The organism is Streptomyces sp. NPDC051310, assembly GCF_044455245.1.
Taxonomy (GTDB): domain Bacteria; phylum Actinomycetota; class Actinomycetes; order Streptomycetales; family Streptomycetaceae; genus Streptomyces.
Genome location: NZ_JBITEO010000012.1, coordinates 157,342 through 215,012 on the forward strand (window position 1 = coordinate 157,342; position 57,671 = coordinate 215,012).

A 57,671-nucleotide genomic window follows, 5' to 3' on the forward strand; every position below is an offset into this window, starting at 1 on the left:
CGCCGACGGTGGCGAACAGGCCGCCGCCGGTGTGCACGCCGCCGCGCGGCTTGTCGTGGTTGTCCTTGCCGTACTTGTCTTCGTCCTTCTTGGACTCGTGGTCCTTGCCGTACTTGTCCTCGTCCTTCTTGTCCTCGTCCTTCTTGGACTCGTGGTTGCTGCTGTAGGAGTGGTCGTCCTTCTCCCGGTCGCCGGCGCTGAAGGCGTAAGCGCTGGGGGCCGTGATCGTGAGGGCGGCTGTGACAGTGACTGCAGCGAGGAGAGTGCGAGCAGAACGCATGAAGAGATCCTTCCGTCGCAGCCTGCGTCAGCTGACGTGCTGTCTGCTAGTGGGACCGCAGCGGCGACGTGGCTACCGTCAGCCAGGTACGCGCCGCTCACCACTCGGGCTGGTATCTGGGTGAAAGCCTGTCCCGTGAATGGAGGAAGCACGGGCGTGTCGCGGCCGGCCCGCCTGCGCCCGCTCCGTCGCCGTCCGGTGGGTACCGGCGGCGGGCGGGGGCGCATCGCGATGAGCCCGGGGTGAGAGGGGCGGACGGGGCATGATGCCGACCGAGCACAGCAGGCAGGCGGAAGGGCCGAGCGGGGCGAGGACGGTCCGTGGGCCGTGACCCGCGACGGGCGTCAGGTCACGCCGGGCTGTCCGTGCGAGGGGTGACGCGCGAGCACGGCCTCGCCCTCGCCGAGGTCTGGCTCGCCCTGCCGGATGCCCAGCCGAGCCCCCGGCACCCTGCCTGACGCCTGACGCCTGACGCCTGACGCCCGACGCCGATGCCTGACGTCGGACGCCCGACGCCTGACGCCGGACGCCCGGCCGCGGGGGGGGGGGGGGGGGGGGGGGGGGGGGGGGGGGCGGGCGGGCGGGGGGGCGGGGGGGGGGGGGGGGGGGGGGGGGGGGGCGGGGCCGCGCGCGCCCGCCGCCCCCCCCCCCCCCCCCCCCCCCCCCCCCCGCGGCGAGCACGCCGCGCACCGTGCGCGACGGGACACCGCTCGCGCCCGCGTTCAGGCGACCTCCAGTACCTCGCTCACGGGCCGGCGTGGGGTCGGCGGCACGTCCGGCCCGTAGCCCAGGCGGATCACCATCTGCGGATGGCCGGCGGAGGACAGCGGGTCGCGCAGCGCCCACCGGAGCTCCGGCCATTCCAGGGCCTGGGAGTTGAGCGTGGTGGCCAGCCCGTCGAGGCTGGCCTCCAGCAGCACCCGCTGCATCGCCTGCCCCGCCAGGAGCCAGTCCGCCGGGGCGTCGCCGGGCGTTTCGAGGACGGCCAGGGACGGCAGGCGTTCGAAGACGGCCGCGGGGCGTTCGTCAGGGCCGGAACCGGCGGCGAAGTCGCGCACGGGAGCCCGGCCGTCGTACCGGCGCGGTCCGAAGGCGTACGCCGGGACGCCGTCGGCACGGTCCTCCGCGCCTGCGGTCGGCGTCCAGTGGGTGATCTCCTCCCGTACGGCAGGCGAGAGCGCTTCCGCCGCCTCGGCGGAGGCGATCAGCTCCAGCACCGTGGTGAGGTGCCACGCGCCCGGGAAGGACAGGTGGGCCCCCTCCGCCCGGGCGGCGGCGCACAAGCCGTCGCGCAGCTCCGGCGCCACCGGCTCACCGGTGAACGGCTCCCGGTTCGTCCGGCGCCGGCGGATCGCCGGGTACAGCGGGTCCAGGTCCGGCTGCCCGGCCGGTCGTACGAAGGTGAGCGCGGCCAGCACCCGCGTGTCGGCGGTGTCCGGAAGCAGCCGTACGCGCGCCGTCCAGCCGGCGTGCGCCGCGGCCACGCGCAGGGTGAACAGAGCGGCCCCGCACCCGATGTGCAGGCCACGACGGGCCGGATCGGTACGGGGCATGGCGCGCGAGGCGTCCATGTCCAGCAGCAGGGTGCCGGTGTCGGGCTGCCAACGGAAGCGCCACGGCTGGGCGTTGTGCATGGAAGGGGCCAGGACCGCGTCGCCGACCCACGAGGTGACGGTCGCGGTGTCCGGCATCGTCCGGGTGATCATGAAGGGCTCCCTCAGGAAGGTCGACCGACAGGGACGGTCCGGGTTCGCACCGGCGCGGAAGGTGCCTTCGGCCCGGCCGGCACCCCGGTCCGGGAGATGGCGATGCGTGCCCGGCCGCGGAAGTCGCCGTTGCCACCTCCCTCGTCCACGTCCGAGACTCCGCTTCCGGCAGCCCGCGTGCCAGGGCCGACGGTCCCGCCGGGATGGGCCGACCGGCTCTCGTACGCCCACGGCCGGGGCGCCGGCGACTGTGGTCGTCCCCCGGTTGCGGGGGCATGAGCGGGGATGTCCCATGAGCCGTGACGCATGGCGCGTGACCGACAGGCCGGGCTCGTGTCCGCCCGGGCCGCGGGGAGGCAGGATGCGAGGACGCTGGTACGGCACAGGGGCCACGGTGCCGGCGGTCCTCGCCACGGCCGGAGCGTGCGGCACGCTCTCCGAGCGGCGTGACGAGGTCGCCGCGGAGGTCACCCGCTTCGAGCGGGCGCTGGGCACCGGGGAGCACGAGCGGCTGTGCTCGGCGCTCGCGCCCGCGCCTCCATGGCCCTCTTCGCCATCTGCCTCAGGCAGCGTGGATCCCCGGAATCCCAGCCCGTCGGCGCGGCCCACGGCGCCACGGGCGTCGAGGAGTGAGCCACCGGAGCACCAGAGCACCGGCGACTGGCCGGTGCCGCCGCCCGCCGTCGGCCACCGGAGTGAAGTGCGCCGCCGGTGCGGGGCCGTCGGCGTGTCGCGTGGGACGTATCCGTGCTGGGTGCGGAAGCAGCGCCCAGTGCCGGTACCGCCCGGCGACGGCGTGCGTGCGGTGTGAAGGAGCACGTGGTGGTGCGTACCCGGACGACGCCGACGGCCGCTCGCGTGACGGCGCCCGGCCCGGCATCGGCAGCTCACCGCTCCGCGCCCGCTCCGGTCGGGTGCGCCGGCGTGAGCAGCGCCGTCGGCCGCCCCCGCCGCCCACCCGCGGCCGGATCGGCGCGTGTGCGCCCACGGCCGACGGGCACACGCGAGACGCGGTCGGCCTCCGCGGACGGACAGGGAGACGGCCGGTCCCGCGCACACACCCGAACGAGGAACGACAAGGAGCGGACCATGGGACACGGCGGAAACGTCATTCAGGAACTGACCGCGGACCACCGCGAGGTGGAGGAGCTCTTCGCGCGGATCGAAGCGCTCCCGGCGGGCGACGGGAGGCGGCGCGAGCTGGCGGACCAGCTCACCATGGAGCTCATCCGGCACGCGGTCGCGGAGGAGGAGTACCTGTACCCGACGGTGCGCCGGTACGTCGACGGGGGGGACGACCTCGCCGACAAGGAGATCGCCGATCACAGCGAGGTCGAGCGCATGCTGAAGGAGCTCGAAGGCTGCGAGCCCGGCGACGGCAGGTTCGACACGCTGATCACCCGGCTGCGGACGTCCGTCGGCGCGCACGTCGCCGACGAGGAGAACCGGCTGTTCGGCCTGCTGGCCGAGTGCTGTTCCCCCGGAGCCCTGGACGAGCTGGGCGAGAAGGTCCGCTCGGCCAAGAAGACGGCACCGACCCGCCCGCACCCGTCCGCACCGGACACCCCGCCGGCGAACAAGCTCCTCGCGCCGGGCACCGGCATGGTGGACCGCCTGCGCGACATGCTGACCGGGCGCGGCCGGCAGGGCTGACGCCCACCGCGACAGGACGGACGGGACCGGCGAGGCCCCCGCCACCGCGCGCGGGCGCGGGCGGCCCGCCGTCCGTCCTACCGCGGCGCCCTGCGGGAACGGGGCAGACGAGGGGCGCCGAGCGCACGGATGGCGCCGAGTGGAGGTACGGCGCCGGGCAGCGGGACGGCGCGGAACGAACGGGCCACGCGGGGCAGACGGAACGTGCGGGGGCCGCGCACACTGGGGGTGGGCCGTACCGCCCATGCCGGCCGACGGAAAGAGGAGCCGTGACGGACCGGGACGAAGGCTCCCGGCGCATGCTCGCCGGACTGCTGGCCGAGAGCCATCTGACGCCCTTCGAGATGCTGCCCTCGCGCGTCGCGGCACACGCGCGGGCCGCCGGGCTCAGCGACGTACGGATCTACCTCGGCGATCTCCAGCGTGACGTCCTCCGGCTGCTGACCGGGCGCGGCCCGGACGCCGGTCGGGGCGGTGCGCCGTACGAGAAGGAGCTGACCGTCGAAGGGACGGTCGCCGGGCGGGCGTACCAGTACGGACGCATCCTGCCGGCGGGCGGGGAGGGCGCCACCCACCAGCGGTGGGTCCCCCTGCTGGACGGCACCGAGCGACTGGGGGTCCTGCACCTGGCGGCCGCCGTGGACGACGAGCACACCGTGCAGGACATGCTCGCCCTGGCGGCGCTGGTCGCCATGATGGTGGCCGGCAGCCGGGACACGAGCGACTCCTACGCCCGTCTGACCCGGATGAGCCCCATGAACGTGGCCGCGGAGATGCAGTGGCAGCTGATGCCGCCGCGTACGTACGCCGACGGCCGGGTGGTCATCGGGGCGGTGATGGAACCGGCGTACCAGGTCAGCGGGGACGCCTTCGACTACGCCGCCGCCGCGGACCTCGTCCACCTGTCCGTCTTCGACGCCATGGGCCACGACACCGCGGCGGGCCTGACCGCCAACCTCGCGCTGGGCGCCTGCCGCAATCACCGCCGGCAGGGCACGGGGCTCGCCGAACTCGGCGACGCCATCGAACGGGTTCTCCTCGAGCAGTTCGGCCCCAGCCGCTACGTCACCGGCATCCTGGCGGACCTGGACACGTCGAACGGCCGGCTGAGCTGGGTCAGCCGGGGCCACCACCCGCCGCTCGTCATCCGCGGCGGGCGCTGGACCACCCACCTGCACTGCCGGCCCTGCCACCCGATGGGCACCGACCTCGGCCTGCCCACCCACGTCGGGCGGGAGCAACTGGAGCCCGGTGACCGCCTCGTCCTGTACACCGACGGCATCACCGAGGCGCGGACGCCCGGCGGCCAGGAATTCGGGCTCGACCGCTTCACGGACTTCCTCGTCCGTCACCACGCCGACGACCTGTCCGTCCCCGAGACCCTGCGCCGGCTCGTCCGCGCGGTCCTGGAGCACCACGACGGGCAGCTCCAGGACGACGCCACCATCCTGCTCTGCGAGTGGCTCGGGCCCGCACCGTGGAGCTCCAGGACGGCGCCCCTCGCCGGTGTGCCCATGCCCCCTCCCGACCGCAACGGCTGATCACGGGCTCCGGCCGGGCCGTGTCTCCCCGGAGGCGCGCGCCGGCGCGCCGCCCCTGTGTGCGCGTGGTGACTCACGTGAAGCTTCGAGGCGTAGTTCCGGATCTTCCGGGGCACCCGATGGCCCGAGATGCGGTGACGCCGCACACTGACCCTCCAAGGAGTTCCCGTGACGGTTCGTGTCGGGGTGGAAGAAGAGTTCCACGTACTCGATGTGGAAACCGGAGAGCTCGTTCCGCGTGCCGGTACGGTCCTCCGCGGCCTGCCGCAAAAGCGCTTCACCACGGAACTCCTCCAGTCCGCCGTGGAAACGAACAGCGAGGTGCACGCGACGCTCGACGGCCTGCTGGCCGATCTGAGCAGGTCACGGAGCGACCTGCAGGCCGCCGCGTCCCGGCACGGGCTGGCCGTGGTGGCGGCGGGCACGGTGCCCTTCCTCCACGAGAGCGCGGCACGGGTGACCCCGGGCGGCCGCTACCGCAGGATGGTCTCCGACTACGGCAGGGTCGCCGAGGAGCAGCTCATCTGCGGCCTGCACGTCCATGCCGACGTACCGGACCGGGACACCGCCGTCCGCATGATGTGCCTGATCGGCCCCTGGATACCGGCGCTCCTGGCGATCTCGGCCAGTTCCCCCTTCTGGAACGGGTCGGACACCGGGTACGCGAGCTGGCGCACCATGCTGTGGCAGCGCTGGCCCACCGCCGGCCCGGCGGGCTGCTTCCCGGACGCCGCGGCCTATGACGCGGCGGTGACCGAGCTCATCGACTCCGGTGTGGTGAACGACCCCGGGATGATCTACTACGACCTCCGGCCCTCGGACCACCAGCCCACGCTGGAGCTGCGGGTCTGCGACTCCGTCCCCCGGGCCGAGACCGCCGTCCTGATCGCGGCTCTGTTCCGGGCCCTGGTGATGCGGGCAGGGGCACGCCTGGCGAACGAGCCCGCGCCCCGCTGCCGGGGCCGGCACGAATGGCTGCGGGCGGCGACCTGGCGGGCTGCGCGGTCGGGCCTGGAAGGTGACTTGATCGACCCGGTGTCCCGACGGCCCGCGCCCGCGCCCCGGGTGATCCGCACCATGCTGACCCGGCTGCGCGCCGAGCTGGAGGCGTGCGGCGACTGGCCGACCGTGCTGGAGCTCGCGGACAGGGCGCTGGCGGATGGCAGCGCCGCACACCGGATGCGGCGTACCGCCGCCCAGGAGGACCCACTGGCCTGCGTGGACGAGCTGATCGCGATGACCGCTGGTGCCGGGCGTCCCGGCAGCCGCCGGACCGCGCCCCTGCTGCCCGTCGCCCGCGCGGACCTGCACCGCGGGCAGGTGGAGGCCATCGGCGGCTGAGCCGGGCAGCCGCCCGCCTTCCGGCCGGTTGCCCCCACGCTCCCAACAGCCCCGCCGGCAACCCGGCGGGGCTCGACCGAGCGGGCCGGGCGCGGGACCGCGGGCGGGCGCAGAATCCCGGCGGGGTGCCTGATCCGGGCCGGACGCCCTGCCCGGCCCCTGGCGTCGCGCACCTCCGGCCCGGCGCTCACGACGCGGCGTCCGGGGCGATCTCCCGGATGAGCCCCTCGACGAGCTTCCTGATCTCGTCACGGATGGGGCGTACCGCCTCGACGCCCTGGCCGGCCGGGTCCTCCAGCTTCCAGTCCAGGTAGCGCTTGCCCGGGAAGACCGGGCAGGTGTCGCCGCAGCCCATGGTGATGCAGACGTCGGACGCCTTCACGGCGTCCACGGTGAGGATCTTCGGGGTCTCGGCGGACATGTCGATGCCCACCTCGCGCATGGCCTCGACGGCCGCCGGGTTCACGTGCTCGGCGGGTGCGGAGCCGGCCGAGCGGACCTCGACACGGTCCCCGGCCAGGTGGGTCAGCCAGGCGGCGGCCATCTGGGACCGGCCGGCGTTGTGGACACAGACGAACAGCACGGAGGGCTTGTCGGACATCGAGGTCTCTCTTGCTCGGAGCGGCGGGGGAGGGGAGCGGGGAAGCGCGGGCGGCGCGGATGTCTGCCATCAGCGCGCGATGGTGTCAGCCACCACTGATGTGAAAGTATCAGTACATGATGACGTCAGTCGACACTGAGCTGATCCGGGTCCTCGCCGACCCGCTGAGGCTCCGGATCGTGACCCTGCTGGCCCGTGAGACCCTCTGCACCACCCACCTCGTGGAGGAGACCGGCGCCCGCCAGACGAACCTGTCCAACCATCTGCGGGTGCTGCGCGAGGCGGGCGTGGTGGAGACCGAGCCCTGCGGCCGTTTCACCTACTACCGACTGCGGCCGGACGTCATCGACGGCCTCGCAGGGTCCTTCGCGGAGCTCGCCGCCACGGCCCGCGCCACCGTGGAGAACGACACCAAGCGCGCCTGCCCCTGACCGGGGCGCCCCGTCCCCGCCGCCAGCCCTGCCCGAGGAGTCCCGTTGAGCACCGCCGAGGCCGTACCCGCGACCACCACCGATGAGCCCGGCGCGGCATCCGCCGGGCCGCAGCCCGCCCCCGGCGCGACCCCGCCCCGCGCGCCCCTGGTCGCGCGGGCGACGGCCGAGCTGGTGGGCACCGCCGCCCTGGTGGCGGTCGTCGTCGGCTCGGGGATCCAGGCGACCGGGCTGACGGACGACGTGGCACTGCAACTGCTCGCCAACTCCACCGCCACGGTCTTCGGCCTCGGGGTGCTGATCGCCCTGCTCGGCCCGGTCTCGGGTGCGCACTTCAACCCGGTCGTGACCCTCGCCGAGTGGTGGACCGCCCGCCGCGGCGGCGCGGGAGTCACCGCCCGCGACGCGGCGGCGTACGTCCCGGCCCAGGTGGCCGGTGCCATCGCGGGCGCCGTGCTGGCCGACGCGATGTTCGGCCGCCCGCTGGTCCAGTGGTCCTCCCATGACCGGTCCGCCGGGAACCTGCTGCTCGGCGAGGTCGTCGCCACGGCCGGGCTGATCCTGCTGATCTTCGGCCTCGCCCGGACCGACCGGTTGCGCTTCGCGCCGGTCGCGGTCGCCTCGTACATCGGTGCGGCCTACTGGTTCACCTCGTCGACGTCGTTCGCCAACCCCGCGGTGAGCATCGGGCGGGCGTTCACCGACACCTTCGCCGGCATCGCCCCCGCTTCCCTCCCCGGCTTCATCGCCGCCCAGCTCCTCGGCGGCGTGGTGGGGCTCGCCCTGGTGGCGGTCATCTTCCTGCGCGGCAAGGCGGAGCCCCGGCACGAGGCGTGACCCCGGCGTCCGGCCGTCCGCCGCCCCGCGGGCGGCCCGTCCAGCCGGTGTACCGGGGAGCCGGACGCACCGGACGGCTGCTGACCGCCGCGCCGCGACGCGCCCCAACTGCCGGTGCGCGCCGGGCATTCGGCCCGTCGGCGGGTGTGGAATGTGCGCGCGGCGCGTGCCTGTGGCGGATCTTGATCGTTCACTGGATATCCGGCGTGGCAGTCGTGCTCCGCCGTCGCTCTGCCCCCGCCCCGAAGGGCGAGGAGGCCCCCCGGTCAGGGGTGTTGGTGCGTGGTCTCGTGAACGGAGTCTCGTGGTGCGTGTCACCAGGTGTTGGTGGAGGTCGGTTCGGCGCAGGATGCTGCGCTCCATGGTGCGTGCCTACGCGTCGCTGGTGGTGCGGGGCCGGTTGTGGGACGGCAGGGAAGTCCCCTCACCCGCCGGCCGTTACGGGCCCCCGGACGGCCCCGCGCTGCCGCTGGTGATCCTGGGCGATTCCTCCGCGGTGACGGTGGGGGTCCGCGAGCGCGACGAGACGAACGGGGCCCGGCTGGCCGGCGACCTGGTGGCACACCTGGGGTGCGCGGTGGAGCTCACGGTGCCGGCCCGGGCGGGGGTGACCACGGCGGGCATGGCCCGCCAGGTCCGCGAGGTCGTGCTGCGACCCGACCGGGGCGTGGCGGTCGTCCTGGTCGGCGGCAACGACGTGATGCTGCCGGCCGGTCTGCGCCGCCCGGCAGCCCACCTCGGCCGCTACGTACGGCAGTTGCGGACCGCCGGATGGCAGGTCGTGGTCGGTTCGTGCGCGGACATCGGGGCGGCCCCGGCGCTGCGCCGCAGCGTGCGGCGGCTGGCGAGCGCACGGTCCCGGGTGCTGGCGCGCCGCCAGGCCGCCGTGGCGCTGTCAACCGGGGCGGTGGTGGTGTCCCTGACCACGGACGCCTTCCGGCAACGGCCCGAACTGCTCTACTGCGCCGACGGGTTCCACCCCAACGCCGACGGCTACCTGCTGTACCAACGGCGGGCGGCGGTCGCCGTGCGCGCCGCGGCCGGACTTGTCCCGGTCGGGACGCCCCCGGTACCGGGCGAGCCGGCGGACGGGACGTTCACGGACCCGCACCGCGCGTCCCGCCACGTCACCCGGGAGCCCGGAGCCTGCTTCATCCCCGCCCAGTGCACCGGCCGGGTGCTGATGCGCCGCTATGTCCCCGCACCGCAGCAGGAGCCGGGGACGAGCCCCTCGGCCCTGACGCCGACCACCACCTGACCCGCCGCCGCACAGGTCCCGTGCCGTCCGGTGCTCCTGGAGAGCGCCGTACGGCACGGGAGCGTCTCACCGCCGGCGGACGCCGGTCAGCGGGGCGGTCAGCCGCAACGACGACGGCACCACCTCGATGACGGCACCGACCGGGTGCTCACCGGTGTAACGGTGGTCGACGGTGTCGAACACCACGCCCAGGCGGTGCCCGGCGGGAACGTCCCACGCGGTGGCGGGCAGCCGCAGGGTGAACCGATGCGCCGTACCCGGGATCCGCCCGCGGAAGGTGTACGGTGCGTGCGCCAGCAGCCGCGCCGACCCCAGCGGACCGACGTCGTAGAGGTGGCCGATGACGGTTCCGTCGGCGCTGCCGGGCACCAGCACCCCGTCCAGCAGGGCGTGACCGCGCAGTGCGGCGGCCCCCGACAGGGGCGCGCCGAGGGAGGCGACCGCGGCCGGGGGAGCGAGCAGCGGCCAGGCCGTCACCGCGGGTACGCCGGCGGAGTCCAGCGGGCCGGCAAGGGGGAACGGACCGGATTCGGCAGCCGAGGCGAGCCCGCCCACCAGGGCTCCGGCCCCGGGCCCCGGCTCCAGCGGTACCGGCCGGGCCGCCTCCTGCAGGGCACTCCAGCCGGCGTACTCCTCCAGGGGACCGCCCGTCCGCGGCTGCAGCACGACCGGCGGTGTCGAACGCTGCCCCGGAGCCCTCCGGCCGCGGTCCCGCACATGCCGGTCCAGCCAGTCCGCCGCCCGCTCCCAGACCGGGGGCCTGGCCACCACGCCCGTGGCGGCGGTGTGGCTGTCGGAGTGGCCGCCCCGGTACATGCGCAGCTGCCGGGGGCCGGTGAGCAGGTCGAGAAGGGCGCCGGTCCCTCCGGCGGGGACGAGCGGATCGTCCCACTCGCCCACCATGAGGACCGCCGTCCCGTTGCGGTTCAGGCCGTCCACGTGCGTGAGCGGTGACCGCTCGCGCACCCAGGGCGCCGACTCGTCCAGTTCCCCGGCCGCCGCCCGGTCGAACGCCCGCTCCACGTCCGGGCCGTACCGCCCGTCCACCCGCCCGAAGAGTTCCTGGAACCGCAGGACACCCGTCACGCGGGTGCCGTTGACACGGAAGCCGTCGGACAGCCGGGCCCACCCGGAGAACGACACCACGGCACGGATCCGCGTGTCCCGCGCGGCGCCGTTCAGCGCGATCACGGCACCGTAGGAGGCGCCGAGGGCACCGATACGCCGCGCGTCGGCGGCGGTGTGCTCCAGCGCCCAGTCCACGGCACGGGACAGGTCCGCCGCATCCGCGGGACCGCCCAGATCCGCGGTGCCGCCGGACCCGCGGAACCCCCGGGGGTCGTAGGCCACCACGACGTAACCGGCCGCGGCGAGCGCCCGGTAGTAGCCCGTACGCGTCACGTGGTCCAGCGGCAGGGAGATCCACGGCCCGGGCACGACGACCAGCGGGAAGGGACCCTGCGCGGCCGGTTCGTACACTCTCGCCGCCAACCGCGTCCCGTCCGCACCGGGCACCGTGGCCTTCCGCACCACGACGTCCAGCGCGTGCGGTGCGCCGGCCCGCGCCGCTCCGCCCGCCACCGGTCCGGCGGGTGGGCCGGGCGCGGCCACGCCGGGGGCCGTGCCCGGCAGACCGGCGAGCACGGCGGCCGCGACCACCGCACCCAGCCGGCCGCCCCTTCCCCCGCCCGGCACCCCGCGGCTCAACACGCCGCGTTCGGACGGTCGGCCAGCACCTTCTCCACCACCTGCGCCGCGGCCTCCGCACCCCCGGCGGCGCGCACCTCCTGCCGCATCCCCGCCACCGCGGCGGCCATGCGCTCGTCCGACCCGACGGCGAGCACCGCCTGCCGCAACGCCTCGGCGGTGGCGCGCTCCCGGGGCAGATGCACCCCCAGCCCGAGCCGCTCGACCTGCTCGGCGTTGACCCGCTGCTCCGCCATCTGCGGCACCACCACCATCGGTACGCCCAGGGACAGCGCCTCCATCACACTGCCCATGCCCCCGTGCGTCACGAACACGGAGGCCGCCGACAGGACGTCCATCTGCGGCACGGCCGCGTGGACCTCCACCCCCTCCGGCACCGGTCCGAGTCCCGCCTCGGCGACCTGCTCGCCGACGCTCAGCACGACGTGCCGGCCCGAGCCGGCGAGGGCCTCCACACACGTCCGGTAGAACTCCGGCCGCCGGTTGAACTGCGAGCCCAGCGACACGTACACCACCGTGCCGGCACCGGCCGGGGCGTGCCACGACCCCTGGAAGGACCGGTCCCCGATCACCGGGCCCACCCAGTGCGCCTGCCCCGCCTTCACCGTCTCCGCCCGCCGCTGGAACGACTTCGTGAGGAAGGCGATGCACCGGGGCGGCGCGAGCGTCAGCGTGTGCACCCCGCCGGGGACGCCGAAGTCGGCCAGTGCTTCGGCGAGTTGGGGAAAGCCGGGAATGGCGGAGATGTCCGCCAGCCCGAAGAACTCCTGCACCAGCCCTTCGTACGGGATGTGCGTCGGAGCCAGCTGAACCGCCGGCACCCCCCACCGCGCCGCCAGCAGCGGACCGGTCCACGCGTACACGTCGTGCAGCACCACGTCCGGCCGGTCCCCGGAGAACGCCTCCTCCAGCCGGGGCAGTGCGCCCAGGTTCACCCCCAGGACCTGCGTCACGCCGAGGACCATGTCCTCCGGCGCCTCGCCCTGCGGCGGTGCCTCGTACAGCACGGGCTCGGCGCCGGCCGCACGCACCTGGCCCTCGAACCCGGGCGTCACCGCGTACCTCACCCGGTGCCCGCGCTGCACCAACTCCCGTACCACGCCCAGGGTCGGCATCACGTGCCCGGCCATCGGCACGTTGAACACGGCGATGTGTGCGCCCCGCGCCGGCGTGACACCCGTCTCGATCCCCATCACAAGCTCCAGTCCTCGGCAGACGGCACGGCCGCCGTGCAAGATCAGATCACCCGCTCAACGGCCCACCCGGGGCCGCCGGGAACGTCCTGGCGGCGATGCCACCCGTACGGGGGACGGGACCCCGCGGGCCGGCCCGGCACGGGCCACCGACCGGCCGCTGTCCGACCGGCCGCACCACGAATGAGCGATCCGGTCACGGGCGCTCCGTGCCGCCGCTAGAGTTCCGCGCATTGCATCGCGTTACGTGGCGGGACGGGGGAGTCATGCCTGATTTGCTCAGGGTGCCACTGGAGAGCGGCGGATCCGTGCTGGTCGAGGTCGACGACGGGCCGCAGGCGGTGGTGAGGGTGTCCAGGCCCGGCGGGATGGTGACCGAGGCGACGCAGACGCTGGAGCGGGGACTGGAGAGCGTGCGGGAAGCGGCGCACGCGGTCCTCGGCAAGGTGGCCGGCCTGCCGCGGCAACCGGACCGGATCACGCTGGAACTCGGACTGAAGCTGTCGGCGGAGGCGGGCGTCTTCCTCGCCAAGACCGCCGGTGAGGGGTCGCTCACCCTCACCCTGGAGTGGGACCGGCAGGAACCGGAGGCCGTGCCCGTGACCCGGCTCGCGGCCGCGCGCGACGGCTCCCCGACGGGCTGAGGGCACGAGGAGACCGCCGGTGCCCGGACCCGTGCCCAACCCCGGGATCGCCCGCATCTGGTCGCGCGGCGCGTGGGCCGCACCGCAGGGCGCCGGGTTCCTCGTCGGCCCGAGGACCGTGCTCACCTGCGCGCACGTCGTGTCGGCCGTCGCCGGGGAGCCCGAAGGCACCCCGCTCCCGGCGGGCTTCACCATCGATCTGGACTTCCCTCTCACCGGGGCGGCCGTACGGCGGCAGACCGCCCGGCTCGTCACGCACGTACCCGTGGGGGAGGACCACTCGGGCGACATGGCGCTCCTCACCCTGGACGAGGAGCCGCCGCCCGGTGCGGGCCCCGTGCGGCTGCTGGACGTGGAGACGGTCCGCGGCCACCCTTTCCGGGCCTTCGGCTTCCCGGCCGGCGACGACGCGGGCGTCTGGTCGCTCGGCACGATCGTGGACGACCGCGGGCGGGGCTGGCTGCAGTTCGAGAGCACCAGCGCCTGCGAGATCCGGCAGGGCTTCAGCGGCACGCCGCTGTGGGACGACCGCTACCAGGGCGCGGTGGGCATGGTCGTCGCGACCGACGGACGGTTCCTCCAGCGGGCGGCCTACGCCATCACCGCCGAGGTCCTCCTCGGCACGCACCCCGTCCTGCGCCGCCACGCCGCCCTGGCGTCACCGTTCCGCGGGCTGGAGCCGTACCGTGAACAGGACGCCGCCCACTACTTCGGGCGGCCCGAGCAGATCACGTCGCTGACCGAGGCGGTCACCACGTCGTCGATCGTCCCCGTGATCGGTGTGTCCGGGGTCGGCAAATCCTCGCTCCTGCACGCCGGTCTCGTCCCCGCACTGCGCAGGCGCGTTGACTACAGCATCGCCTCGCTGGTCCCCGACCCCACCCTCCCGGCGGAGCACATGCTCGCCTCCGCCCTGCTGCCACTGCTCGACGCGCCGACCGGGCCGGCTGCACCGGGCGGGGCCGCTGAAGAAGCCGAGGCGGCCGAGCCGGTCGAGCGGCTGGAGCGGCTCGCCGGACGGCTGCGGGACGGAGCGGCCGCACCCGCCGTCAAGGCGCTGCTCACCCGGGCGGGCACCACCCAACTGCTGCTGATGATCGACCAGTTCGAGGTGTTGTTCCGCTGCTCGCCGGAAGCGGCCGACAGATTGGTCGAACAGGTCGTGGCCATGACCGGGTGGCGCGCCGCCGACGGCGGGCCGCTGGTGCGGTTGGTCTTCGGCCTGCGGCTGGACTTCCTCAAAGCGATGCGGCGCTTCCCCCTCCTCGAGCGGGTGTGCGAATCGTCGCCCGTGCTCGTCGACCGGCTGGGCGAGGACCGGCTGCGGGACGTGGTGCTCTCCCCGGTCGCGGCCTTCCACGGCGCCGTACGGTTCGAGGACAGGCTTCCGGAGCGGCTGGTGGCGGACGCGGGCCGCAGCCCCGGTGCGCTGCCGCTCCTCGCCTTCGCCCTCTCCCTGCTGTGGGAACGCCAGCGCCGGGGCGTCCTCGGCCACGCCGCCTACGAGGAGATCGGAGGGGTCGCGGGCGCCCTGGCGACCCACGCGGAACGGGTCGTCAGGGAACGGCTGGGCGACGTACGCGAGGACGTGCGGCGGCTGTTCGTCCAGCTCGTCCGCCCCGGCGACGGCGGTCTCGACCGCCCGGTCGACACCGGACGCACCGCGCGCCGCCGGGACCTGCCGCCCGCCTGCTGGCAGGCCGCCCAGCAGCTGGCCTTCCAGCGCCTGGTGCACCTCGACCGTGCTCCTGACGGCGCCGAGACGGTCGCGCTCGCCCACGAGGCCCTGCTGGAGCACTGGCCCGCCCTGCGTTCCTGGGTCGACGAGGACCGGAGCTTCCGGAGCTGGCAGGAGCACCTGCGCGAGCGGATCGCGCGCTGGGAGCACAGCGGCCGCGACCACGCCCTGCTGATGCGCGGCTCCGAACTCGGGCAGGCACGGCAGTGGCTGCTCGACCGTTCGCACGACATCCCCGAGGGCGAACGCGCCTACCTGCACGCCGGTCTGGAGCGCCGCCGGCGCCGGTGGGCCCGCAGGGCCGTCGTGGGGACGGCGGTGGCGGCGGTGCTGGGGACCCTGGCCGGAGCCGGCCTGCAGTCGGTGCGCGACAGCAAGGCGGCCGAACTCTCGGCCGGGCTCGTGCATCAGGCGCAGCGGGAGGCGGACTCCGATCGCGAGAGGGCCGCCCTGCTGTCCGTCGCCGCCTGGCGCACCGCGCCCACCCAGCAGGCCCGCGACAACCTCTTCGCCCGGTACCTGGCCGACGCCCCGTACGACGCCGTCCTGCCCGCCGGAGGGACGGTCGCGCAGACGGCGCTGGACGACTCCGGCCGGATCGTCGCGGTACGCACCGTCGCCGGGCGGGTGACGGTGTGGCGCGCACCCGGCGAGAGCCCGGGCGTGGACGGCCCCGCCGAGCCCGGCGGCGATCGCCCGGGGACCGGAGCGGCCGGCGGACCCTCGCCGATCCTCGATGCGGACGGTGTCTCGGCCGTCGCGGTCAGTCCCGACGGCACCCGGCTGGCGCTGGGCCGCGACGGCAACCGGGTCACCGTCCGGGACCTGCGCACCGGCAGGACCCTGCTGACCCTGCGATCCGTGCCCAGCACCGCCAGCACCCTCCAGGCGGTGGACGAACTGCGCTTCGACCGCACGGGACGCCGACTGCTGGTGCACCCCCCGCAGGACGACACCGCGCAGGTGTGGGACCTCGACCGGCCCGCGGCCCGCCCCGTGTCCCTGGAAGCTCTCGACGAGCGCCCGGTGAGCGGTTTCGCCTTCACCGCCGACGGCACGCACGTCGTGGCCTCCGACCCGCTGAGCGACGGGGCCTGGGACACGCGCACCGGCCGTCTCTCCTCCGCTCCGGGCCTCCACGAGCCGGGGTTCGCCCCCGGGCCGCGCCCCGTCAGGGCGGAATGTGCGGACGGCAGGTGGCGGCTGTCCGACGTCGCCGGCCGCGAGCCGGGCGCCGGCCTCTTCCCGAGCCTCCCGTGCACCACGCGGAGCGAGCTGGCCGGTGTCTCCGACCGGCTGGTGCTCACCCGGGACGAGGGCACGGTGACCGTGCACGACAGGGCGACCGGACAGCCCCTCACCGCACTGGCCGAGGACGGCCCCCAGGGGCGTTTCACCCGCTACTCGCCGGCGGCCGCGAGCCGGCGCATCGCGTTCGCCCGCGGCACGGACGTGCTGCTCACCACCGCTCCGGCGCCCGGCTCCCTCGACACCGCAAGGATGTCCGTCTGGGGCGACGCGGACCTGGGCGGGGACGACGCGGACGCCGCGCACTTCTCCCCTTCCGGCCGCCATCTGGTCACGGTGGGCGTCGGCGCGGCGGTCGCGCTGTGGGACCCCGCGACCGGGCGCCGGATCGCGGCCGTCGGCCCCGGCGGGTACACGACGCGCGCGTGGGTGGCCTTCGACGCCGGTGAACGCACCCTGGCCGTACGGGAGATGGCGGACCGCTCGGTGACCCTCTACCGCCTGCCGTCGCTCCAGGTGCTGCGGCGGGTGCGCATCGACGCGCTCCCCGGGTCGCCGCCCCACGACGTCGGGCTCGGCGGGCTGGGGTTCACCCGCCGCGGCCGCCTCGTCGCCCTGGCGGGAGGCGCCGTCTCGCAGTGGGACACCACGACCGGCCGGCAGGTGGGCGGGGCGCTGCTGTTCCGTGAGGACGCGGAGGCCGACCGGCGGCGGTACGCGACCTCTCTCGCGGTCGACCCGGCGGCGGAGCGGATCGCCGTGACGACTCCGGACCTGCGGGGCGTGGAGGTCTGGGACCTGCCGGACCGGCGCCGGCTCGCCGTGCTGGTACCGGGGTTCCGCGCACCGCTCGCCGACCGGGACGCGGTGCGGTTCAGCGACGACGGCCGGCGCCTGCTGCTGGCCGGCAAGGACGGCAGCGCGGAGGTGTGGCAGGCGGACGGCGGACGCCGAGAAGCGGCCGTCCCGGCCGGCTCCGCCCGTACGACGTCGTTCCTGCACGGGACCGGCGAGGTCGTCAGCGTCCGGCCGGGCGCGGTGGAGCGGTTCGGGCCCGGCGGCCTCACCGCCCGGATCCGCATCCCGGATGCCGCCCGGGTACGGGCCGTCGTGCCGTCGCCCGACGGCGAGCGCCTGCTGCTGAGCACGCCGCTGCCCACCGCCTGGGCGACGGTGGCGACCTTCCGGCTCAGGGAGACGTCCGCCGGCGCCTGGGCCGCCGGACTCTGCTCACGCGTCACCCGCAACATCTCACGGGAGGATCTGATCACGGTGCGCTACGGAATGCTGGAGCGGGCTCTGCTGGGGGTGACGGCATGCGACAACGCTTAGGAACCCCTGCCGTCGCGGCGTTGCTCTGCCTGCTGGCGATGACGATGACGATGACGGTGACGGCGTGCGGGGCGGCCGAGGACGGCGTCCCTCCCGCCGCGCGCCCGTCGGTCTCCTTGTGGGAAACCGCGGACCCCTCGGCGAAGCCCTCGGGGGACGGGACGGAACCCTTCGACGCCGACCGTGCGGTGCTCCGCATCAAGCGCCTCGGCTTCACGGCCGACACCGATCCCGCCACCCTCAAGGGCCTGCGCGGACCCCTCCGCGCGATCCACGCGCACTGCACCGGCAGCGTCGACGGCCACTGCGTCTCCGTGTTCTTCTTCCACGGCAACGAATACGCCGGCAACGACGCGACCGGGGTGCGCTCCTCCGCCATCACGAGCCAGGACGGGAAGACGGTCACCCTCTCGTACCCGCAGTTCCTGCGGACCGATCCGCAGTGCTGCCACTCCGGCGGCGAGCGCGCGTACCGGGTGCGCTGGAAGGACGGCAAGGTGGTCTTCTCACCGCCGCTGCCGGAGCACCCCAACGACGCCGGCCGGTGAACCGCGGCACCCCGGTCCGGGGGCCGCGGTTCACGGTGTGCCGCCCGTAGGCGGTACCGCTCATTCCGCTCATGGACGACATCATGGACAGTGGTGTCGGTCACCTGTACGGTGCAGCAACGCGTGGCCGAGAAGCGCAGCATGAGGGACGCGCGGGCGATCCGTGTGTCGATGTCCGGTGGAGGGGGCCGTGGTGCGTGTCGCGACATCCGGTGGGGAGGCCCGCGGCGGTACGAGCGCCGTCGACGCCCTCAGCCGCTCCGCCCTGGCCGTGCTCCATCTGAACGGCCGGTTCATGGCCCTGCTGGGCGACGTGGCGCAGCCGTCCGGACTGAGCGCCGCCCAGTGGCAGGTCCTCCACGCGGTGGGGGCGGGCCCGCAGTCCGTGTCCGGCGTCGCCCGGATGCTCGGCACCACCCGGCAGAGCGTGCAGCGACTCGCCGACCTCCTGGTGGCGCAGGGGCTCGCCGTCTACCGCGACAACCCCGCCCACCGGCGCGCCCGGCTGCTGGCGGCCACCGAGCGGGGGGAGGCGGCGCTGCGCGGGGCCGGCCCCGGTCACGCCGAACTGGCCCGGCAGTTGTGCGGGGAGCTGGGCGGCGAGGACGCACTCCACCGCACCACCGAGGCGCTGCGCGAGCTGTCGCGCGCGTTGTGCACCGTCGCCCCGCACCTGCCGTCCTGAGGCGGGCGAACGGGCACGCCGCCGGTGGCCGCCCCCGACCCGGCGACCGCACGCGGCGCGAACCCGCCCCGGTGGCCCGTCGGTTGGTGTCCGGGCGGCACTCCTTCCTTGTTGTACCGTTACCGACCTGACTCAGGTTGCAGTCCGGGGGGACCGTTGAATCAGCTGGTTTTCAGATTGCTGGGCCCCCTGCTCGTCCAGGCCGACGGGGTCCCGCTCCGCATCAAGGGAAGACGGCAGTCCACCGTCCTCGCGATGCTGCTCCTCTCGGCCGACCGGATCGTGTCCGTCGACACGCTCGTCGACGCGGTGTGGCCCGCATCGCCCCCGGCGACCGCCCGCAACCAGATCGCCATCTGCGTGGCGACCCTGCGCAAGACGTTCAAGGAGGCGGGGGAGAGCGAACTGCTGCTCACCTCCCCGCCCGGCTACGTCCTCGCCCGCGGCGATCACCGCGTCGACGTCGTGGAGTTCCTGCACCAGGCCGAACGCGGCCGGGACGCCGCCCGGCTGGGGCGGACCGAGGAGGCCTGCACGCTGCTGGAGGAGGCGCTCAGCAAGTGGCGGGGCGCGGCCCTCGACGAACTCGGCGGGGAACGCATCGAAGCCGAGGCGGCCCGGCTCGAACAACTCCGCCTCGACCTGATCGAGGAGCGCGCCGGCCTGATGCTGGAGCTGGGGCGGCACCGGGCGCTCACCGGCGAGCTCGGCGAACTGGTGGCCCGGCACCCGCTGCGGGAGCAGTCGCGCGAGCACCTGATGCTGGCGCTGTACCGCTCCGGGCAGCGCGCCGAGGCACTGGAGGTCTTCCGGCAGGGCCGCCGGCTGCTGAACGAGGAGCTGGGCATCGAACCCGGCCCGCCCCTCCAACAGCTGCACGATCTGATCCTGCACGACTCGCCGGAGCTGACCCGCCCGCCCGCCGCGGCGGCGGCGGCATCGGTCACGGTCCAGACGGTGCCCGCCCAACTCCCCGCGGACGTACGCCGCTTCACCGGCCGGCAGCAGGAGCTGGCCTCCCTCGACCGGCTGCTGAGGGAGCCGTACCACCCGCACGCCCCCGCCGTGGCGACGATCGTGGGCGTGGGCGGCGTGGGCAAGACCGCGCTCGCGGTCCACTGGGCGAGCCAGGCCGCCGAACGCTTCCCCGACGGCCAGCTCTTCGCCGACCTGCGCGGCTACGACGAGGAGAACCCGCCGGTCTCCCCGTCCGCCGTACTCGACCGCTTCCTGCGCGCCCTCGGGATGCCCGCCCCGCAGATCCCGGAGGAGCCCGACGAGCGGGCGGCGCTCTTCCGCAGTCTGCTGAGCACCCGGAGAATGCTGATCCTCCTCGACAACGTGCGGTCGTTCGCCCAGCTCAGACCCTTGCTGCCGGGCGGCGGCCGCAGCGTCGTCCTGGCCACCGGCCGGGAGGCCCTCGACGACGTCACCGGCGACTACACCAATCTGCGCATCCGGCTGCGGGTCCTGCCGCCCTCCGAGGCCACCACCCTGCTCACCAAGATCGCCGGTGCGGACCGCTTCGGCAGCGACCCGGTGGCCCTGGAACAGCTCAGCGCGCTGTGCGACTGCCTGCCGCTCGCGCTGCGGATCGCCGGGGCCCGGCTGGCCGCCAAGCCCGGCCTGAGCGTACGGGGGCTGGTGGAGCGGCTGCGCGACCAGCGGCGGAGGCTGGACGAACTGAGCCCGGAGGAGGGCGGGGTGCGGGCGGGCTTCCGCCTGACGTACCGCGACCTGACCCCGGACGCCGCCCGCATGTACCGCAGGCTCGGGCTGCTGCGGACCGCCGACTTCGCGGCCTGGGTCGCCGCGGCCACCGTGGACACCGACCTGTGGCACGCGGAGGAACTGCTCGACCAGCTGGTCGACGCCCAGCTGCTGGAGGCGGTCGACCCGGTGCCGGGCCGGGCGGCCCGCTACCGGTTCCAGGACCTGCTCCAGCTGTTCGCCCGTGAACGAGCGGAGGCGGACGAGACGGAGGAGGAGTGCGACGCCGCGCTGGAGCGTGCCTTCGGTGCCTGGCTCTGGCTCGCCGAGGAGGCCCACCGGCGCCTGGACGGGCGGGAGTTCCCGGTCGGCCGGCCCCCGGAGCCCGCCCCCGGCTTCCTGCGGGGCGCGGCGGACGAGCTGCTGGCGTCCCCGCTGGACTGGTTCGATTCCGAGCGCGCCGCCGTCACCGACGTGGTGGTGCACGCGGCCGAGACCGGCCGGGTCCGGTACGCCTGCGCCCTGACCGAGAGCGCGGTGCCCCACTTCGAGACCCGCAACTACCTGGAGGACTGGCAGCGGTGCGCCGAGGCGTCGCTGTCGTCGGCCCGCCGTACCGGTGACCGGTCCGGCGAGGCCACGATGCTGCGGCTGCTCGGCTCGCTCGCCATCTACCAGCGGCGCTACGAGCTGGCCGAGGGGTGGAACATGGCCGCCCTGCGGCTGCTGCGGGAGACGGACGACGTCCACGGCGCGGCGCTCGCCCAGCGGAACCTCGCCATGTGCGCCCGGTTCCAGGGCGACTGGGACCGGGCGCTGGAGCACTGCCGGGCGGCGCTGGAAGGGTTCTCCGCGGCGGGGGACACCGGCAACCAGGCCCATCTGCTGGGCTACCTCGCCCAGATCGAGCTCGACCGCGGGCAGGTGGAGCGGGCGCTGCCGCTGGCCGTGGAGGCGGTGGAGCTGAGCCGGCGCGCCGGGTCGGTCCGGGCGGAGACCCAGAGCCTGTACCGGCTCGCCGAGGTGCGGCTGCGCGCGGGGGAATTCGACCAGGCCGCCGGGACCTTCCACGAGGTGCTGCAGCTGTCCCGCAAGGAGGGCGACCGGGTCGGCGAGGCCCACGGCCTGCGCGGGCTCGGCGAGACGCAGTGGAGCCAGGGCCTGCTCCCGGCGGCCGGACGCACGCTGAAGCAGGCCCTGGAGATCACTGAGGAGCTGGCCGACCGCTTCCTGTACGCGCGGGTCGAGACGGACCTCGGATGCGTCGATGCGATCGGTGGCGACCACGCGGCCGCGGTGGAGAGGTTCGAGCGGGCCTACGCCGCGCTCGGGGAGGTGGGGGCCCAGCCCTGGCGGGCCGGCGTGATGCGGCTGATCACCGCGGTGGGCGGAGCGGCCGGGGAGGGCGGCGGTGCGGTCGGCACCAGGACGGAACGATCCTTCACGCCCCAAATGCTGCGCCTGCTGCTGGCGGACGGCTCAGGCTGACCGACGGCCCGGCAGGGCGGTCGCGGCGGTGCGCCCCGCGGACGTGGCCGGCGCCCGTACGGCCTCCACGGAGAGGGTGGGCTCGGGGGCGGGAGGTGCCGGAATCATCCCCACGGCATGTCGTCGTCCGACGCGCCCGGCGTCTCCACCGGCCTGACGACCCCCCAGGGCATGTCGTCCGCGTTCGTGACGGAGTGCGCGGTGGTGCCGAGCCCGGCGCCGGCGCCCGTCATGAGTCCGGCCAGTACGACCAGACCGGCCATCGTCGCCCGCTTCGCCGTCCGAGTGCTGCGCATAGCGATTCCCCCTCATCGGTGGACCGTATTGCCGCTTGCTGCGGTACGAACGGACAGTAGGGACGGCTCCTTTCGATCCCTTGTCCCACCGATTTCATGCGCCGGGACGCCCATGAAACCGACACGATATCGAGGAAATAACGGGTCCCTCTAGCGTCGTTCGCAGATTCTTCGCATGAATCACGAACGGGGATGCCATGGAATTTCGAGTGCTCGGGCCCGTAGAGGTGCGCGACCGTGGACGCAGAGTGCCGATCTCCGGAACCAAGCTGCACACCGTGCTCGCGGCACTCCTGCTGGCCCGGGGCGAAGTGGTCTCCGACGACCGGCTGAGCCGCCTGCTCTGGGGCTGGGCGCCGCCGGTGACCGTCAGCGCCCAGCTCTACACCTATGTGTCCCGCCTGCGGAAAATTCTTGGCGATGACATACTCATCGACCGCAGGCCACCCGGATATGCCATGGCCATAGGCAATTCCACCGTCGATCTGATCGAATTCGAGGAACTGGCGCGCGCCGGGCGGGAAGCGCTGTCCGCACAGGACCACGAAAAGGCCGGCGATCTTCTCCGGGACGCCCTGGCGCGCTGGAACGGGCCGCCGCTGGCGAACACCACCGAACACCTCGCGGAGACCGAGGCGCCCTCTCTGCTGGAAGCCCGCGCCGCCACCCTGGAGCACCGGATCGCGGCCGACCTGGCACTCGGCCGGCACGAGCGGATCACCGCCGAACTCACCGGCCTGGTGGCCGAGTTCCCGCTGCGCGAGCGCATCCGCTGCCAGCTGATGACCGCGCTGTGCCGCAGCGGGCGCCAGGCCGACGCGATCCACCTGTACCACCACGGCCGGGCCGCGCTGGCCGAGGAGCTGGGCGTGGACCCGGGCGAGGAGCTGCAGGCCACCTACCGGTCGCTGCTGGACGGCTCGCTCGTACACCTGCCCCGCACACGGCCCCCGGCGCACCCGGCGTCGCGGCCGGATCAGCGGCCCGCCCCGGCCGCGTCCGGTGACCGCGACGAGCGCGGTGCGGCGCACGGCGTCCCGGCGACGCTGCCCCCGGACACGGTCGACTTCACCGGCCGGGAGCGCGAACTCGGTCTGCTCCACCGGGCGCTCACCCCGGACGCCGCCACCGCCGACCGGCCGCGCCGGGTCCTGGTGACCGGGATGGCCGGGGTCGGCAAGACCGCGCTGGCCGTGCACGCGGCCCACCGCTGCAAGCGGTACTTCCCCGACGGGCAGCTGTACGCCGACCTGCGCGCCCCGGACGGCACGGAGCGGCCCGCCGGCCAGGTGCTCCTCCACCTGCTGAGGGCCCTCGGACTGTCACCCGCGGCGGACACCGCCGGCGACACCGATGAACTGGTCCGCCTCTACCGGGAGCGCACCGGCGGCCGGAGGCTGCTCATCCTGCTGGACAACGCCGCGGGCGCCGCACAGCTCGGACCGCTGCTCCCCAACACCCCCGAGCCCGCGGTCCTCGTCACCGGACGCACCGCGCTGCCCACCGTCGCCGGGGCGCACACCGTGGCCCTGGACCCGCTGGAGGACGGACCGGCGCTCGACCTGCTGGCCGCCGCCGCGGGGCCGGACCGGATGGCCGCCGCCCCCGGCGCTGCCGCCGTCATCGTGGAGCACTGCGCCGGCCTTCCGCTGGCCCTGCGGATCGTCGGCACCCGCATCGCCGCACGCCCGCACTACGCGCCGGACCGGCTCGCCCGGCGGCTCGCCGACCCCGCCACCCGCCTGCGCGAACTGCACTCGGGCGACCTGGACGTGCACGGCGCGCTCCTGCCGTCCTGGCGCGCCCTGCGGCCGGAGGCACGCCGCGTCTTTCCCGCCCTCGCCGGGCTGGGGCCCCGGCCGTTCCCCGCGGTGGACGCGGCGGCACTGCTCGGACAGCCCGAGGGGGACGCCGAACTGCTGCTGGAGGCCATGGCGGACGCGGCCCTGCTGGAGGTCAGCGGCGCCGACGAGTACGGCCGTCCCTGTTACCTGTTCCACCCGCTGGTACGGCTGTTCGCCCTCTCGCTGCCCGACGGGCGGGCGAGGGGCGAACCGGCAGGACGGACCCCGCGGAGCGTAACCGGCGGCTAACCGGCCCGCCCTAGCCTCGCCCTGCCCCGCGGCGCGATGCCCCTGCAGCACCCGTCCCGATGAATCGACGTCACTGCGAGTGGAGTTGGACCATGACCGAGCTCTTGCACGGCCCCGCCGGCAGCGCCGCCTGCGCCGCGCCCTTCCCCATGACCGAGACCCAGCAGGCGCTGATGATCGGCCGGGGCGAGGGCGTCGAGCTGGGCAGCATCGGCTGCTACGGCTACTTCGAGTGGGAGCGCGACGACCTGGACCCGGAGCGCTTCGCGACGGCCTGGCGCCGCGTCGTCGCCCGCCACGACATGCTGCGCGCGGTCGGCCGGTCCGACGGCACGCAGCACGTCCTCGCGGAGCCCCCGGCCTACGCCATACCGGTCGTGGACCTGCGGGACGCCGAGCCGGCGGACGCCGGGCGCCGGCTGGCCGAGCTGCGCACGGAGATGAGCCACCAGGTGTTCCCGGTGGGCAGCTGGCCGCTGTTCGACCTGCGGATCGTGCGGCTGCCGGGGGAGGGGAGCCCCAGCCGGATCCACCTGGGCATCGACCTCCAGGTGCTCGACGCGTCCAGCGCCTTCCAGGTCCTCTTCCCCGACCTGATCGACCTGTACGACAACCCGTCGGCGGAGCTGCCCGCACCCGGCATCACGTTCGCCGAGTACGCCCGCTGGCGCGCCGACGCCCTGCCGCACACCGACACCTTCGGCGCGGCGCGCGACTACTGGCTGGAGCGGGTGCCGCAGCTGCCGCCGGCCCCCTCCCTGCCCGCCGGTGGCGGCCGTGAGGGCGGGGTCCGCTTCGAGCGGCACGAGCACCGCCTCCCGCCCGCCGACTGGCAGCGGTTCCAGCGGCTGGCGCGGGAGGCGGACGTGACCCCGTCGGTGCTGCTCACCGCCGCGTTCGCCGAGGTGGTGCGCTGCTGGGCGGAGGAGTCCGACTTCACCCTCAACTACCCCGTCTTCCAGCGGCCCCGGGTGCACGAGGACATCGACGGCGTCCTGGGCGACTTCACCAACGCCGTCCTGCTCACCGCGGACGGCTCCGGCGCCACCTTCCTCGACCGGACGCACGCGCTGCGCGACCAGCTGCATCGCGACATGGAGCACGGTGCCTTCAACGGCGTCCGGGTGCTGCGCGAGCTGACCCGGCTGCACGGCGCCGGCGCCCAGGCCGGGATGCCCGTGGTCGTCACCAGCCTGCTCGACTACCCCGCCCGCCGGCCGGTCACCGACCTGGGACGGGAGGTCTACTCGATCTCCCAGACCCCGCAGGTCTCCCTGGACGTCCAGTTGCGCGAGCTCGGCGGCGAGCTGCGCGTCATCTGGGACTACGTCGACGGCGCCTTCGCCCCCGGCTTCACCGAGGCCGCGTTCGGCGCCTACACCGCCCTGCTCCAGCGGCTCCTCGACGACCCCGGCAGCCTGCACACCGGGCGCTTCGACCTCATCCCGCCCGCCGAGCGCGAGCTGCGCCGCCGGATCAACGACACGGCTGGACAGATCCCGTACACCACGCTGCACGAGCTGTTCGCCGAGCAGGCCGCGCGTACGCCCGGTGCAGAGGCCGTCGTCGACGCCACGCGCCGGCTCACCTACGCCGAACTCGCGACCTACGCCTGGCGCATCGGGAACCGGCTGCGGCAGCACGGCGCGCGCCCCGGCGAGCTGATCGCCGTCGTGATGGAGAAGGGCTGGGAGCAGTACGCGGCGGTGTACGGCATCCTGGCGTCCGGCGCGGCCTATCTGCCGCTCGACGCCTCGGTGCCGCCGGAGCGGCTGCGCCGCCTGCTCGCCCAGGCGGGCGTGGACAAGATTCTCACCCAGTCCGCGCTGGAGACGCGGATCGGCTGGCCGCCGAACGCCCTGCGCTACCGCGTCGACCAGGACTTCGAGGTGGGCGACGCCACCCGGCCCACGACCGCGCAGACCCCCGCCGACATGGCGTACACCATCTTCACCTCCGGCTCGACGGGCGAGCCCAAGGGCGTCATGGTGGACCACATCGGCGTGGTCAACCTGATCCAGGACGTCGCCCGGCGGTTCGCGGTCGACGCCTCGGACCGGCTGCTGGCCATCTCCGGGCTGCACTTCGACGCCTCGATCTACGACGTGTTCGGCGTGCTGACGCAGGGCGGCACGGTGGTGCTCCCGCCGCCCTTCACGCACGCCGAACCGGACGTCTGGGCCGACCTGGTCGCCGCGGAGGGCGTTACGCTGTGGAACTCCGTGCCGGTGCTGATGGAACTGCTCGTCGGCGAGGCGGAGGTGCGCGAACGGCGGGGCGGCGGCCGGCCGCTGGAGTCGCTGCGGCTGTCGGTGCTCTCCGGCGACTGGATCCCGCTGACACTGCCGGACCGGCTGCGCGCGCAGAGCCCCCGGATCCAGGTCGTCGGATCGGGCGGCCCGACGGAGACCATCTGCTGGTCGCTGTTCCAGCCGATCGGCGAGGTCGACCCGGCGTGGACGAGCATCCCGTACGGCACGCCCATCACCAACCAGCGCTACTACATCGTGGACGGCACCGCCCACGAGCGCCCGCTCGGCGTCGTCGGCGAGATGGCCGTGGCCAGTGACGTCGGCCTGGCGCTCGGCTACTGGGGGGACGACGAGCGCACCCGCAGCCGTTTCATCCACCTGCCGGAGACCGGTGAACGGGCCTACCTGACCGGGGACCTGGGCCGCTACCTCGCCGACGGCAGCATCGAGATCCTCGGCCGGGACGACTTCCAGGTCAAGGTCCAGGGCCACCGCATCGAACTCGGCGAGATCGAGGCCGCGCTGCGCCAGGACGAGCAGGTCGCGTCCGCCGTGGTGGTCGCACCGGCCAGCGCCCACGGCATCCGGCGGCTGCACGCCTACGTCGTCGCCGCACCCGGCGGCTCGGGCGAGCAGATCCTGGCGCGGCTCTCCGAACAGCTGCCGACGTACATGGTCCCCTCCGCGATCACCGTGCTGGACGAGCTGCCGCTCACCCGCAACGGCAAGGTCGACCGCCTGCTGCTGGCCTCCACCGCCGGCGCCCAGCAGTCCGCCGAGGACACCGCAGCGGCGGACGCGGACGCCGGGCCGGGTGACGCGCTGGAACTGGTCCTCTGCGCGGCCGTGGGCGACATCCTCGGTATCGACCACGTGGGGCCCGCCGACAACTTCTTCAAGCTGGGCGGCGATTCGCTCAGCGGCACCCGGCTGGCCGGCCTCCTCCAGGAGCTGCTGGGGGTACCGGTGCCCGTCAAGACCGTGTTCCGCACCCCGGTCGTCGCCGAACTCGCGGCGAAGATCGCCGCCGACGAGGAGCACGGAGCCGGAGCGGTGGCGGCCGCGGAGGCGCTCAGCGAACTGTCCCCGGACGAGCCGGACGCGGCGGACGGGGCCGATGCGGCGGCCGGCGCCGGCGACGGGAACGGCCCGCGCTGACGTCACCCGTCCGCACCCGCGGCACCGGCACCGACCGCACCGCCGAACCATCTACTCCAGGAGGGGACAGCCATGACGTTCACCCTGCCCGCGCCGATCGGCGCGCCGGCCGAGGACCGCGGTCTGCCGGCCGGCGCGCCCGTACCGGACGGACCGGACGGCCCCGACCCGGTCACCTTCGCCGGCCGCGCCGCCACCCGGCTCCGGCAGACCGACGCCACGCTGTACGAGCTGCTCGACCGCGAGGCGGCGCGGCAGAACAACACCCTGATGATGGTGGCCGCCTCCAGCGTCGCCGACCCGTCGGTGCTCGCCTGCGGCGGCAGCACCCTCGGAAACCTCACCGCCGAGGGCTACCCCGGCGGCCGCTACCACGCGGGCTGCGGGGTGGCCGACGAGATCGAGCGGCTGGCGATCGAGCGGGCCTGCGCCGCCTTCGGCGCCCAGGACGCCGTCGTCCAGCCGCACTCGGGGTCGTCCGCCAACCTCGCGGTGCTCACCGCGCTGCTCAGCCCCGGCGACACGCTGCTCGGCCTGGACCTCGACTGCGGCGGCCACCTCACCCACGGCTCGCCCGCCTCGGTCAGCGGCCGCTACTACGACGCCAAGGGCTACCGGCTCACCCCGGAAGGGCTGCTCGACTACGACCGGATCCGCGAACTGGCCCTCGCCCACCGGCCCAAACTCATCGTGTGCGGCGCGAGCGCCTACCCCCGCAGCATCGACTTCGCCCGGTTCCGGGAGATCGCGGACGAGACCAACGCCTACCTCCTCGCCGACATCTCACACATCGCGGGCCTGGTGGCCGCGGGACTCCACCCCAGCCCCATCGACCACGCCCACATCACCACCACCAGCACCTACAAACAGCTGTACGGGCCGCGCGGCGGGCTCATCCTGCTCGGCCGCGACGCCCGCAAGGCCGGGCCCGAGCGGGGCACCCTCGCCGGAACCATGCGCCGCGCGGTGTTCCCCTTCACCCAGGGCACCCCCGACCTCGCGTCGGTGGCCGCCAAGGCCCGCGCCCTCGACTACGTGGCGGGCCCCGACTTCGCGGAACTCGCCAAGCGGCTGGCCGACGGCGCCCAGGCCATCGCCGAACGGCTCACGGAGCGCGGCATGCGCCTGGTCACCGGTGGCACCGACACCCACATGGTGCTCATCGACCTGCGCGGCACCGGACTGACCGGGGACGTTGCCGAGGAGGCCCTGGAGTCCTGCGGCGTCATCGTCAACCGCAACCGCGTCCCCGGGGACACCACCCCCGTGCGCACCACCAGCGGCCTGCGGCTGGGCAGCAACACCCTCGCGGCCCGCGGGATGGACCGCGCCGCCGCCGCCGCGTGCGCGGACCTGGTCGCCGACGTGCTCGACGCACTGCGGGCCGGCTCGGGCGTGCTCCCCGCGGCGGCCCGCGCCACGGCACGGGCCCGCGTCGTCGAACTCTGCGCCCGCTACCCCCTGCCGGGGTACCTGTCGTGACGTTCAGCGGTTTCCCGCCCTCGGCGCCGCGACTGTACGAGGACCTCGCCGCCGACAACACCAAGCAGGCGTGGCGGCTGCGCCACCGCGCGGTGTACGAGAGCGACGTGCGGGCCCCCATGGAGGAGCTCGCCGCCGAACTCTCCGGCCACTTCGCGCACCACCCCGGCGCGGTGCGGCTGCTCGGCCCCGTCCGCGACACCCGGACGTCCCACGACAAGTCGCCGTACAAGACGTACCAGGGCGCCTGGCTCGACGTGCTGCCCGCACTGGGCTTCTGGGTCCACCTGGACCGCGACGGGCTGTACGCCTCAGGGCGCTACTACCCGTACGGCGCGGCCGAGGTCGCCCGCTACCGCGCCGCCGTCCAGGAGGAGGACGGCGGCGCGGAACTGGCCGCCCTCACCGGCCGGCTGACCGGCCTGGGCTTCACCATCGGCGGCGACCGGCTCGTCTCCCGGCCGCGCGGCGTGCCGGCCGACCACCCACGGCTGGAACTGCTGCGCCACCGCAGGATCGACGCCGGCCGGCGGCTCGGTCCTGGGCCCGCCCTCGGGTCGGCCCGGGCCTCCGCCTTCGTCCGCGAGACCTGGGAACTGGTGCGCCCCCTGCTCGACTGGGCCGCGGCCCGCGGCATCACCCCGCAACCCCGAGACCGAGGAGCTGACTCCACCCCATGACCACGCTCCCCGTCGATCTGCGCAGCGACACCGTCACGCGGCCCACCCCCGCCATGCGCCGGGCGATGGCGACCGCCGAGGTCGGCGACGACCTGTTCGGCGAGGACCCCACCGTCCGCGCGCTGGAGGAGCGGGTGGCGGACCTCTTCGGCTTCCCGGCCGGGCTGTTCGTCCCGTCGGGCGTGATGGCCAACCAGATCGCGCTGCGCCTGCTCACCGCGCCCGGCCAGGAGATCGTCTGCGACGCCGAAGCGCACATCCTCGCCCACGAGGAGGGCTCACCCGCCCGGTACGGTGGCATCCAGACGCGCACCGTGTCCGGCGAGCGGGGACTGCTGTCCCCCGGGGCGCTGGAGCGGATCCTGCGCCCCGGCAACGCCTACACCGTCGGCACCCGGGCCGTGGCCCTCGAACAGACCCACACCAGGGCGGGCGGCTCGGTGTACCCGCTGGAGACCCTGCGCGCCGTGCGGCGGCTGACCGCACGCTCGGGAACGGCGGTGCACATCGACGGCGCGCGCATCTGGAACGCACACGCCGCGACCGGCACGCCCCTGTCCGCGTACGGCGCACCGGTCGCGGACACGCTCGCGGTGTGCCTGTCGAAGGGCCTGGGCGCACCGGTCGGCTCCGTCCTGCTCATGGCCGCCGGCCACCTGGCGCGCGCACGGTCGCTGCGGCACGGTCTGGGGGGCGGCATGCGGCAGGCGGGCATCCTGGCGGCCGCCGGCCTGCACGCCCTGGACCACCACCTGGAGCGCATCGCCGAGGACCACGAGCACGCGTCGCTGCTCGCGGCGGGCCTGCGGGAGGCGGGCTGCGCGGTGCGGCCCCCCGAGACAAACATCGTCCTCGTCGACACGCCCGGCGCCGAGGACGTCGTGAGACGGGCGGCGCGGGAGGGCGTACTGGTGACCGCGCCCGGACCGGACCTGGTCCGGCTGGTCACCCACCTGGACGCCGGACGACGGGCGTGCCGTCGTGCCGTCGAGGTACTGGCGGCCGTTGTCCCCGACAGCGGCCGAGGAACGGGCAGGTCCGCGCACGCGGAGCCCGTACAGCACTGGAAAGAGAGCGAAGTAGCCTGATGACTCTGGAAGTTCTGCCGGCGACCGCCGAGCGATGGAACGATCTGCAGGCGGTCCTGCAGCCCCGGAAGAGCGCGCACACCTGCTGGTGCATGGCCTGGCGGCTGACCACGGGCGACTACGGGCGGATGTCCGCCGACGAGCGGGGCGCCCACCTGCGCTCCCTCGTCGAGGCCGCCGACCCGCCGCCCGGGGTGCTCGGCTACCTCGACGGGCAGGTGGCCGGCTGGTGCAACGTGGCCCCCCGCAAACAGCTGGACCGCCTCACCTCCTCGAAGACGATCCCGGAGATCGACGACTCCCCGGTGTGGTCCGTGACCTGCTTCGTCGTCCGCAAGGAGTTCCGCGGCCGGGGCGTCGCGACCGGCCTGCTCGACGGCGCGGTGGCGCACGCCCGGGCCAACGGGGCCCCCGCCGTCGAGGGCTACCCGGTGGACCCCGAGGGCGGCCGGGTCAACCCGACGCTGGCGTACGTCGGCACGATGGAGATGTTCGAGCGGTCCGGCTTCCGCCGGGTGCGCCGGACCGAGGCCAAGAGCGACAAGCGGTACCGCTGGGTGATGCGCCGCGACCTCGGCTGACCCGGCGGAGGGCTTCTCCGGACCAGGGGGCTCCCGTCCTTGCGGGAGCCCCCCGGGCCGTGTCCTTTCCCGTTCAGGAACCGTGCGCGGCGATGTCCCACAGGTGCGTCGGCCGGCCGCAGCGCAGCGCCTCCCAGGCCGCCCGCCGGTAGCACCCGGCCACGAGCCCGTCGCGCACCAGCCCCGACGCGCCGTGCAGGTGGACCGCGTCCCGGGTCACGTCCAGCGCGGTCTCCGCGGTCAGGGCGATGAGCCCGGCGGCCTCTCCGCACGTCAGCCGGTTCTCGTCGAGGTCCTTGGCCGCGTCCCCGACGGCCCAGCGGACCGCGTCGAGCCGTGCCAGCAGACCGGCCACACGCAGCCGCGGCCCCTGGTGCTTCACCAGCGCCTGCCCGAACTGCCGGCGGCTCCTGATCCGGGACACCACGGCCGTCAGCGCGGCGGCGGTGATGCCGGCGAGCAGCGACGCCTGGTGCACGGCCGCCCGCAGCCCCACCCGGGCCAGCGCCTGTTCCGCCGCGAGGCCCCGCAGCACCACGGACCCCGCGGGCACGTGCGCCTGTTCGAACACCGCTCCGGCGACGGCTCCACCGCCGTGGTCGCGCAGCGGGCGCACCTCGACCCCGTCGGCCGGCAGGTCCACCAGCGCGACGCACGGCCCGTCCGGGCCGGAGGCCGGGACCAGCAGCGAGCCCGGCCCCACCCCGGCGGCGAACGGCCCGCCGGAACCGTCGAGCACGATGCCGCCGCCGTCGCCGTCGGGTTTCCAGGTGATACCGGGCGGCACGCTGCCGCGCGGGTCGGGCAGCCGGCCCGGCACCGCGATCGGGTGGGCCCCCTCCCGCACCCGGTCGAGGAGGCCGTCGAGCCCCTCGGGGGCGAGGGGACCGAGGCCGGAGAGCACGTCGAGGGCGAGCAGGGTGTCGGTCAGCGGGACCGGCTGCATCGCGTTGCCGCCCTCCTCGCACACCATGGCGGCCACGGCCTGTCCGAGGTCGAGGCCGTCCATGCCGATGGGCAGCGCGAACTCCCACGCGCCCACCTGGGTCAGGGCCTCCCAGGCGTGCCCGGGGGTACCGGCGTCCCTCTCCAGACCCTGGCGGACGGTGAGCCGCAGCTGCCGGAAGAGGGAGTCCTCCTCCTCGCGCTCGCGCCACCGCTCGGCGGGCTCCCCGCCGGCTGCTCCCCGCTGCGTTCCCTGTGTCACGGCCGTACCTCCGCCCCTGAGTCGAGACGCAGCCGGGCCAGCGTCTCCAGCATCATCTCGGCGGTGCCGCCGGATATCCGCATCCCGGGGGCCTCCCGCATCGCCGAGTCCAGTGGATGTGCCACCCCGTCGGTCCCGGGGTCGTCGAGGGTCATGCTGTGGTCGCCGTCCAGCTCGGCGGCCCACCAGGCCACCTCGGCGGCGAGCTCGGTGGTGTACCACTTGGCCGCGGCCGCCTCGTCCTCGTTGAGCTCACCCCGGTCCAGCCGGGTCAGCACCCGCCGTACGAGCGTGCCGGCGGCGAGCAGCCGGGCGTTGAGCTTGGCCAGGCCGATGTGGTCGTGCTGGCCGGCCTCCAGCCGGTCGGTGTGGCCCTCCAGCCGCTCGACGGCGGCCCGGTACCAGCGCAGCGCCTTGACGTAGTAGTCGAGTCCGGTGCGCTCGAAGGCGAGGGTCTTGACGACGATGGCCCATCCCTGGCCGAGGGACCCCACCACGTCGTCGGCCGTGACGGCCACGCCGTCCAGGGTCACCTCGTGGAAGGCGTCGTCACCGATGCCCGGGATCGCCCTGATCGTCACGCCCTTCTGGGCCAGCGGGACCAGGAACAGGCTGAAGGCGTCGTTCTCGCCGCGGGCCAGGCACAGGCCGTAGTCGGCGAGCCCCGCGAACAGCGAGTGGACCTTGGTGCCGTAGAGCCTGTAGCCGCCGTTGTCGTCCGAAACGGCGCGGGTGGACAGGATGTTGAGGTCGGAGCCGGCCTGCGGTTCGCTGAAGAGCACACAGCCGAAGGCGGTGCCGGCCGCGAAGCCCGGCAGGTGTCTCGCCTTCATCGCGTCACTCGCCACGTTGAGCAGGGTGGAACCGACGATCTGCACCGTCAGGGTGTGCAGCAGGTCGGGCACGTCGTGCATCGCCAGCTCCTCGACGAGCACGGCGGCCGCGACCTGGCCGACCCCGCGGCCGCCGTACTCCTCGGGCCACTGCGGGGCGAGCAGTCCCGCCTCGCCGAGGGCCCGGTGCACGGGGCGGGGGTCCCTCGTCCGCCGGGCGGCGGCGACCGGCGCGGACACCAGGACGTCGTGGATCTCCTCGCGGAGGGCGCGCATCGGCGTACGGGGCACGCCGTCGCCGCAGCGGACGAACCCGCAGTCGGCGGGCGCCCGGTAGAACTCGGTGGTGAGCAAGGGAGACTCCCAGGGGCTAGAGGGTGATCCCGGGGGCGGAGGGGGAGGCGAGGGCTCGTCGCAGGACGTCCTCGACGCCGCCGAGCAGCGCCGTCACGTCCTCGGGCGCGGTGGCCCGGCGGTTGAACTCGGCGGTGCCGCCGATCTCGCCGTCGCGTTCGACCAGGCCGATGCAGGCGGAGGTCGCGGCGGGGTCGGGACTGTACAGCTCCAGGTGGCGCGCGGGCGGTCCGGGCAGCTGGCTCACCTCGATTCCGGGCAGTCCGAAGGGCACGGCGGGGTAGTTGTGGAGCGCGAACAGGACGCTGTACGGCTGCGCCCCGCCGGTGCACACCTCGTCGACGGGCAGCCGCTGGTGGCTCAGGGCCTCGGCGACCGCCGCCCGGGTGCGGTGCAGCAGCTCCGCGAACGACGGCCTGCCGGACAGGCCGATCCGGACCGGGACCACCGTGGTGAACTGCCCCACGGCCCCTTCGAGCTGTGTGGCGAACCGGCCGGCGGCCGGGGTGCCGACCACCACGTCCGTACCACCGTCACGGCGGGCCAGCACCACCGCGAGCGCGGCGAGCAGGGTCATGAACGGCGTGGCCCCTTCGGCGGAACCCAGGGCCAGCCCCGCGTCGAGCGGGCTTCCGGGCCCGCGGCCGAGCCGCACCGGGAGATGCCCCCGCTCGAACCCGCCCGGCGCGGGCGGCGCCGCGGGGGCGCCGGCCAGCCCGGCCCGGCGGCGCGCCAGTTCGGCCGACCCGTCCGGTGAGGCCAGCCAGCGCCGCTGCCAGTCCGCGTAGTCCGTGAACTGCAGCTCCGGCGGGGCGAGGGCCTCCGGTCCGTCCCGGTAGCCGGCCGCCAGGTCGGTCAGGAACACCCCGGACGACCAGCCGTCGAAGACGGCCAGGTGCGAGGCGAGGACGAGGACGTGCTCGTCCAAACCCAGCGTCAGCAGCCGGAACCAGCTCGTGCGGCCGTCCTCCAGCGACAGCGCCGTCCCGGCACTCTCGGTGATCTGGCGCCGTACGGCGTCCCGTCGCGCCGCCTCCGCGTGGTGCGTGAGGTCCGTCCGGGTCAGCCGGAGGCAGGGCGTGTCGTCCACGGTCAGCAGCGGCCCCGCGCCGTCCGGGGCGCCGGAGATCCGGCAGCGCAGCGCCTCGTGGCGGGCCAGCACGCCGGTGAGCGCCTCGCGCAGCCGCCCGTGGTCGAGGCGCCCGGTGAGCCGCACGGCGTGCGACCCGGTGCCCGCGCCCGGCCGGTGCTGTTCGCGCCGGAGCAGCCGGGCCTGGAGGGCGGTCGCGGGGACCGGCCCCGCGCCGGAGCGCGGAGCCGGGCGGGCGGGGACGGGCCGCCGGGCGGCGAGGAGCATCCGGGCCAGTTCGCGCTTGGCCTCCGGCAGCGCGGCGAGCGCCCGGTCGACGCCGGTGCCCGCGGCGGCGGTCGTGGTGGGCGTCCGGTCCACGCCGGCGCCGGTCGGCGCGGCCATCACGGGCCGTCCGGGTTCTGCAGGGAGCTGAGCAGCGCGGCCGCCTCGCCGTCGCTCATGTTCTCGATCCGGTCGAAGACCGCCAGGAGCCGGTCCTGTTCACCGGCCGCCTCGGCCTGCGCCTTCCGGACGAGGTCGGCGAGGCCCGCGACCGTGGGGTGCCCGAAGAAGTCGGCGAGCGCGATGTCGATGCCGAACACGGCGCGGACCCGGGACACCACGATGGTGGCCTGCAGCGAACTGCCGCCCAGGGCGAAGAAGTCGCCCTCGACGTCCGGGCTCGACCACTCCAGCAGCGGCGTGAGGATGTCGCGGCAGATCTGCTCCTCGATGGCGTCGCGCGGGGCCGTGCCGCCGGCGGACCGGTCGGCGGGCAGCGGCAGCGACGCGGTGTCGACCTTGCCGTGCGGGGTGAGGGGCAGCTCCTCCAGCACGACGACGACCGGCACCATGTAGCCGGGGAGCCGGGCGGCGGCGTAGGCGCGCAGACCCTCCGCGTCGGCGACCTCGGAAGCGTAGGCGCCGACCTGCTCGACGGTGACGTACGCGACGAGCATCCGCTCGCCGCCCGCGGCCGGCTGTGCCACGGCGACCGCCTGCTGCACGGAGGGGTGCCCGACGAGGACGGCCTCGATCTCGCCCGGTTCGATGCGGTGGCCGCGCAGCTTGAGCTGGCGGTCCGTGCGGCCGAGGAACTCCAGGTTCCCGCCCGGCAGCCAGCGCACCAGATCACCGGTGCGGTAGAGGCGCTCGGTCTCGGGGCCGTCGGCGTACGGGTTGGTGACGAACCGTTCCGCCGTCAGCTCCGGCCTGCCCAGGTAGCCCCGGGCGATGCCGGGACCCGCCACGCACAGCTCCGCGGGCACCCCCGGCGGCACGGGACGCAGCCGCTCGTCGAGGACGAACGCCTGGTGACCGGGCATGGGGCGGCCGATGGGCGGATTGCGGTCGTAACTGCCGGTGCAGTCCATCAGCGTGACGGCCACGGTGGCCTCCGTGGGGCCGTAGCCGTTGACGAAGCGGCGCTCGCCCGCGGTCCACTCGGCCACGAGCTTGCCGGGGAACGCCTCGCCGCCGACGGACACCAGGCGCAGGTCGGGCAGGAGGCGGGGGGCGAGCAGCGGCAGCAGGGCGGGGGGCAGTTCCGCCACGGTCACCCCGTCGTCCCGCAACCGGGCCTGCAGCAGGGCCGGGTCGCGGCGCTCGTCGTCGGTGGCGATGACCAGTTCGGCGCCCGCCAGCAGGGTGGTGAAGACCTCGAAGACGGAGACGTCGAAGGTGAGTGGGGCGAAGTGCAGCACCCGGTCGCCGGCGCCGATCTCGTACGCCCGGGCGATGGCACGGGAGAAGTGGGTCACCGAGCGGTGCTCGATCATCACGCCCTTGGGGGTGCCGCTGCTGCCGGAGGTGTAGAGCACGTACGCGAGGTCGGCGGGGGACGAGGTCGGCGTCAGCGACGGCACCTCGCGCACCGGGGCGGTGGAGCCGGCCGTGACGAGCTCCAGCGGCGCGGGCAGCCGTGTCGCGTCGTCCACCAGGGCGTGCCGCACGCCCGCGTCGGCGAGCACGGTCCTGGTGCGCTCGGCGGGTGCGGCCGGGTCGACGGGCACGTAGTGGGCGCCCGCCTTGAGGGTGCCGAGGAGGGCCGCGACGGCCGCGGGACCGCGTCCGAGGCAGACGGCTACCGGGTCGCCGTGCCGCACGCCGCGGTCGCGCAGGCGGTGGGCGATCGCTTCCGACCAGCGGTCCAGGGCCGCGTAGTCGAGCGTCGTCGCACCGTGGCGGACGGCGACGGCGTCCGGCTCGATGGTGGCCCGCTCGCGGAAGGCCCGGTCGAGCGTGGTGGTCCAGGCGGTCTCGTCGACGGGACCGCCCCGGGACAGCTCGCGGGCGTGCCGGGAGGCGGCCGGCTCCTCGACCAGGCTGAGCTCGCCGATCCGTACGTCGGGGTCGCCGGCGACCTGCTCGATGACGCGCCGGAAGGCGGCCAGGAGCGCGGAGGCCGTGCCGTGCCGGTACAGCGAGGTGTTGTACTCCAGTGACAGCTCCAGCCCGTCGTTCTCACCGACGAGGAAGCTCATGTCGAACTTGGCCGCTCCGTCGTGCAGTTGCTCGACGGCGAACCCGACTCCGCCCGCCTCCATCGTGTGCGTGCCCCAGCGCCCGAGCGAGGTGAACTCGATCTGGAACAGCGGGTGGCGCAGCGGGTCGCGGACCGGCCGCACGGCGTCGACGACCTGTTCGAAGGGCAGCTCGCTGTTGGTGAAGGCGTCCATCACGGTGCTCGCGGTGCGTGCGACGAGCTCGCGGAAGGTGAGGCCGTCGCCCACCTCCGTGCGCAGGGTGATCATCTGGACGAAGCAGCCGATGACGCGTTCCAGATCGGGGTGCGGACGCGAGGCGCTCGCGGTGCCCACGACGACGTCCTCGGTGTGCGTCCAGTGCCGCAGCAGCGCGTTGAAGGCGGCGAGCAGCGTGGTGAAGACGGTGGTGTCGGAGCCTTCCGCCACCTCCTTCAGCCGGTCCAGCAGCTCCTGCTCCAGCGTGAGCGTCAGCCCGCGGCCGTCGCCGCGGGTCTCGGGGCTGCGCGGATGGTCGGGCATCACCTCGGTGGCCTCGGCGCCGGCGAGCAGCTGCCGCCACTTGTCGGACAGCGCCCTGCGGTGCTCGGCGTTGTCGAGCTTGGCGCGCTGCCAGGCGGCGAAGTCGGCGTACTCGACGGGCGGGGAACCGGCCTCCGGTCGCCGGCCCCGGGCGGCCTCCGCGTAGCAGGAGGTGAGCTCCTCGGTGAAGATGCGCGTGGAGCCCGGGTCCCACACCACGTGGTGGACCACCCACAGCAGGACGTGCCGGTCGGGGCCGAGGCGGACCAGGTGGGCCCGGACGGGCGGGGCGGCGGCGAGGTCGAAGGGCGCCGACGCGCAGGACGCGGTGAGCTCGGCCAGCTCCCGCTCCGGATCGTCGCTGCCGGCGAAGTCACTGGTCTGCACGCCGAGCACGAATGCCGGGACGGGTTCCTGCCACGGCACGCCGTCCACTTCGACGAGCTTGCTGTGCAGCACCTGGTGGCCGGCGACGACGGCGTTGAGCGCCTCGTGGAGCGCGGCCCGGTCGAGCGGCCCGTCCAGGCGTATCGCCAGGGCTATGTTGTTGCGCGCCTTGCCCGCGCCCAGCCGGTCGATGAACCACATCTGCTCCTGCTGGAAGGAGGCGCGGGAGCGCGGCCCGTGGTCGGTCCGCTTGAGTTCGTTGCGGTGACCGACACCGGCGGTCATCTGGTTGCGCATCCGGCCCAGCAGCCGGGAGCGCTGCCCCTGGGGCAGCCGGCCGAGACGTTCGGCGAGGTCAGACATGGATTCCTCCGTTGCGGTGCAGCTCGGTGAGCAGTGCGGCGAGCCGGTCCGGCAGATGCTTGGCGAAGTAGTGGCGGCCACCGGGGATCACGGCGAGCCGCAGGTCGCGGGCGTAGCGGCCCCAGGCGCGGTGGCCCTCCTCGTAGCCTTTGGTGGCGTCGTCGGCGTCGCCGATGACGCAGGTGAGCGGGGTGGCGAGCGGCCGGTCGTAGCCGTCGGGGGTGCGGGCGAAGAAGCGGGCGGCCTCGGTCATGTCGTGCCTGACCATGCGGAGCACGGCCGACAGGTCGCTGTCGTCGAGGACGCCGTCGAAGCCGTCCATGGTGGTGAGGTAGCCGACGAGGTCGTCGTCGGTGGAGACGCGCTCCATCTCCAGGGCGAAGCCGGGATCGTCCTCCGGCAGGGCCGCCGCGAGGTGGAGGGCCACCGGCCGCAGCCCGTCGCGCTCCAGGACCCGGGTGGTCTCCAGGGCCGTGACCACCCCGGCGCAGTGCCCGTAGACGGCGAACGGCCCGGTGACGGTACGGGCGATCTCGCGGGCGGCGAGCTCGGCGAACTCGGCGACCGGGAGCATCGGCCCCGGGTTGAGCGGGTCGTGCCCGGGAGGGGACACGGCCAGCAGCTCGATGTGCGGCGGGAGATGCGCGGCGAGCGGCTGGTAGGCGATCGCGTCGCCGCCGCCGTGCGGGAAGCACACGAGGGTGAGTGCGGCCGGCGCGCCGGAGGGCGGGGGAGTGAGCCGGTGCAGCAGCCGGTGCGCCGTCGGATCGCCGCCGTGTCCGGTCAGTTCGGCGGCGCGGGAGGCAAGGCCGGCGGGAGTCGGGTTGCTGAACAGATCCACCACCCGCAGGGCGCCCGCCCCCGGCAGCGCCCCGGCGACGGCCCGCACCGCCCGGACGGCCGCGAACGAGTCGCCGCCCAGGGCGAAGAAGTCGTCGTCGGGCCCGACGGCGGGCAGACCGAGGACCTCCGCCCAGACGGCCGCTATCCGCTGCGCGGCAGGATCACCTCCGGCTGCCCGGGTGGATGCCGCCGACGGGCCCTGCGGCGCGGGCAGGGCCTTGCGGTCGACCTTGCCGTTGGGGCTGAGCGGCAGCCGGTCCAGCACGACGAGTTCGGCCGGTACGCAGTGCGGCGGCAGCACGGCCCCCAGGGCGGCGCGCAGCGCGGCCGGGTCCGGGCTCGCTCCGTCCTCCGGGACGACGTACCCGGTCAGCCGGGCCGAGCCGGCCGCCTGCCGGGGGACGACCACGGCGTCGCGGACCCCGTCCTGCTCCCGCAGGGCGCTCTCCACCTCGCCGGGCTCGATGCGCAGCCCGTTGAGCTTGATGCGGAAGTCGGTGCGGCCGAGGAGCTCGACGGTGCCGTCGGGCCGGTACCGGGCGAGGTCGCCGGTGCGGTAGAGCCGTTCGGTGCGCCCCGGCTCCAGCTCCACGTGCACGAACTTCTCCGCCGTCAGCTCCGGTCGGTTCAGGTAGCCGCGGGCCAGACCGACGCCGCCGAGGTGGAGTTCGCCGGGCACGCCGACCGGCACGAGCCGGTCGGCCGGATCGAGGATGTACGTGCGCTGGTTCGCCATCGGGCGGCCGTAGGGCAGCTTCGTCCAGCCGGGCTCGACACGGTCCACGCGGTACTCCACGGAGTGGATGGACGCCTCGGTCGCCCCGCCGAGCGCGGCGAACGCCGCCCCGGGCGCGAAGGCACGCAGCCGGTCCGGCTGGGTGACGGGTATCCAGTCGCCGCCGAGGAAGGCGGCGCGCAGGCCGGGCAGCGCGGGCCCCGAGGCGTGCTCGAGCTGGTCGAGCAGGAGGCCGAGCAGGGCGGGGGCGGAGTTCCACACGCTCACGCCGTGCCGCTCGGCGAGCTCGGCCCAGTGCGCCGGGTCCTTCGCCGCGGCCGGGTCGGGCAGGACGATGGTGCCGCCGGCGGCGAGCATGCCGAGCGTCTCGTACACGCTCATGTCGAAGCTGGGCGAGGACAGCGCGAGCACCGCGTCGCCGGGCCCGATGCCGTAGGAGCGGTTGAGGTCCAGCAGGTTGTTCACCACGCCGCGGTGCTCCAGGGCGATGCCCTTCGGGGTTCCGGTGGAGCCCGAGGTGAAGATGACGTACGCCAGGTCCCGGGACGTGACCGGGACGGCGGGCCGGCTCGTCGGCAGCGACTCCAGCCGCCGCCGGTCGGCGTCCAGCAGGATCCGCGTGGTGCCGGGGTCCAGCGGCAGCCGGCCGACCAGTTCCGCGTCGGAGACCACGATCGGCGGCGCCGCGTCCCGCAGCAGCAGGCGGAGGCGCTCGGCCGGGTACTCGGGGTCGAGCGGCACGTACGCCGCACCCGCCTTGAGCACCGCGAGGATCGCGGTCACCAGCCCGGGGCCGCGGCGCAGGCACAGGGCGACCGTCCGGTCCGGTCCCGCCCCCGCCTCGGTGAGCCGGTGGGCGAGCCGGTTGGCGCGCTGCTCCAGCTCCCGGTAGGTGACGGTCCAGCCGCCCAGCCCGCCGCAGACGACGGCCGCGGCGTCGGGGCGCCGGTCGGCGTGCTCCTCGAACAGGTAATGCAGGCAGGCGTCCTGGGGGAACGGCGCCCGGGTGGCGTTCCAGTCGTCCAGGGCGGCGCGCCGCTCGGGCTCGGTGAGCAGCGGCAGCGCCGACAGCGGCGCGGCGGGCCGTTCGACGGCCGCTTCCAGGGTGGTGAGGAAGTGGCCCAGGAGCCGGTCGACGGTCGCGGCGTCGAAGAGGTCGGTGGGGTACTCCACGAGGGCGCGCACGGCGCTGCCGGTGTCGTGGACGCTGATCATCAGGTCGTACTTGGTGGCGCGGGAGGAGAAGTCGATGGGCTCGGTGTCCAGACCCGCGAGGCCCGGCGCGGTGTCCGGCGTCTCGTCCAGCAGGAACATCACCGAGGTGAGCGGCGGCCGGCTGGGGTCGCGCGGCAGTGCGAGCGCGTCCACGATCAGGTCGAACGGCAGCTCCTGGTGGGCGTACGCCTGGAGGGTGGTGTGCCGGGTGGAGCGGACCAGCTCCGCGAAACCCGGGTCGCCGCCCGTTCTGATGCGCAGCGGCAGGGTGTTGACGAAGAAGCCGATCAGATCGCTGAAGGCCGGGTGGTCCCGGCCGGAGACCGAGGTGCCGACGAGGATGTCCTCCTGCCCCGTCCAGCGGCGCAGGGTCGCGGCGAAGCCCGCCAGCATCGTCATGTAGAGGGTGGCACCCTCCGACTTGCCGAACTCCCGCAGCCGCGCGATCAGCCGGGGCGGCAGTTCGACGTACCGGGAGGCCCCCGCATGGCCGAAGACCGGCGGGCGCGGCCGGTCGGTCGGCAGGTCCACGGGTGCGGCGCCGCCGAGCTCCTCGCGCCAGAAGGCGGTGAGCTGCTCCAGCCGGTCGCCGCCGATGCGGCGGCGCTGCCAGGCCGCGAAGTCCGCGTACTGCAGGGCGAGCCGGGGAGCGGGTCCGCTCCCCGCGCCCGTGCGGGCCGCGTAGGCGCGCTCCAGCTCCGTCGACAGCAGCCGCATCGACCAGCCGTCGGTGACGATGTGATGGAGGTTCAGCACGAGGACGTGGTCGTCGGCGGAGAGCCGGGCGAGCGAGGCACGCAGCGGGACCGCGCCCGCGAGGTCGAAGGGGGCCGCCGCGTCGGCGTCGTAGAAGGCCCGGACGGCCTCCTCGTCCGGCAGGTCGGTGACCGGCAGGGGCAGCCGGTACCCGTCGATCACCCGCGGCACGGCCTCCGCGGCGCCGGGCACGTCCCGGTAGACGGTGCGCAGCACCTCGTGCCGGTCCACGACGTCCTGGAGGGCGCCGTGCAGGGCGGCGACGTCGAGGCGGCCGCGGATGCGGGTGGCGACCGGCACGTTGTACGCCGGGCTGCCGGGCTGGAGCTGGTCGATGAACCACAGGCGGCGCTGGGCGAAGGAGAGCACCGGCTCCGCGGCGGGGTCCCGCGGCGCCGGCTCGGGGTCCTCCCGTACGGCGGCGCGCCCGCCGGTGCGGCCCGCGAGGGCCTGGAACAGTGCCCGGCGGGACTTCGGCAGTGCGGCTATGCGTTCGGCGAGGGACTCGCTCACCTTGTGCCTCCGTGCGTCTGATGGAGAGGAATACAGCAAGGGATGCGGGGGGAGGGGCCGCGACCGGTACGCCCCCGGGGGTTCCCCGGGCGGTACGGCTCCGGCGCGGCGGGCGCGGCGCGGGCGGGCCGCTCGCGGTCGTACGGGACCGGGCGGCAGGAGTGGTGCGGTGCCGGCGCGGTTGCGGCCGCCGCGGGACGGGCGCCGGCGCGCCGCGCGGCCCACGGCGGGTGCGCAGCCGGCTGCGGGTGCCGGGTGGTGCGGGGCCCGCGGTGCGGGCGGGTACGGCGGGGTGGTGCCGGGTGAGGCGGTTCGGAGCCTCGGGCGCGGTGCCACGGATGCGGCTGCGGGTGTGCGGCTGCGGAGCGGGTGCCGGGCGGGCCGGCACCCTCTCCGACGTGTCCGGGTCGCGCTACGCGCCGACCTTCGTGCCGTCCGCGGAGGGCTGTGCCGGATCCGCGCCGGCGGTGTCCTGGGCGGCGGGGGCGTCCCCGCCCGGCATCTCCTTGATCGCGGCGACCGGCCCCCCGAGGAGCGTCAGACCGCCGATGATGCTGAGGGCTCCGGCGATGGCCAGGGCTCCGGTCAGGCCGAGCGCCTCGCCCAGCGCGCCGCCCGCGAAGTAGCCGAGGGACAGGGCACCGTAGACCGCCGACAGGGCGGCACCGCTGACGCGGCCCATCTGCTCGTTCGGGGTGACGCCCTGCACCAGGCTCAGGACGTGGATGTCGAACATCGGGGAGACGAAGCCGATGACGGCCTGGACCACGATCAGGCCGACGAAGCCGGCGACCGCGCCGCCGGTCGGCACCAGGATGTACCCGGCGCCCAGCACGACGGCGGTCAGGACCAGGGTGCGGCCGACGGTGAGCACCTTGGTGACCACCTCGGACAGGACCGCGCCGACGATCACGAAGACCGACATGACGGCGAAGGCCGCGCCCACCTGGCCGGGGCTGAGGTCGAGGACCTTGTACGCGTACACGATCAGCAGCGCGTCACCCATCGCGGCACCGAGGTTGACCACGACGTTGGCCGTGAACAGGCCCCGCAGGACGGGGTTGCCGAAGAGGGTCTTCAGGCCCTCCTTCATCTCCGCCTTGGCCGACGTCTTCGTCTCCTCCACCCTCGCCCGGGTGTCACGGTGCCGGATGACCAGCAGGGCGACCAGCGAGACGAGGAAGGTGAAGGCGTCCGCCGTGATGGCGCGTGCCGCGCCGAGCACCTGGATCAGCGCGCCGCCGGCGCCGGCGCCGACGGCCTCGGCGACACTGCGGCTGATCTGGAGCTTGGTGTTGCCCTCGACGAGGTTCTCCGTGCCGATGAGCTGCGGCAGCCAGGACTGGTACGAGACCTCGAAGAAGGTGGTCAGGATGCCGGCGACGGCGGCCACGACGTAGACGTGCACCATCGTGACGGAGTCCAGGGCGAACGCCAGCGGAATCGACGCGAGGGCCAGGAAGCGGCCCAGATCCGCCACGATCATGATCGTGCGGCGCGAGAACCTGTCGGCGACGAGACCGGCGATCGGGGCCAGCAGGAGGAAGGGCAGGAAGCGCAGTGCGCCGAGGACGCCGACCTCGAACGCTCCCCCGTCGAGAAAGACGACCGCGAGGGTCGGTAGCGCGAGCAGTGAGATCTTGTCGCCGAAGTTGCTGACGGTCTGCCCGAACCACAGGCGGTTGAAATCGGAATGCCGACCGAGTGCCATGTCGACGCCCTTTTCTGGTTGGGGACGGAATTGTCGGACGGCACTCACCGTAGGAACGGCGGGTTAGGGACCGGTTACGTATCCGGGCGGTTGGAGACCGGGCGTAGAGAGCGTATGAGAAGCGTTGTAGACGGCGGAGAAGCGTGCGACGTCGGCGCTCTCGCAGGCGATCCCCGCCGCGGTCGCGGGGTCGAAGGGCTCGCTGCCGGGGAAGGGCTCGACCACCGGTGCGGTGCCGCGCCGGCCGCCCGACCAGGTACCCACCGCCCAGCCGTCGACCACGACGGTCGGGCGGATCACCCCGCCTCCGGGCCGGACGCGGCGCTCGTGCTCCGCGGGCACCGACAGGTCCCTGCGGCGGTACCCCAGGAGGTAGTTGTCGTACGCGGGCAGCAGGCGCACATCGCCCCGCGGAACGTCCTCGGCGTTCTCCGCGGGCGTCTCGCCGGCGGCCGCCCACGCCTTCCGGGCCGTGCCGGCGGGCAGTCCCGACCAGTGGGCGAAGTCCAGGGCGTCGCTGGGGCCGTGGGCCGCGCGGTAGCGGCGGGCGAGTTCGGTCTCGGCGGCCGCCCCCGTGAAGGGGAGCGGGCCGGTGGCCGGCAGCCAGTCGTCGAGCAGGACGAACGCCGGCTCACCCGCCTGCTGGGGGCCGTGGCAGATCAGCCCGGCCAGCGCCGCGCGGCGGATGAGGTGGAAGGCCGACTGGCCCTTGGGCTCCACTCCCAGGCTCGTGAGGCGTGCGGTGATGTCGGCCCGGGTGAGCGGGCCCTCGCCGTCGATCGCCCGCACGATCAGCCGCGACGCCCGTTCGCACAGGGCCTCGTCCAGGCCGAGCTCGCGCAGGCGGCGGGCGCCGAGCGCCAGGTGGACCGGGCCGAAGAGGCCGAGCAGCCAGCGCGCGTCGGCCGCGGGGACGAGCTGGAGCGTGCCGCGCATGTACCAGCCGCGGACGGCCGTGCGCTCGATGTCGGTGGCGCGCCGGACGTCCCCGGCGGTCAGGCCCGTCACGCGGGCGCGCAGGCCGAGGCCCGCCGCCGCGAGGTCCTGCGCCTGGACGGCGAGGACCCGGTCCAGGGCGGCGGCGACCGTCGTCTCACGGGCCCGCCCCCCGATCGCCTGTGCGCGTGCCCTCAGCAGCCGGTCGGCAGTTCGTCGTTCCACGGTCTCCAGTCTTTCACCGAGTGCGGTGCCGGCGGCCGCCGGACACCGGCCGCAGCCGCACCTGTTCGCGTGCCGCCACACAGCCGACGGCCTCCGCCGCCGACCAGTCGCTGAGCCGCCAGGCCCCCCGGCGGACCGGTCCTGGCCGGTGCACCGGAAGGTCGAGGCGGCACACCTCGTCGAGGGTGCACTCGCCGACCTTGACCAGGGACTCCTTGCGCACCCACTGGCGCAGGAAGGTCCGCCGCGGGTCGGCGGCCGCCTCGAGCTCGGCCAGCTCGGCCGGCCCGCAGGCGCGGGCCGCCACGCGCCGGTCCAGCGGGGTGCGGCCGTCGTCGGCCTCGATGTCGACGCCGACCGGGCCGTGGGCCGCGGCGGCCGCGACCCAGCCGCGGGCATGGGCCAGGCTCACCCCGACGCCCGCCACCCCGTCCAGCCGGGGGCGGCCGTGCGGCCGGTCGCACCGGCCGCAGCTCTGCACGACGGTCAGGCTCCGTGCCGGGCGCCCGAGCAGCTCCGCGGCACAGAGCCTGACCAGCGCGTGCGCGGCGAGGAAGTCGTCCCGGTCCGCGGCGGACCGCAGGGCGTCCGCCCGGTCCCGTTCCGCACGGGTGAGCAGCTCCCGTACGTCACCGGCCCCGGCCAGCACCTCTCCGGTCCGCCCGGCCAGCGCGACCGCCGCCATCAGCGCCTGCGGCGCAGCACCGCGTAGTAGCCCGGCAGCAGCAGCGCGTCCGCGTCCGAACGGGGGTCGATGGCGTGCAGCTCGATCGCCCGGTCCTCCAGCACCTCCCAGTCGTCCGCCGGGAAGGCCGCGGACAGTTCGGGCCGGGTGAAGCGCTGCGAGTGCCGCACACCGGCCGCCTCCAGCGGCCCGACCAGGTCCTCGGCCCGGCCGCGCTTGCCGCCGACGAATCCCAGGTAGCCGAACGAGTTGCTGGAGTAGTCCGGCTCGTGGACGATCAGCACCCCGTCGGGCCCCAGCAGCCGGCCCGCGACCGCCGCCAGCCGGGCCCGGGCGGCGCTGTCGAGGACGTGGAACACACCGCGGACGAAGATGTTGTACGGGCCCTCGCCGAGGGCGCCGGCCTGTTCGGCGTCGGTCATGTCGACGGCGAGGTACTCGACGTTCGCGACACCCTCCGCGCGCGCCTCCCGCACGGCGTGATCGATCGCGCTGACCGAGACGTCCACCCCCACCACCCGCGGGTAGTGCGGTGCGAGTTCGCGGCTGTAGCGGCCGTTGCCGCAGCCCAGGTCGACGATCGGCAGGTCGTCGCGGAAGTGCCGGCGGGCCTGGCCGAGCAGCCACTGGAACTCCTCGCCGCTGTCGGCGTCCCAGATGACGTCGCCGCCGCGGCCGGTGCGCTCGATCCCCGCCCAGTAGCGCTCCCACGCGTCGCCGGTGTCCCGCTCCTCGACGGGCTCGGCGGCGTCCCCCCGTTCGCCGGGCGGCGGGGAGAACCGCTCCCAGGTCTCCTCCTCGGCGAGCGCCTCCAGCAGGGCGACGAACTCCCGGAACATGGACTCGACCAGCCCGTCGGGGTGGACGGCGGGCAGGTAGTCCCAGTTGAAGGTCAGACCGCCCGCCTTCTCGAAGACCTGGAAGTCCAGCGAGACCTGCGGCGTCTGGGAGATGCCGTACACCGGTACGCCCAGCTCGGTCTCCTCGTACTGCGGCGGGTGGCCGGCGAGGCTCGTCATCACCACGGGCATCGCGGGCGCGAGGGTCCCGCGCATCTTCGTCAGCTCGCGCAGCACCTGGACGCCGCTGAAGTAGCGGTGCTCCAGATCGGCCCACAGCCGGCGCTGCACGGCCTGGGCGCGCCCGGCGAAAGTGGTGTCCCGCTGCTCGACGGCGAGCAGCAGGGTGGTCGTGGTGTCCGCGAGCAGGGAGTTGACCTGCGGGTGCAGCGGGAGGCGGTTGAACAGCGGGAAGTTGATGGTGAAGCGGGCCTGCCCGGAGGCGTTGCCGAGGATCTCGGCGTAGGCGGCGGCGAGCACCCCGGAGGGGGTGACCTTGCGGTCGCCGGCCCGCTCCTGGACGCGGTTCCACAGCTCGGCGGGCACGACGTGGCTGAGCCGCTCGAAGCGCACGGGCAGGGCCGGGGCGCCGGCGGGGCGTTCGGGCAGTTCCGGTGCGGGTGGCAGGGTGGCGAGCCGGTCCCGCCAGTACCACTCGGAGCGGCGGTACAGCTCGCTGTCGCGCAGCGAGTTCCCCACGGCCAGGACGTAGTCGCGGAACGTCAGCTCCAGCGGCGGGAGTTCCGCGCCCGGTTCGGTGTAGTAGGTCACCAGGTCCGGGATCAGGACCTGGAAGTAGCTCCAGGCGTCGGCGACGAGGAAGTCCAGGCAGAGGTGGATGCGGGCCCGGCCGCCGCCGAGCAGGCTGATCCGCACGTCGAACAGCGGCCAGCCGTCGGCGTCGAGCACCTGGTGGGACAGCCGCTCGCGCAACGCGTCCAGTTCCGTCTGCCGGGCCGCGTCGCCCAGGCCCCCGAGGTCCGTGACCGGGATGTCGTACGCGGGGATCTCCTCGTACACCTGCTGCGTGCCGTCGGGCAGGATGCGGGTGCGCAGCGCGTCGTGGCGCTCGACCAGCCGGCGCCAGGCGGCCTCGAACCGCGGGACGTCGAGGTGCTCGCTCTCCCACTCGAAGTAGCCGTGGCAGCCCACGTTCCCGAGCTCCACCAGGCCGCCGCGGCCGATCCACAGCGCCTGCTGGCTCTCCGTGAGCGGGAACGGCTCGAAGCGCGCGCCCGGGTCGGGGACGATGGCGGGCAGGCCGCCGAACTCGCCCCGGCCGGTGGAGCGTTCCGTCGTGATCAGGGTGCCCAGTTCGGCGACGGTCGGGCAGGACGACAGGTCGGACAGGCTCAGTTCGACACCGTAGCGGCGGCGGATCTCGTCGATCAGCTGGAACGCCAGCAGCGAGTGGCCGCCCAGCTCGAAGAAGTTGTCGTGGATGCCGACGCCCTCGGTGCGGAACGCCTCGGCCCACAGGCGGACCAGCCCGTCCTCGACCTCGTTGCGCGGGGGCTCGTACCCGGCGCTGACGCCCTCGTGGGGCTCCGGCGGTTCGGGCAGGCTGCGCCGGTCCACCTTGCCGTTGGCCAGACGGGGCAGGGCGGGCAGGACGACGACCGTGCCGGGGACCATGTAGTACGGCAGGGTGCGGGCCACGGCGGCCCGGACCGCGCCGGGGTCCGGAGCCGTGTCGCCGTCGGGGGAGACGTACGCGACCAGCCGCTTGTCGTTGGGCCCGCGTTCCTGGGTGACGACGACCGCCTCGGCGACACCGTCGGTACGGGCGACGTGGGTCTCGACCTCGCCGAGCTCCACCCGGAAGCCGCGGATCTTCACCTGGGCGTCCGAGCGGCCGAGGAGCTCGACGGCTCCGTCCTCCCGGCGGCGCGCCAGGTCACCGGTGTCGTACAGCACGGGATACGGGTCGTCCGGGACGACCCCGGCGCGGAACTTCCCCGCCGTCAGCTCCGGGCGGCCGTGGTACCCGGCGGACACCCCCGCCCCCGAGACGTGCAGCCGGCCGACCTCGCCGTCGGCGACCGGCCGGTCCTCCTCGTCCAGCAGGTGCACCCGCATGTTGGCGATGGGCACCCCCACGGGCACCTGCCGCGTGGCGCGGACCTCCTCCGGGGTGGCCTGGCTGGTGAAGTCCACACCCGCGCCCAGGTCCAGGCAGGTGAGGACGTTGGTCGTCTCGGTGGTGCCGTACGTCATGACCACCCGGAACGGCGTGTCGACGGGCGGCCAGCTGTGCACCCGCTCCGCCGTCGTCACCAGGATGCGCAGCGCCGTGTCCCGCGGCCACTCCAGCCCCCACACCGGTTCGGCGAGCGCGGCGACCAGCATGGTGTGGGTGATCCCCTCCGCGCCGAGCCAGTCCCGGATCTGCTCAGGCGTCTGCGCCCGGCCGGCCTCCGGGATGTGGACCGCCGCACCGAGGGGCAGGTACGGCAGCCACTCCATGATCTGCACGGCGAACCCGGGCGTGGACATCCAGGACGCCCGGTCGCCCGGACGCACGCCGTAGGCGCGCCCGGTCCAGTGCACCAGGTTGGTCAGGGCGCCGTGCCGCTCCAGCACGGCCTTGGGCTCGCCGGTCGACCCCGAGGTGTAGATGAGGTGGCTGACCGTGTCGGGGCCGGTCGGGACACCGGTCGGGGTCTCGGGCCGGCCGTGCCCGGCGGTGGCGACGTCGGCCAGCGCCACGCCCTCGGGCATCCGCGGACCGGTCCCGGGCGGGGTGAGCACGAGCAGCGGGCCGGCGTCGGCGATCATGGCGGCGAGCCGGTCGTCGGGGTTGACCGGGTCGAGCGCCACGATCGCGGCACCCGTCTTCAGGACGGCGAGCGAGCCGATGACGTACTCGGCGCCGCGGGGGTAGCACAGGCCTATCCGCTCGCCGGGGACCGCGCCCCGGGCGATCAGGGCGTGGGCCAGCCGGTTGGTGGCGGCCTCCAGCTCCGCGTACGTCCAGGCGCGGTCGCCCTGGACGAGGGCGGGCGCGCCGGGGGTCCGGGCGGCCTGCTCGGCGAGGAGCCGGGGATAGCCGGTGTCGGGAAAGCCGGTGTCGGTCCGGTTGAAGTCGACGATCGCGGTGGTCACAGCGCAGCCCTTTCTCGGTGTGCGAAAGCCCGGCTGCGCAGCAGCCGCACCGGGAGACTCTTGATCCCCCACGTGAAGTTGGACGAGTTGAACTGGACGGGGCCGGTCGGTTCGAAGCCGTCCAGCGCGGCGAGCATCCCGGTCAGCAGGGTGCCGAGCTCGAAGCGGGCGAGCCGGGCGCCCAGGCAGAGGTGGCGCCCGTGGCCGAAGGCGACGTGGCGGTTGGGACGCCGGTCGACGCGGAAGGCGTGCGGATCGGTGAACACGTCCTCGTCGCGGTTGGCGGAGACGTTCCACAGCGTGACGCGGTCCCCGGCGGCGATGCGCGTCCCGCCGATCTCGGTGTCGCGCACGGCGGTGCGCAGGGCGTGCACCCCCGGGGTGGTCCAGCGCAGGATCTCCTCGACCGCCGGGGCGATGCCGGCGGGGCCGAGGCTCCGCAGCAGCTCCCACTGCTCCGGCAGCCGGGCGAACATGTGGACCGCGCCCGCGGCGGAGTAGCGGGTGGTCTCGTTGGCCCCGGACAGCACGCCGTTGCAGTTGAAGACGATCTCCTCGTCGCTCAGGGGGCGTTCGGTGCCGTCCCCCTCGTCGACGAGGGTGTCGTGGGCGATCTGGCTGACCAGGTCGTCACCGGGCCGGGCCCGGCGCTCGCCGAGGAGTTCGATGAAGTAGAGGAAGATCTCGGAGTGCGCGTTGCTGCGCACGGTCTCGTCGGGGGAGTCGAAGGCGTCGGTGGTCAGCGCCCCGATCCAGGCCCAGTCGGCGCGTGGGATGCCCATCATGGCGCAGACCACCCGGTTGGGAAGCTGCTTGGCGAGGTCGATGAAGTCCAGCTCGCCCTCCTCGACGGCCTCGGCCACCAGCTCGCCCACGACCGCCTCGACGAGGGCCTCCAGACGCGGCATCTGCTGCGGCCCGAACGCCTGGTGGAGCGCGCGCTTGAGCCGGGTGTGGTGGGGCGCGTCGGAGACGATCAGCATCCGCTGGGCGACGGCGGCGACGGCCGCCGGATCGCTGCCGAGCCGCATGCCCCGCGCCGAGCTGAAGGTGTCGCTGTCGGCGTACACGGCCATGATGTCGCGGTGCTTGCTGAGCACCCAGAAGCCGTCGTCGCCGCCGGGCTCCGGGTGCCAGTGCACGGGCGCGTGGGCGCGCAGCCAGGCGAAGGCGGACCAGAAGTCGTTGCGGGCGAAAGGCGCCGGATCGAGCAGGTCGATACGCATCTCAGGTCCCTTCGCCCCGGTGTGCGGGGGTGGCCGCCGCGGTGCGCACGCTGCGGGGGCGCGTGTCGCTCCAGCAGGCGTCCACATGGGCGACGCACTCGTCCTCGGTGCCGCTGAACCCGGCCGGCGTCCAGCCGTCGGGCAGCTCGCGCGCCGAGGGGTACAGCGCGTACTGCTCCTCGTGGTTGACGAGGACCTGGTAGGTGGTGGGCACGACGTCCTCCGGGCTCGGTCGCATGGCGTGCGGTCAGGTCAGGTCAGGTCAGGGCACAGCGGGGCGGGGCGGGGTGGGCGGTCGGCCCGCGGACCACCGGCGCCGGGTGCCGCCCGGTTCAGGTGGTCCCGGCCGGTACGGCCGCGTCGTCGCGCAGCAGTCCGGCCAGGTGCTCCAGGAGCGTCTCCGGGCGGCGCAGCACGGCGTGGTGACCGCCTTCGACGTGGTGGACGCGGAAGGCGGCGGTGGTGACCGCGGCCCAGCCGGCCAGGTCCTCGGCGGTGACCGTGTCGTCGCCGTCGGCCCTCCAGGCGTGCACGGGCACGGAGAGCGGGGCGCCGGGGGAGTGGGTGTAACTCAGCGACAGCACCGCGTCCTTGCGGAGCATCGCGACCATCAGCGCGCGGGTGTCCTCGTCCAGGAAGGCGGGGTCGAGCCCGGCGGTGTCGAAGAGCTTGTCCAGTTCCTCGTCGTCCTCGACGATGCCCCGCCCGGCGCCGTCCCAGTGGCCGGGCGCCCGGCAGGCGCTCACCACCAGGGCGGCGGGCCGGACACGGCGGGCGATCTCGTACCCGAGGAGCCCGCCGAAGCTGTGGCCGAAGACCACCAGCCGCCGGCCGGCGGCGACGACCGGCCGCAGCTCGCCGGCGATCGCCTCGACGGCCTCGTCGAACGTCCGCGGCATGGGCTCGCGCCAGCGGTTCTCACGGCCCGGCAACTGCACGCCGTAGACCTGCCCGACCCCGGCCAGTGCGGGGGCCCAGGCGCGGAACTGCTGGCAGCCCGCGCCGGCCGGCGGCAGGCAGAGCAGCGCCGGGAGGGCGGCGTCGCCGGGGCCCGAGGGCCAGGTGGAGATCCAGCTGCCCATGGCGTCAGGCTCCTTCGGCGGTGAGGACCGGCGCGGCCGGTGCCCCGGACGAGGATGCGGACCCGGACACCGGACCGGCGGCGAGCCGGTCGAGTTCCGCGGCGACCTCCGCGACGGTGGGCCGGGTGAGCAGCTTCCCGAGCGTGATGCGCAGGCCGGTGGCCCGGCGCAGGTCGGCCACGACCCGCGCGGCGGCCAGCGAGTGCCCGCCCAGCTCGAAGAAGTCGGCGGCCGGCCCCGGGACGTCGCGCTCCAGGATCTCGGCCCAGACGGCCATCACCTCCCGTTCCCGTTCCGTGGCGCCGTCCGCGCCGCCCACATCGCCCAACTCGTCCGCCTGCTCCGGCGCGGTGAGTACGGCGGCGAGCGTCACCCGATCGGCCTTGCCGGTGGTGAGGGTGGGGATGCGGTCCACCACCCGCACGACGGAAGGCACCGCCGCCTCGGGCAGCAGCGCGGCGCAGTGCCCGGCGACCGCGGCGGCCAGGTCCCCGGGAGCGCCGCTGCCGGGCGCGGCGACGACCGCGAGCCCCAGCGACTGCCCGGAGGCGAGCGGGCAGCAGGCTGCCGCCACCACGCCCGGGACCTCGGCGGCGACCCGCTCCACCTCACCCAGCTCGATGCGGTGGCCGCGGACCTTCACCTGGTCGTCACGCCGCCCGCGGTACTCCAGCTCACCGCCCGGCCGCCGGACCACCAGGTCCCCGGTCCGGTACATCCGGGCCCCGCCGCCCTGGAACGGGTCGGGCAGGAACCGGGCGGCGGTGAGGCCCGGACGGTTGCGGTAGCCGCGCGCCACGGCGGGGCCGCCGAGGTACAGCTCGCCCTCGGTCCCGGCGGGCACCGGGACGAGGTCCTCGTCCAGGACGTACGCCCGGTGGTCGGGCAGCGGCCGTCCGATGCTGCTCACGTCGTCCCCCCGCTCGCTGTCGGCCCAGGTCGCCGCGATCGTGGCCTCCGTCGGCCCGTACACGTTCAGCAGCCGGCGGCCGCGGGAGAAGCGCTCGGCGAGGGCCGCCGGGCAGGTCTCGCCGGCCACCACGACGACCTCCGCCTCGTCCAGCCCGCCACCGTGGGCGGCCAGCAGGGAGGGGGTGAGGGAAGCGGTGCGCAGCCCGGCCGGCAGCGGAGCCCGGCCCTCGGCGTCCGCGCGGCGCAGCCCGTCGAGGGACAGGTCCACCAGGGCGACGCCCTGGCCGTGGACGAGGTAGAGCAGCGTGCACCACAGCCAGCCGTCGAAGGCGGGCGAGACGGCGTTGAGGCCGAGGCCGCCCGGCGGCAGGCCCAGTCCCGCGAGCGCGCCGACGAAGGTGTCCAGGCCGCGGTAGGTGACCTCGACGCCCTTGGGGCGGCCCGTGGTGCCGGAGGTGTAGATGACGTAGGCACAGCCGTCGGGGGCGGGGGCGGTCACGATGAGCCCTGCGCCGGCCGGGTGGGCCGGGCCGACCGTGCGGATCCCCGTGACGTCCAGCCCGTCGGGCACGTCCGCGGCGACCAGTACGGAGACCCGGGCGTCCCGCAGGACGGAGCCGAGCCGTTCCACCGGGTGGGCCGGGTCCAGGGGCACGGCCGTGGCGCCGAGGCTCCACACGGCGAGGAGCGCCGGCACGCTCTCCCGGGAACGCCCGAGGAGCAGCCCCACGGCGCTCTCGGGCCCCGCACCGGCGGAGGCGAGCGCCGCGGCGGTCGCGGCCGTGCGCGCGGTGAGCTCCGCCCAGCCGAAGGAACCGTCCTCGGCTCTGACGGCGGGCTCGTCCGGCTGCTCGCGGGTCCAGCGCGCCAGCGCGGCGAACAGCGGGGGCAGGGTTTCGCCCGACGGCCCGTCGCTGGGCCGGGGCGCCGGTACGGGACCGGCGTGCTGGGCCGTCATCCGTCGTTCCTCTCCTCGGTGCGGACAGCGGTCGGTGCGGGTGATGCGGTCGGTGCGAGTGCGGGTGCGGGTGCGGGTGATGCCGTAGGTCCGGTCGGGGAGCCGGCCGGGGCGGTGGCGCGCAGGCGTGGGCCGACCACCGGTTCCCCGGAGCCCCCGTGCCCGGGCAGCTGCAGGGACTTGGTCTCCAGGAACGCCCCCAGTCCGGCGCTCCCGCACTCCCGGCCGATGCCGGACTGCTTGAAACCGCCGAACGGGGCCGCCGGGTTGAACGACCCGCCGTTGACGTCCACCAGGCCGGTGCGGAACCGGCGTGCGACGCGCTCGGCCCGGCCGTCGTCGCCGGACCAGACCGCGCCGTGCAGCCCATACCGGGTGCCGTTGACGATCCGGACGGCCTGCTCTTCGTCGTCGTACGGGATGACGCACAGCACCGGCCCGAAGATCTCCTCCTGACCGATGGTCGTCAGCGGGTCGACGTCGGCGAAGATCGTGGGCCGGACGTAGTACCCGGTGGAGAGACCGGCGGGTCGGCCGGTCCCGCCGCGGACCAGACGGGCGCCGCCCTCGGAGGCGCCCCGCAGGATGTAGTCGGTCACCCGGGCGTGCGCGGCGGCCGACACCAACGGGCCGAGATCGGTCGCGGGGTCGCGGGGATCACCGGTGACGTATCCGTCCATGATCCGTCCGGCCAGCTCCACCGCCTCGTCCTGGCGGTCGCGGGGCACCAGCAGCCGGCTCCACTGCAGGCACGTCTGGCCGGTGTTGAACAGGACCTGGTCGACGGTGGCGCCCACCGCGGCCGGCAGGTCGGCGTCGTCGAGGACGAGGGAGGCGTTCTTGCCGCCGAGCTCCAGGTGGACGCGCTTGATGCCGTCGGCGCCCAGGGCCGCCACCTGCCGCCCGGCGCGGGTGGACCCGGTCAGGGAGACGACGTCCACGAGCGGGTGGGTGACGAGGGCGGTGCCGAGGGTGTCGCCGGTGCCGACGACCATGTTGGCCACGCCGGGCGGCAGATCGGCCTCCGCGAACACCTCGGCGAGCAGCCGGGCGTGCAGCGGCGTCAGCTCGCTGGGCTTGTGGACGACGGTGCAGCCGGCGGCGAGCGCGGGCAGCAGCTTCTGCACCGTCAGCAGCAGCGGCACGTTCCACGGTGTGATGCACGCGGCGACACCGGCGGCCTCGCGCACCACCAGGGAGTGGCCGACGCGCTCCTCGAACCCGTAGGACGCGGCGGTCTCCACACAGTGCGCCGCCATGCCGACGGCCAGGCCGACGTGCGTCCGCAGGGCCATCCGCGACGGCGCCCCCACCTCGGCGGTGATGGTGCGGGCGAACCGCTCGGCGTTGCGCTCCAGGCCCTCCACCACGCGGCGCAGCAGGGCCGCCCGTTCCGGTACGGGGGTGGCGGACCAGCCGGGGAAGGCGCGGGCGGCGGCACGTACGGCCAGGTCGGCGTCGCGGGCGGTGCCCGCGGGCACCGTGGCGAGCGGTGCTTCGGTGCTGGGGTCGGTGACGACCAGCCGGCGGTCGGCGTCGGAGGCCGTCCAACGGCCCCCGATCCAGTGGTCGTCGTAGCGGGGCGGCAAGGGCCCTGGGGACGGCTCGGCCGTCGGTGCGGCGGAGCCCTGCGGCACGGTCAGCACGGTCACGGTGGGTTCCTCACTGGATCGCTCGGTCACGGGATGCGCGGCGGCGGGACGAGTCCCGGGCCCGGCGCCGGACGGGGGACGGCGGCCCACGGACCGGCCGCGGGACCGGGGACGCGGGCCGCGGCACGGGCGTCGGGCCGGGCGCGGCGCACCGCGCGCGGCCGGAGCCCCGGGGAGGCACCGCTCGGCACGGCGGACGCCAGGGACGGAAGGGACGCCAGGGGGGAGCGCGCCGGCCCTCCGGCGGGAGCCACCGGTGCGGGCAGCAGCGCGTGCAGCAACCGGTCGGTCTCCCGGGACGGTGCCACCGCGAGGTCCTCGCGCAGCCGGCGCGCACACAGGTCGTACCAGCGGCGCACGCAGGCGTGTTCGCCGCGCCTGCCGTGCGCCGTCATCAGCGCCCGGTAGGCCCCCTCGTGGTGCCGGTCGATGCCGAGGGTGCTCCGGCAGACCTCGATGAGGTCGGGGAAGTCCCCGCGCTCGGCGGCGTCGGCACGCAGCACCTCCAGGGCCCGCAGCGCCAGCGACCGCAGGTACTCGCGCTGCTCGACCACCCAGTCGGCGCTCTCGCCGCGCAGGAATTCCCCGGCGTACAGGGCGGCCGCGGACCGCAGCCGTTCACGGGCCGTCGCCCGGTCGCCCGCGGCGGCCGCCCGCAGCCCGGTGTGCACCAGCTCCTGGAAGCGGTCCACGTCGGACCACAGGTCCGCGATGTCCAGGGCGTAGCCGAAGTCGCGGTAGTGCAGCCGGATCCCCGCCGCACCGGTGCCGTCGGGGTGCGCGTCGAGGACCCTGCGCAGCGCGTGCGCGGCCACCTTCAGCGAACTGTCCCCGGCGGACCGGTCGGAGCCCGGCCACAGCGCCTCGTAGAGCCGGTCGCGGGTGAGGGTCTGGCCCCGGTGGATCACGAGGAACTGGAAGAGCCCGCGCGCCTTGCCGGCCCGCCAGCGCTGCACCGGGGCGCCGTTCACGGTCAGTTCGAAGTCGCCGAGGAAGCGGATGCGTACCGCCTGCCGTGCGATTCCGGTCACCGCGGTCGTCATCGCGTCCTCCCGGGGGCCGTCGTGTGCCGTTCTGCCTGCGGCGAGTCTGTTCTCCCGCTCTACAGGCGCCCTATACCGGCCGGATCCCGCCTCTGTAGGTCCGTCATAGAGCGGTTCTCCACACTGGGGATCCGACGTTCCGGGCAAACGCCACCGGCGGTTTCCGGCCCCGGTCCACCGGCTCCCGGTGCGCCGGCGGGCCCCCGGCCCACCGGCCCCCGGTCCGCCGGACACGGCCGGACACGGCGGGCCCCGGTGGGCGGCCCGGGCCCGCGCACCGGGCGTCGTGCCCCTCCAGCTCCTCGGCTTCCGCCCGTGATTCCCGACTCCGAAATGAGGGCTGCTCCATGACCAGCACCGACACCCGATTGAAGAAGGTCGTCATCCTGGGCGGCGGCACGGCCGGCTGGATGACCGCCGCGTATCTCGGCAAGGCACTCCA

Annotated in this window: 39 protein-coding genes and 1 pseudogene (1 of these 40 running past the window's edge); 19 read left to right on the forward strand and 21 right to left on the reverse strand. The window is 74.8% G+C overall.

Annotated elements, in window-relative coordinates:
• A pseudogene (locus ACIA79_RS19605) lies at window positions 1-280 on the reverse strand (hypothetical protein); the annotation flags it as partial.
• Between the two features lie 722 nt (window positions 281-1,002).
• Window positions 1,003-1,983 carry an Acg family FMN-binding oxidoreductase gene (locus ACIA79_RS19610; RefSeq protein ID WP_399429651.1) on the reverse strand — a complete coding sequence of 327 codons (981 nt, stop codon included), beginning with the start codon at window positions 1,981-1,983 and terminating at the stop codon, window positions 1,003-1,005.
• A gap of 543 nt (window positions 1,984-2,526) precedes the next feature.
• On the opposite strand from ACIA79_RS19610, the gene ACIA79_RS19615 reads away from it, so the two are divergent.
• The 4 genes from ACIA79_RS19615 (at window position 2,527) to ACIA79_RS19630 (ending at window position 6,521) form a co-directional block, all read left to right on the forward strand.
• Window positions 2,527-2,619: a DUF6766 family protein gene (locus tag ACIA79_RS19615; protein ID WP_399429652.1), complete on the forward strand. Its 93-nt coding sequence runs from the start codon at window positions 2,527-2,529 to the stop codon at window positions 2,617-2,619.
• 456 nt (window positions 2,620-3,075) lie between these two features.
• A complete protein-coding gene (locus tag ACIA79_RS19620; RefSeq protein ID WP_399429560.1) occupies window positions 3,076-3,639 on the forward strand; it encodes a hemerythrin domain-containing protein in 564 nt (187 codons plus the stop codon).
• Between the two features lie 299 nt (window positions 3,640-3,938).
• Entirely contained in the window at window positions 3,939-5,180 is a 1,242-nt protein-coding gene (locus ACIA79_RS19625; RefSeq protein WP_399429653.1) for a PP2C family protein-serine/threonine phosphatase, read from the forward strand.
• 168 nt (window positions 5,181-5,348) lie between these two features.
• Window positions 5,349-6,521, forward strand: a complete 1,173-nt coding sequence (locus ACIA79_RS19630; protein WP_399429561.1) for a glutamate--cysteine ligase — start codon at window positions 5,349-5,351, stop codon at window positions 6,519-6,521.
• A gap of 187 nt (window positions 6,522-6,708) precedes the next feature.
• Here the strand turns inward: ACIA79_RS19630 and ACIA79_RS19635 are convergent, their stop codons facing one another.
• Window positions 6,709-7,122: an arsenate reductase ArsC gene (locus ACIA79_RS19635; protein WP_399429562.1), complete on the reverse strand. Its 414-nt coding sequence runs from the start codon at window positions 7,120-7,122 to the stop codon at window positions 6,709-6,711.
• 116 nt (window positions 7,123-7,238) lie between these two features.
• Between ACIA79_RS19635 and ACIA79_RS19640 the strand changes: the two genes are divergently transcribed.
• The 3 genes from ACIA79_RS19640 to ACIA79_RS19650 all read left to right on the forward strand — a co-directional run bounded on the left by ACIA79_RS19640 (window position 7,239) and on the right by ACIA79_RS19650 (window position 9,648).
• Window positions 7,239-7,553, forward strand: a complete 315-nt coding sequence (locus ACIA79_RS19640) for an ArsR/SmtB family transcription factor (protein WP_399429563.1) — start codon at window positions 7,239-7,241, stop codon at window positions 7,551-7,553.
• 45 nt (window positions 7,554-7,598) lie between these two features.
• Window positions 7,599-8,390, forward strand: coding sequence for an aquaporin (locus ACIA79_RS19645; protein WP_399429564.1), 792 nt, complete (start codon window positions 7,599-7,601; stop codon window positions 8,388-8,390).
• Window positions 8,391-8,751: 361 nt separating this feature from the next.
• Window positions 8,752-9,648: an SGNH/GDSL hydrolase family protein gene (locus ACIA79_RS19650; protein ID WP_399429565.1), complete on the forward strand. Its 897-nt coding sequence runs from the start codon at window positions 8,752-8,754 to the stop codon at window positions 9,646-9,648.
• A 66-nt stretch (window positions 9,649-9,714) separates the two neighbouring features.
• Here the strand turns inward: ACIA79_RS19650 and ACIA79_RS19655 are convergent, their stop codons facing one another.
• On the reverse strand, window positions 9,715-11,343 hold the full coding sequence (locus tag ACIA79_RS19655; protein WP_399429566.1) for an alpha/beta fold hydrolase: 1,629 nt from the start codon (window positions 11,341-11,343) through the stop codon (window positions 9,715-9,717).
• Window positions 11,344-11,351: 8 nt separating this feature from the next.
• Complete coding sequence (locus ACIA79_RS19660) at window positions 11,352-12,548, reverse strand: macrolide family glycosyltransferase (RefSeq protein ID WP_399429567.1); 1,197 nt, start codon at window positions 12,546-12,548, stop codon at window positions 11,352-11,354.
• 266 nt (window positions 12,549-12,814) lie between these two features.
• Here ACIA79_RS19660 and ACIA79_RS19665 point away from each other — a divergent pair, with 266 nt between their 5' ends.
• From ACIA79_RS19665 to ACIA79_RS19685, 5 genes are all read left to right on the forward strand, one after another.
• Window positions 12,815-13,192 (forward strand): CU044_2847 family protein, encoded by a 378-nt coding sequence (locus tag ACIA79_RS19665; protein ID WP_399429568.1) that lies wholly within the window; start codon window positions 12,815-12,817, stop codon window positions 13,190-13,192.
• Between the two features lie 19 nt (window positions 13,193-13,211).
• Window positions 13,212-17,510 (forward strand): trypsin-like peptidase domain-containing protein, encoded by a 4,299-nt coding sequence (locus ACIA79_RS19670; RefSeq protein ID WP_399429570.1) that lies wholly within the window; start codon window positions 13,212-13,214, stop codon window positions 17,508-17,510.
• Window positions 17,495-18,058, forward strand: a complete 564-nt coding sequence (locus tag ACIA79_RS19675) for an LppP/LprE family lipoprotein (RefSeq protein WP_399429571.1) — start codon at window positions 17,495-17,497, stop codon at window positions 18,056-18,058. Before ACIA79_RS19670 ends, ACIA79_RS19675 begins: the two co-directional genes overlap by 16 nt.
• A gap of 190 nt (window positions 18,059-18,248) precedes the next feature.
• Complete coding sequence (locus tag ACIA79_RS19680) at window positions 18,249-18,743, forward strand: MarR family winged helix-turn-helix transcriptional regulator (RefSeq protein WP_399429572.1); 495 nt, start codon at window positions 18,249-18,251, stop codon at window positions 18,741-18,743.
• 156 nt (window positions 18,744-18,899) lie between these two features.
• Window positions 18,900-21,941 carry a BTAD domain-containing putative transcriptional regulator gene (locus ACIA79_RS19685; protein WP_399429573.1) on the forward strand — a complete coding sequence of 1,014 codons (3,042 nt, stop codon included), beginning with the start codon at window positions 18,900-18,902 and terminating at the stop codon, window positions 21,939-21,941.
• Window positions 21,942-22,045: 104 nt separating this feature from the next.
• Here the strand turns inward: ACIA79_RS19685 and ACIA79_RS19690 are convergent, their stop codons facing one another.
• Entirely contained in the window at window positions 22,046-22,237 is a 192-nt protein-coding gene (locus ACIA79_RS19690; RefSeq protein ID WP_399429574.1) for a hypothetical protein, read from the reverse strand.
• Between the two features lie 248 nt (window positions 22,238-22,485).
• Here ACIA79_RS19690 and ACIA79_RS19695 point away from each other — a divergent pair, with 248 nt between their 5' ends.
• From ACIA79_RS19695 to ACIA79_RS19720, 6 genes are all read left to right on the forward strand, one after another.
• Complete coding sequence (locus ACIA79_RS19695) at window positions 22,486-24,330, forward strand: BTAD domain-containing putative transcriptional regulator (RefSeq protein ID WP_399429575.1); 1,845 nt, start codon at window positions 22,486-22,488, stop codon at window positions 24,328-24,330.
• A gap of 92 nt (window positions 24,331-24,422) precedes the next feature.
• Window positions 24,423-27,740: an amino acid adenylation domain-containing protein gene (locus tag ACIA79_RS19700; protein WP_399429576.1), complete on the forward strand. Its 3,318-nt coding sequence runs from the start codon at window positions 24,423-24,425 to the stop codon at window positions 27,738-27,740.
• Window positions 27,741-27,812: 72 nt separating this feature from the next.
• A complete protein-coding gene (gene glyA / locus ACIA79_RS19705) occupies window positions 27,813-29,222 on the forward strand; it encodes a serine hydroxymethyltransferase (protein ID WP_399429577.1) in 1,410 nt (469 codons plus the stop codon).
• Window positions 29,219-29,902: a DUF2461 domain-containing protein gene (locus tag ACIA79_RS19710; protein WP_399429578.1), complete on the forward strand. Its 684-nt coding sequence runs from the start codon at window positions 29,219-29,221 to the stop codon at window positions 29,900-29,902. The genes glyA and ACIA79_RS19710 overlap by 4 nt, the downstream gene beginning before the upstream one ends.
• Window positions 29,899-30,990: a threonine aldolase family protein gene (locus ACIA79_RS19715; protein WP_399429580.1), complete on the forward strand. Its 1,092-nt coding sequence runs from the start codon at window positions 29,899-29,901 to the stop codon at window positions 30,988-30,990. The genes ACIA79_RS19710 and ACIA79_RS19715 overlap by 4 nt, the downstream gene beginning before the upstream one ends.
• Window positions 30,990-31,571 carry a GNAT family N-acetyltransferase gene (locus tag ACIA79_RS19720; RefSeq protein ID WP_399429581.1) on the forward strand — a complete coding sequence of 194 codons (582 nt, stop codon included), beginning with the start codon at window positions 30,990-30,992 and terminating at the stop codon, window positions 31,569-31,571. Before ACIA79_RS19715 ends, ACIA79_RS19720 begins: the two co-directional genes overlap by 1 nt.
• A 73-nt stretch (window positions 31,572-31,644) precedes the next feature.
• Here the strand turns inward: ACIA79_RS19720 and ACIA79_RS19725 are convergent, their stop codons facing one another.
• From ACIA79_RS19725 to ACIA79_RS19795, 15 genes are all read right to left on the reverse strand, one after another.
• Entirely contained in the window at window positions 31,645-32,778 is a 1,134-nt protein-coding gene (locus tag ACIA79_RS19725) for an acyl-CoA dehydrogenase family protein (protein WP_399429582.1), read from the reverse strand.
• Complete coding sequence (locus ACIA79_RS19730; RefSeq protein ID WP_399429583.1) at window positions 32,775-33,965, reverse strand: acyl-CoA dehydrogenase family protein; 1,191 nt, start codon at window positions 33,963-33,965, stop codon at window positions 32,775-32,777. Before ACIA79_RS19730 ends, ACIA79_RS19725 begins: the two co-directional genes overlap by 4 nt.
• Before the next feature lie 16 nt (window positions 33,966-33,981).
• The gene (locus ACIA79_RS19735; protein WP_399429584.1) at window positions 33,982-35,439 is read right to left on the reverse strand and encodes a condensation domain-containing protein; all 1,458 of its coding nucleotides are present in this window, start codon (window positions 35,437-35,439) and stop codon (window positions 33,982-33,984) included.
• A complete protein-coding gene (locus tag ACIA79_RS19740) occupies window positions 35,439-38,792 on the reverse strand; it encodes an amino acid adenylation domain-containing protein (RefSeq protein ID WP_399429585.1) in 3,354 nt (1,117 codons plus the stop codon). The genes ACIA79_RS19735 and ACIA79_RS19740 overlap by 1 nt, the downstream gene beginning before the upstream one ends.
• Window positions 38,785-42,855, reverse strand: a complete 4,071-nt coding sequence (locus ACIA79_RS19745; protein ID WP_399429586.1) for an amino acid adenylation domain-containing protein — start codon at window positions 42,853-42,855, stop codon at window positions 38,785-38,787. Before ACIA79_RS19745 ends, ACIA79_RS19740 begins: the two co-directional genes overlap by 8 nt.
• Window positions 42,856-43,267: 412 nt before the next feature.
• Window positions 43,268-44,566: an MFS transporter gene (locus tag ACIA79_RS19750; RefSeq protein ID WP_399429587.1), complete on the reverse strand. Its 1,299-nt coding sequence runs from the start codon at window positions 44,564-44,566 to the stop codon at window positions 43,268-43,270.
• A gap of 63 nt (window positions 44,567-44,629) precedes the next feature.
• Complete coding sequence (locus tag ACIA79_RS19755) at window positions 44,630-45,727, reverse strand: winged helix DNA-binding domain-containing protein (RefSeq protein ID WP_399429588.1); 1,098 nt, start codon at window positions 45,725-45,727, stop codon at window positions 44,630-44,632.
• A gap of 13 nt (window positions 45,728-45,740) precedes the next feature.
• Complete coding sequence (locus ACIA79_RS19760; protein ID WP_399429589.1) at window positions 45,741-46,412, reverse strand: 4'-phosphopantetheinyl transferase family protein; 672 nt, start codon at window positions 46,410-46,412, stop codon at window positions 45,741-45,743.
• Complete coding sequence (locus ACIA79_RS19765) at window positions 46,412-50,356, reverse strand: amino acid adenylation domain-containing protein (RefSeq protein WP_399429590.1); 3,945 nt, start codon at window positions 50,354-50,356, stop codon at window positions 46,412-46,414. The genes ACIA79_RS19760 and ACIA79_RS19765 overlap by 1 nt, the downstream gene beginning before the upstream one ends.
• Window positions 50,353-51,582: a cytochrome P450 gene (locus tag ACIA79_RS19770; RefSeq protein WP_399429591.1), complete on the reverse strand. Its 1,230-nt coding sequence runs from the start codon at window positions 51,580-51,582 to the stop codon at window positions 50,353-50,355. Before ACIA79_RS19770 ends, ACIA79_RS19765 begins: the two co-directional genes overlap by 4 nt.
• A gap of 1 nt (window position 51,583) precedes the next feature.
• Complete coding sequence (locus ACIA79_RS19775) at window positions 51,584-51,796, reverse strand: MbtH family protein (protein WP_399429592.1); 213 nt, start codon at window positions 51,794-51,796, stop codon at window positions 51,584-51,586.
• Window positions 51,797-51,914: 118 nt separating this feature from the next.
• The gene (locus ACIA79_RS19780; RefSeq protein WP_399429593.1) at window positions 51,915-52,664 is read right to left on the reverse strand and encodes a thioesterase II family protein; all 750 of its coding nucleotides are present in this window, start codon (window positions 52,662-52,664) and stop codon (window positions 51,915-51,917) included.
• Window positions 52,665-52,668: 4 nt separating this feature from the next.
• Entirely contained in the window at window positions 52,669-54,534 is a 1,866-nt protein-coding gene (locus ACIA79_RS19785; protein ID WP_399429594.1) for a non-ribosomal peptide synthetase, read from the reverse strand.
• A complete protein-coding gene (locus ACIA79_RS19790; protein WP_399429654.1) occupies window positions 54,531-56,123 on the reverse strand; it encodes an aldehyde dehydrogenase family protein in 1,593 nt (530 codons plus the stop codon). Before ACIA79_RS19790 ends, ACIA79_RS19785 begins: the two co-directional genes overlap by 4 nt.
• 89 nt (window positions 56,124-56,212) lie before the next feature.
• Window positions 56,213-57,229, reverse strand: coding sequence for a BTAD domain-containing putative transcriptional regulator (locus tag ACIA79_RS19795; protein WP_399429595.1), 1,017 nt, complete (start codon window positions 57,227-57,229; stop codon window positions 56,213-56,215).
• 347 nt (window positions 57,230-57,576) lie between these two features.
• Between ACIA79_RS19795 and ACIA79_RS19800 the strand changes: the two genes are divergently transcribed.
• On the forward strand, window positions 57,577-57,671 hold the 5' end (the start) of the coding sequence (locus ACIA79_RS19800) for a tryptophan halogenase family protein (protein WP_399429596.1). 1,504 nt of this gene lie beyond the right edge of the window; only the first 95 of its 1,599 coding nucleotides appear in the window; its start codon is at window positions 57,577-57,579; its stop codon lies beyond the right edge, outside the window.

Bases quoted from the DNA above. Each gene is read 5' to 3' on its own strand.
- ACIA79_RS19720 (WP_399429581.1), top strand. From the start codon at position 30,990: ATGACTCTGGAAGTTCTGCCGGCGACCGCCGAGCGATGGAACGATCTG.
- ACIA79_RS19715 (WP_399429580.1), top strand. From the start codon at position 29,899: ATGACCACGCTCCCCGTCGATCTGCGCAGCGACACCGTCACGCGGCCC.
- ACIA79_RS19795 (WP_399429595.1), bottom strand. From the start codon at position 57,229: ATGACGACCGCGGTGACCGGAATCGCACGGCAGGCGGTACGCATCCGC.
- ACIA79_RS19785 (WP_399429594.1), bottom strand. From the start codon at position 54,534: ATGACGGCCCAGCACGCCGGTCCCGTACCGGCGCCCCGGCCCAGCGAC.
- ACIA79_RS19780 (WP_399429593.1), bottom strand. From the start codon at position 52,664: ATGGGCAGCTGGATCTCCACCTGGCCCTCGGGCCCCGGCGACGCCGCC.
- ACIA79_RS19740 (WP_399429585.1), bottom strand. From the start codon at position 38,792: ATGTCTGACCTCGCCGAACGTCTCGGCCGGCTGCCCCAGGGGCAGCGC.
- ACIA79_RS19640 (WP_399429563.1), top strand. From the start codon at position 7,239: ATGATGACGTCAGTCGACACTGAGCTGATCCGGGTCCTCGCCGACCCG.
- ACIA79_RS19750 (WP_399429587.1), bottom strand. From the start codon at position 44,566: ATGGCACTCGGTCGGCATTCCGATTTCAACCGCCTGTGGTTCGGGCAG.
- ACIA79_RS19635 (WP_399429562.1), bottom strand. From the start codon at position 7,122: ATGTCCGACAAGCCCTCCGTGCTGTTCGTCTGTGTCCACAACGCCGGC.
- ACIA79_RS19615 (WP_399429652.1), top strand. From the start codon at position 2,527: ATGGCCCTCTTCGCCATCTGCCTCAGGCAGCGTGGATCCCCGGAATCC.
- ACIA79_RS19760 (WP_399429589.1), bottom strand. From the start codon at position 46,412: ATGGCGGCGGTCGCGCTGGCCGGGCGGACCGGAGAGGTGCTGGCCGGG.
- ACIA79_RS19700 (WP_399429576.1), top strand. From the start codon at position 24,423: ATGACCGAGCTCTTGCACGGCCCCGCCGGCAGCGCCGCCTGCGCCGCG.
- ACIA79_RS19625 (WP_399429653.1), top strand. From the start codon at position 3,939: ATGCTCGCCGGACTGCTGGCCGAGAGCCATCTGACGCCCTTCGAGATG.
- ACIA79_RS19735 (WP_399429584.1), bottom strand. From the start codon at position 35,439: ATGGCCGCGCCGACCGGCGCCGGCGTGGACCGGACGCCCACCACGACC.
- ACIA79_RS19620 (WP_399429560.1), top strand. From the start codon at position 3,076: ATGGGACACGGCGGAAACGTCATTCAGGAACTGACCGCGGACCACCGC.
- ACIA79_RS19675 (WP_399429571.1), top strand. From the start codon at position 17,495: ATGCGACAACGCTTAGGAACCCCTGCCGTCGCGGCGTTGCTCTGCCTG.
- ACIA79_RS19770 (WP_399429591.1), bottom strand. From the start codon at position 51,582: ATGCGTATCGACCTGCTCGATCCGGCGCCTTTCGCCCGCAACGACTTC.
- ACIA79_RS19660 (WP_399429567.1), bottom strand. From the start codon at position 12,548: ATGGGGATCGAGACGGGTGTCACGCCGGCGCGGGGCGCACACATCGCC.
- ACIA79_RS19650 (WP_399429565.1), top strand. From the start codon at position 8,752: ATGGTGCGTGCCTACGCGTCGCTGGTGGTGCGGGGCCGGTTGTGGGAC.
- ACIA79_RS19665 (WP_399429568.1), top strand. From the start codon at position 12,815: ATGCCTGATTTGCTCAGGGTGCCACTGGAGAGCGGCGGATCCGTGCTG.
- ACIA79_RS19690 (WP_399429574.1), bottom strand. From the start codon at position 22,237: ATGCGCAGCACTCGGACGGCGAAGCGGGCGACGATGGCCGGTCTGGTC.
- glyA (WP_399429577.1), top strand. From the start codon at position 27,813: ATGACGTTCACCCTGCCCGCGCCGATCGGCGCGCCGGCCGAGGACCGC.